Origin of the sequence: Phenylobacterium sp. LjRoot219, from assembly GCF_964252995.1 — a bacterium.
GTDB lineage: Bacteria > Pseudomonadota > Alphaproteobacteria > Caulobacterales > Caulobacteraceae > Phenylobacterium.
The window spans coordinates 114,081-169,087 of sequence record NZ_CAXUQI020000001.1 but is presented as its reverse complement, the minus strand read 5'-3'; the positions used below and the strand labels follow the sequence as shown (position 1 = coordinate 169,087).

55 protein-coding genes, 1 pseudogene and 1 riboswitch (2 of these 57 cut by a window edge) are annotated in these 55,007 nt (G+C 70.8%); of the genes and pseudogenes, 25 read left to right on the top strand and 31 right to left on the bottom strand.

Annotated elements, in window-relative coordinates; all coding sequences use genetic code 11:
- Positions 1–67, bottom strand: the 5' end (the start) of a protein-coding gene (locus ACSQ14_RS00795) for an MltA domain-containing protein (RefSeq protein WP_436008757.1). It extends 1,076 nt beyond the left edge of the window; 67 of the gene's 1,143 nt are visible here — the first part of the coding sequence; it begins with the start codon at positions 65–67; the stop codon falls past the left edge of the window.
- Between the two features lie 6 nt (positions 68–73).
- A complete protein-coding gene (gene timA / locus ACSQ14_RS00790) occupies positions 74–691 on the bottom strand; it encodes a TIM44-related membrane protein TimA (RefSeq protein WP_436015309.1) in 618 nt (205 codons plus the stop codon).
- Positions 692–859: 168 nt separating this feature from the next.
- On the opposite strand from timA, the gene secB reads away from it, so the two are divergent.
- Complete coding sequence (secB, locus tag ACSQ14_RS00785; protein ID WP_436008756.1) at positions 860–1,345, top strand: protein-export chaperone SecB; 486 nt, start codon at positions 860–862, stop codon at positions 1,343–1,345.
- Between the two features lie 81 nt (positions 1,346–1,426).
- Here the strand turns inward: secB and ACSQ14_RS00780 are convergent, their stop codons facing one another.
- Both ACSQ14_RS00780 and ACSQ14_RS00775 read right to left on the bottom strand, forming a co-directional pair.
- Positions 1,427–1,852: a YkvA family protein gene (locus ACSQ14_RS00780; protein WP_436008754.1), complete on the bottom strand. Its 426-nt coding sequence runs from the start codon at positions 1,850–1,852 to the stop codon at positions 1,427–1,429.
- 64 nt (positions 1,853–1,916) lie between these two features.
- Positions 1,917–3,443, bottom strand: coding sequence for a helicase HerA-like domain-containing protein (locus tag ACSQ14_RS00775; protein ID WP_436008752.1), 1,527 nt, complete (start codon positions 3,441–3,443; stop codon positions 1,917–1,919).
- Positions 3,444–3,534: 91 nt separating this feature from the next.
- Here ACSQ14_RS00775 and ACSQ14_RS00770 point away from each other — a divergent pair, with 91 nt between their 5' ends.
- Both ACSQ14_RS00770 and ACSQ14_RS00765 read left to right on the top strand, forming a co-directional pair.
- The gene (locus tag ACSQ14_RS00770; RefSeq protein ID WP_436008750.1) at positions 3,535–4,644 is read left to right on the top strand and encodes an AI-2E family transporter; all 1,110 of its coding nucleotides are present in this window, start codon (positions 3,535–3,537) and stop codon (positions 4,642–4,644) included.
- A gap of 216 nt (positions 4,645–4,860) precedes the next feature.
- The gene (locus tag ACSQ14_RS00765) at positions 4,861–9,756 is read left to right on the top strand and encodes an NAD-glutamate dehydrogenase (protein ID WP_436008748.1); all 4,896 of its coding nucleotides are present in this window, start codon (positions 4,861–4,863) and stop codon (positions 9,754–9,756) included.
- A 152-nt stretch (positions 9,757–9,908) separates the two neighbouring features.
- Here the strand turns inward: ACSQ14_RS00765 and purH are convergent, their stop codons facing one another.
- From purH to ACSQ14_RS00740, 5 genes are all read right to left on the bottom strand, one after another.
- The gene (gene purH, locus ACSQ14_RS00760; RefSeq protein ID WP_436008746.1) at positions 9,909–11,501 is read right to left on the bottom strand and encodes a bifunctional phosphoribosylaminoimidazolecarboxamide formyltransferase/IMP cyclohydrolase; all 1,593 of its coding nucleotides are present in this window, start codon (positions 11,499–11,501) and stop codon (positions 9,909–9,911) included.
- A 24-nt stretch (positions 11,502–11,525) separates the two neighbouring features.
- Positions 11,526–11,608: riboswitch (ZMP/ZTP riboswitch) on the bottom strand.
- A gap of 6 nt (positions 11,609–11,614) precedes the next feature.
- Positions 11,615–13,348 (bottom strand): heparinase II/III family protein, encoded by a 1,734-nt coding sequence (locus tag ACSQ14_RS00755; RefSeq protein WP_436008744.1) that lies wholly within the window; start codon positions 13,346–13,348, stop codon positions 11,615–11,617.
- 10 nt (positions 13,349–13,358) lie between these two features.
- Positions 13,359–14,021, bottom strand: coding sequence for a ribulose-phosphate 3-epimerase (rpe, locus tag ACSQ14_RS00750; RefSeq protein WP_436008742.1), 663 nt, complete (start codon positions 14,019–14,021; stop codon positions 13,359–13,361).
- Between the two features lie 75 nt (positions 14,022–14,096).
- Positions 14,097–15,398: an RsmB/NOP family class I SAM-dependent RNA methyltransferase gene (locus ACSQ14_RS00745; RefSeq protein ID WP_436008740.1), complete on the bottom strand. Its 1,302-nt coding sequence runs from the start codon at positions 15,396–15,398 to the stop codon at positions 14,097–14,099.
- A 48-nt stretch (positions 15,399–15,446) separates the two neighbouring features.
- Entirely contained in the window at positions 15,447–15,839 is a 393-nt protein-coding gene (locus tag ACSQ14_RS00740; protein WP_436008738.1) for a hypothetical protein, read from the bottom strand.
- An 86-nt stretch (positions 15,840–15,925) separates the two neighbouring features.
- Between ACSQ14_RS00740 and ACSQ14_RS00735 the strand changes: the two genes are divergently transcribed.
- Entirely contained in the window at positions 15,926–16,132 is a 207-nt protein-coding gene (locus ACSQ14_RS00735; RefSeq protein WP_436008736.1) for a DUF1674 domain-containing protein, read from the top strand.
- A gap of 202 nt (positions 16,133–16,334) precedes the next feature.
- Positions 16,335–16,871: a methylated-DNA--[protein]-cysteine S-methyltransferase gene (locus ACSQ14_RS00730; protein ID WP_436008734.1), complete on the top strand. Its 537-nt coding sequence runs from the start codon at positions 16,335–16,337 to the stop codon at positions 16,869–16,871.
- A 129-nt stretch (positions 16,872–17,000) separates the two neighbouring features.
- Here ACSQ14_RS00730 and ACSQ14_RS00725 read toward each other — a convergent pair whose 3' ends face one another.
- The 6 genes from ACSQ14_RS00725 to ACSQ14_RS00700 form a co-directional block, all read right to left on the bottom strand.
- Positions 17,001–17,897 carry a ParB/RepB/Spo0J family partition protein gene (locus tag ACSQ14_RS00725; protein WP_436008732.1) on the bottom strand — a complete coding sequence of 299 codons (897 nt, stop codon included), beginning with the start codon at positions 17,895–17,897 and terminating at the stop codon, positions 17,001–17,003.
- A 10-nt stretch (positions 17,898–17,907) separates the two neighbouring features.
- Positions 17,908–18,732 carry a ParA family protein gene (locus tag ACSQ14_RS00720; RefSeq protein WP_436008730.1) on the bottom strand — a complete coding sequence of 275 codons (825 nt, stop codon included), beginning with the start codon at positions 18,730–18,732 and terminating at the stop codon, positions 17,908–17,910.
- Positions 18,716–19,288: a 16S rRNA (guanine(527)-N(7))-methyltransferase RsmG gene (rsmG, locus tag ACSQ14_RS00715; protein WP_436015307.1), complete on the bottom strand. Its 573-nt coding sequence runs from the start codon at positions 19,286–19,288 to the stop codon at positions 18,716–18,718. Before rsmG ends, ACSQ14_RS00720 begins: the two co-directional genes overlap by 17 nt.
- An 85-nt stretch (positions 19,289–19,373) precedes the next feature.
- Positions 19,374–21,242, bottom strand: a complete 1,869-nt coding sequence (mnmG, locus tag ACSQ14_RS00710; protein WP_436008728.1) for a tRNA uridine-5-carboxymethylaminomethyl(34) synthesis enzyme MnmG — start codon at positions 21,240–21,242, stop codon at positions 19,374–19,376.
- A 381-nt stretch (positions 21,243–21,623) separates the two neighbouring features.
- Positions 21,624–22,928 carry a tRNA uridine-5-carboxymethylaminomethyl(34) synthesis GTPase MnmE gene (gene mnmE, locus ACSQ14_RS00705; protein WP_436008726.1) on the bottom strand — a complete coding sequence of 435 codons (1,305 nt, stop codon included), beginning with the start codon at positions 22,926–22,928 and terminating at the stop codon, positions 21,624–21,626.
- Positions 22,925–23,167 carry a DUF6489 family protein gene (locus tag ACSQ14_RS00700; protein ID WP_436008722.1) on the bottom strand — a complete coding sequence of 81 codons (243 nt, stop codon included), beginning with the start codon at positions 23,165–23,167 and terminating at the stop codon, positions 22,925–22,927. Before ACSQ14_RS00700 ends, mnmE begins: the two co-directional genes overlap by 4 nt.
- 88 nt (positions 23,168–23,255) lie before the next feature.
- Between ACSQ14_RS00700 and ACSQ14_RS00695 the strand changes: the two genes are divergently transcribed.
- The gene (locus ACSQ14_RS00695) at positions 23,256–23,951 is read left to right on the top strand and encodes a dienelactone hydrolase family protein (protein WP_436008720.1); all 696 of its coding nucleotides are present in this window, start codon (positions 23,256–23,258) and stop codon (positions 23,949–23,951) included.
- Entirely contained in the window at positions 23,951–24,925 is a 975-nt protein-coding gene (locus ACSQ14_RS00690; protein WP_436008718.1) for a quinone oxidoreductase family protein, read from the top strand. The genes ACSQ14_RS00695 and ACSQ14_RS00690 overlap by 1 nt, the downstream gene beginning before the upstream one ends.
- Positions 24,926–25,015: 90 nt before the next feature.
- Here ACSQ14_RS00690 and ACSQ14_RS00685 read toward each other — a convergent pair whose 3' ends face one another.
- From ACSQ14_RS00685 to hemE, 5 genes are all read right to left on the bottom strand, one after another.
- Complete coding sequence (locus tag ACSQ14_RS00685) at positions 25,016–25,750, bottom strand: methyl-accepting chemotaxis protein (RefSeq protein ID WP_436008716.1); 735 nt, start codon at positions 25,748–25,750, stop codon at positions 25,016–25,018.
- Between the two features lie 147 nt (positions 25,751–25,897).
- Complete coding sequence (gene rho / locus ACSQ14_RS00680) at positions 25,898–27,295, bottom strand: transcription termination factor Rho (protein ID WP_436008714.1); 1,398 nt, start codon at positions 27,293–27,295, stop codon at positions 25,898–25,900.
- Positions 27,296–27,645: 350 nt separating this feature from the next.
- A complete protein-coding gene (locus ACSQ14_RS00675; RefSeq protein ID WP_436008712.1) occupies positions 27,646–28,110 on the bottom strand; it encodes a CopD family protein in 465 nt (154 codons plus the stop codon).
- Positions 28,107–29,141, bottom strand: coding sequence for a ferrochelatase (gene hemH, locus ACSQ14_RS00670; protein ID WP_436008710.1), 1,035 nt, complete (start codon positions 29,139–29,141; stop codon positions 28,107–28,109). The genes ACSQ14_RS00675 and hemH overlap by 4 nt, the downstream gene beginning before the upstream one ends.
- The gene (gene hemE, locus ACSQ14_RS00665) at positions 29,138–30,196 is read right to left on the bottom strand and encodes a uroporphyrinogen decarboxylase (RefSeq protein WP_436008708.1); all 1,059 of its coding nucleotides are present in this window, start codon (positions 30,194–30,196) and stop codon (positions 29,138–29,140) included. The genes hemH and hemE overlap by 4 nt, the downstream gene beginning before the upstream one ends.
- A 496-nt stretch (positions 30,197–30,692) precedes the next feature.
- Between hemE and ACSQ14_RS00660 the strand changes: the two genes are divergently transcribed.
- The 9 genes from ACSQ14_RS00660 to ACSQ14_RS00620 all read left to right on the top strand — a co-directional run bounded on the left by ACSQ14_RS00660 (position 30,693) and on the right by ACSQ14_RS00620 (position 38,252).
- On the top strand, positions 30,693–31,565 hold the full coding sequence (locus tag ACSQ14_RS00660; RefSeq protein WP_436015305.1) for a pyruvate, water dikinase regulatory protein: 873 nt from the start codon (positions 30,693–30,695) through the stop codon (positions 31,563–31,565).
- Positions 31,562–32,158: a Maf family protein gene (locus ACSQ14_RS00655; protein WP_436008706.1), complete on the top strand. Its 597-nt coding sequence runs from the start codon at positions 31,562–31,564 to the stop codon at positions 32,156–32,158. The genes ACSQ14_RS00660 and ACSQ14_RS00655 overlap by 4 nt, the downstream gene beginning before the upstream one ends.
- Positions 32,155–33,012 carry a shikimate dehydrogenase gene (gene aroE, locus ACSQ14_RS00650; protein ID WP_436008704.1) on the top strand — a complete coding sequence of 286 codons (858 nt, stop codon included), beginning with the start codon at positions 32,155–32,157 and terminating at the stop codon, positions 33,010–33,012. Before ACSQ14_RS00655 ends, aroE begins: the two co-directional genes overlap by 4 nt.
- On the top strand, positions 33,009–33,632 hold the full coding sequence (coaE, locus tag ACSQ14_RS00645) for a dephospho-CoA kinase (protein ID WP_436008702.1): 624 nt from the start codon (positions 33,009–33,011) through the stop codon (positions 33,630–33,632). The genes aroE and coaE overlap by 4 nt, the downstream gene beginning before the upstream one ends.
- A gap of 32 nt (positions 33,633–33,664) precedes the next feature.
- Positions 33,665–34,369 carry a DNA polymerase III subunit epsilon gene (dnaQ, locus tag ACSQ14_RS00640; protein ID WP_436008700.1) on the top strand — a complete coding sequence of 235 codons (705 nt, stop codon included), beginning with the start codon at positions 33,665–33,667 and terminating at the stop codon, positions 34,367–34,369.
- A 345-nt stretch (positions 34,370–34,714) separates the two neighbouring features.
- Positions 34,715–35,620: a LysR substrate-binding domain-containing protein gene (locus ACSQ14_RS00635; protein WP_436008698.1), complete on the top strand. Its 906-nt coding sequence runs from the start codon at positions 34,715–34,717 to the stop codon at positions 35,618–35,620.
- Positions 35,621–35,750: 130 nt separating this feature from the next.
- On the top strand, positions 35,751–36,908 hold the full coding sequence (gene rlmN, locus ACSQ14_RS00630) for a 23S rRNA (adenine(2503)-C(2))-methyltransferase RlmN (RefSeq protein ID WP_436008696.1): 1,158 nt from the start codon (positions 35,751–35,753) through the stop codon (positions 36,906–36,908).
- Positions 36,909–36,994: 86 nt separating this feature from the next.
- On the top strand, positions 36,995–37,414 hold the full coding sequence (locus ACSQ14_RS00625) for a DUF350 domain-containing protein (protein WP_436008694.1): 420 nt from the start codon (positions 36,995–36,997) through the stop codon (positions 37,412–37,414).
- A 7-nt stretch (positions 37,415–37,421) separates the two neighbouring features.
- A complete protein-coding gene (locus ACSQ14_RS00620) occupies positions 37,422–38,252 on the top strand; it encodes a S1 family peptidase (RefSeq protein ID WP_436008692.1) in 831 nt (276 codons plus the stop codon).
- Here the strand turns inward: ACSQ14_RS00620 and ACSQ14_RS00615 are convergent.
- The 3 genes from ACSQ14_RS00615 to ACSQ14_RS00605 are packed head-to-tail and all read right to left on the bottom strand — an operon-like array spanning position 38,249 to position 41,985.
- On the bottom strand, positions 38,249–39,982 hold the full coding sequence (locus ACSQ14_RS00615; protein WP_436008690.1) for an AmpG family muropeptide MFS transporter: 1,734 nt from the start codon (positions 39,980–39,982) through the stop codon (positions 38,249–38,251). The two genes, ACSQ14_RS00620 and ACSQ14_RS00615, sit on opposite strands and share 4 nt — an antisense overlap.
- A gap of 36 nt (positions 39,983–40,018) precedes the next feature.
- On the bottom strand, positions 40,019–41,545 hold the full coding sequence (locus ACSQ14_RS00610) for a response regulator (RefSeq protein ID WP_436008688.1): 1,527 nt from the start codon (positions 41,543–41,545) through the stop codon (positions 40,019–40,021).
- Between the two features lie 50 nt (positions 41,546–41,595).
- Positions 41,596–41,985, bottom strand: a complete 390-nt coding sequence (locus ACSQ14_RS00605) for a helix-turn-helix domain-containing protein (protein ID WP_436008686.1) — start codon at positions 41,983–41,985, stop codon at positions 41,596–41,598.
- Between the two features lie 170 nt (positions 41,986–42,155).
- Here ACSQ14_RS00605 and ACSQ14_RS00600 point away from each other — a divergent pair.
- The 4 genes and pseudogenes from ACSQ14_RS00600 to ACSQ14_RS00585 form a co-directional block, all read left to right on the top strand.
- Positions 42,156–42,233, top strand: a pseudogene (locus ACSQ14_RS00600) (hypothetical protein); the annotation flags it as partial.
- 172 nt (positions 42,234–42,405) lie between these two features.
- On the top strand, positions 42,406–42,747 hold the full coding sequence (locus tag ACSQ14_RS00595; protein ID WP_436008684.1) for a hypothetical protein: 342 nt from the start codon (positions 42,406–42,408) through the stop codon (positions 42,745–42,747).
- A gap of 190 nt (positions 42,748–42,937) precedes the next feature.
- Positions 42,938–43,309, top strand: a complete 372-nt coding sequence (locus tag ACSQ14_RS00590) for a hypothetical protein (RefSeq protein ID WP_436008682.1) — start codon at positions 42,938–42,940, stop codon at positions 43,307–43,309.
- Between the two features lie 66 nt (positions 43,310–43,375).
- Positions 43,376–43,828, top strand: a complete 453-nt coding sequence (locus ACSQ14_RS00585) for a hypothetical protein (RefSeq protein WP_436008680.1) — start codon at positions 43,376–43,378, stop codon at positions 43,826–43,828.
- Here the strand turns inward: ACSQ14_RS00585 and ACSQ14_RS00580 are convergent.
- The 5 genes from ACSQ14_RS00580 to rsmI form a co-directional block, all read right to left on the bottom strand.
- Positions 43,783–45,318 carry a YifB family Mg chelatase-like AAA ATPase gene (locus ACSQ14_RS00580; RefSeq protein WP_436008678.1) on the bottom strand — a complete coding sequence of 512 codons (1,536 nt, stop codon included), beginning with the start codon at positions 45,316–45,318 and terminating at the stop codon, positions 43,783–43,785. The genes ACSQ14_RS00585 and ACSQ14_RS00580 overlap by 46 nt on opposite strands.
- A 129-nt stretch (positions 45,319–45,447) precedes the next feature.
- A complete protein-coding gene (gshB, locus tag ACSQ14_RS00575; RefSeq protein ID WP_436008676.1) occupies positions 45,448–46,395 on the bottom strand; it encodes a glutathione synthase in 948 nt (315 codons plus the stop codon).
- Between the two features lie 72 nt (positions 46,396–46,467).
- Positions 46,468–47,283, bottom strand: a complete 816-nt coding sequence (locus tag ACSQ14_RS00570) for a transglutaminase family protein (RefSeq protein WP_436008674.1) — start codon at positions 47,281–47,283, stop codon at positions 46,468–46,470.
- 5 nt (positions 47,284–47,288) lie between these two features.
- A complete protein-coding gene (locus ACSQ14_RS00565) occupies positions 47,289–47,663 on the bottom strand; it encodes a YraN family protein (protein ID WP_436008672.1) in 375 nt (124 codons plus the stop codon).
- Positions 47,660–48,529 carry a 16S rRNA (cytidine(1402)-2'-O)-methyltransferase gene (gene rsmI / locus ACSQ14_RS00560; RefSeq protein ID WP_436008670.1) on the bottom strand — a complete coding sequence of 290 codons (870 nt, stop codon included), beginning with the start codon at positions 48,527–48,529 and terminating at the stop codon, positions 47,660–47,662. Before rsmI ends, ACSQ14_RS00565 begins: the two co-directional genes overlap by 4 nt.
- Before the next feature lie 108 nt (positions 48,530–48,637).
- Here rsmI and glf point away from each other — a divergent pair, with 108 nt between their 5' ends.
- Positions 48,638–49,792 carry a UDP-galactopyranose mutase gene (gene glf, locus ACSQ14_RS00555; protein ID WP_436008668.1) on the top strand — a complete coding sequence of 385 codons (1,155 nt, stop codon included), beginning with the start codon at positions 48,638–48,640 and terminating at the stop codon, positions 49,790–49,792.
- On the opposite strand, the gene hemW is transcribed toward glf, so the two are convergent.
- Positions 49,770–50,918 (bottom strand): radical SAM family heme chaperone HemW, encoded by a 1,149-nt coding sequence (hemW, locus tag ACSQ14_RS00550; RefSeq protein ID WP_436008666.1) that lies wholly within the window; start codon positions 50,916–50,918, stop codon positions 49,770–49,772. The two genes, glf and hemW, sit on opposite strands and share 23 nt — an antisense overlap.
- 156 nt (positions 50,919–51,074) lie before the next feature.
- Positions 51,075–51,674: an RdgB/HAM1 family non-canonical purine NTP pyrophosphatase gene (rdgB, locus tag ACSQ14_RS00545; RefSeq protein WP_436008664.1), complete on the bottom strand. Its 600-nt coding sequence runs from the start codon at positions 51,672–51,674 to the stop codon at positions 51,075–51,077.
- Positions 51,675–51,787: 113 nt separating this feature from the next.
- Between rdgB and ACSQ14_RS00540 the strand changes: the two genes are divergently transcribed.
- Positions 51,788–52,312, top strand: a complete 525-nt coding sequence (locus tag ACSQ14_RS00540) for a DUF2975 domain-containing protein (protein ID WP_436008662.1) — start codon at positions 51,788–51,790, stop codon at positions 52,310–52,312.
- Between the two features lie 7 nt (positions 52,313–52,319).
- Complete coding sequence (locus ACSQ14_RS00535) at positions 52,320–52,553, top strand: helix-turn-helix domain-containing protein (RefSeq protein WP_436008660.1); 234 nt, start codon at positions 52,320–52,322, stop codon at positions 52,551–52,553.
- 51 nt (positions 52,554–52,604) lie between these two features.
- On the opposite strand, the gene rph is transcribed toward ACSQ14_RS00535, so the two are convergent.
- Positions 52,605–53,321, bottom strand: coding sequence for a ribonuclease PH (gene rph / locus ACSQ14_RS00530; RefSeq protein WP_436008658.1), 717 nt, complete (start codon positions 53,319–53,321; stop codon positions 52,605–52,607).
- A gap of 75 nt (positions 53,322–53,396) precedes the next feature.
- On the opposite strand from rph, the gene hrcA reads away from it, so the two are divergent.
- Both hrcA and grpE read left to right on the top strand, forming a co-directional pair.
- Positions 53,397–54,497 carry a heat-inducible transcriptional repressor HrcA gene (gene hrcA, locus ACSQ14_RS00525; protein ID WP_436008656.1) on the top strand — a complete coding sequence of 367 codons (1,101 nt, stop codon included), beginning with the start codon at positions 53,397–53,399 and terminating at the stop codon, positions 54,495–54,497.
- Positions 54,498–54,517: 20 nt separating this feature from the next.
- Positions 54,518–55,007, top strand: partial view of a nucleotide exchange factor GrpE gene (grpE, locus tag ACSQ14_RS00520; RefSeq protein ID WP_436008654.1) — the 5' portion only. It continues 128 nt past the right edge of the window; only the first 490 of its 618 coding nucleotides appear in the window; the start codon lies at positions 54,518–54,520; its stop codon lies beyond the right edge, outside the window.

Here is a 55,007-nt window from a genome sequence, read left to right as displayed (position 1 = left end):
TCGGCGTCGTGGCGCAGGCGGCGAGGCTCAGGGCGGCGAGCGCAGCCGCAACCAGACGCAGATTCACGGGATATCAGGCCTCTGCGGCGTCGACGTGGACCAGCGTCCAGTTGGGATCGCGGCTCTTGAGATTGCGCTCGAAGGTCCACAGCTCGGCGGTGCGACGGTCGTCGACCGCCTCGCCTTCCGGCCCCTTCGAACGGCTGCGGAACTCGGCCAGGAAGCGCACGGTCAGGCGCGCCAGATCGCCGGCGCCGACGACCTCGGCCTTCTCCAGGTCCGCCCGCGGCGCGTGCAGGAACTCCACGCTCTCGGTGCGGCCCTCGGTCTCGCGGGCGGCGATGGCGCTGTCGAAGCTGGCCATCACGGTCGGCGCGAGCAGGTTGCGCAGCGTCGGACGATCGCCGGCGGCGAACGCCTTGACGGTCATCTCGTAAGCGCTGCGCGCGCCGCCCAGGAAGCGGCCGACGTCGAACGACGGATCGCGAGCGCGCACGGCGGCCAGGCCGGTCAGGCTGACACCCTCCTCGGCCGCCTCGAGCGGACGGTCGGCCGGCCGCACCACGGGGCCTGCAGGCTCGGCGGCGGCGGGTTGGTCTTCGGGCTGTCGGCCCACGCGCCGTCCCAGCACCGAATAGAGCTGGTAGAGCACGATGGCCGCGAGGCCGGCGAAGATGATCAGCTCAAGCAGTTGCAACGATGTCTCTTCGGGTCAGTGAACGGGACCTCAATAGCCCTATATAGGACAGCGGAACGCCGCCGTCAGGGGCGGCGTTGCATCGACCTGGGCGCCATGTTAGCCCGCCGAGCAGACTGATGCGTAAACGCCGCATCTTCAGCACGGACTTAAAGCCAAACTATGACCGATATTGACGCCGGCGCGGGCATCCCGGAACAGGCCCCTGAAGGCCCCGGCATCCGCATCCTCGCCCAGTTCGTGCGCGACTTCTCATTCGAGAACCCGCGGGCTCCCGACGCCTTGCGCGCCGCCAACGCCGCCCAGCCGCAAATCGACCTGGGCGTCGAGATGAACGCCCGTGGCCGGGAGGACGGCCTGTTCGAGGTGGACTTGAAGCTCTCTGCGCGTGCCGCGCGCGACGACGGCCCGCTGTTTGTCGTCGAGCTGCTCTACGGCGGGGTCTTCCAGATCGCCGGCGTCGCGGCCGAGGACGTCGAGCCGGTGCTGCTGATCGAGTGCCCGCGCTACCTGTTCCCGTTCGCCCGCCGGATCATCGCCGACATCACGGCGGAAGGCGGCTTCCCGCCGTTCCTGCTCGACCCGATCGACTTCGCCGGCGTCTACGCCGCGCGCAAGGAGCAGGCCCAGCAGATCGGTCACGCCTAAAACGGCGAACAAGTTACCGTCATCGTCCGGCCAAATCGGGCGATGACGGCGCAAATGTCGCGGGCGCAGCTCGCCCGAGCTTCAATCCTCGGCGCGGATGCGGACGATCGCGTCGCGCGCCGCCTGGGTGTGGCGAGGCTTGAGATTGCGGCCGACCAGGCTGATCAGGGCCGCGAACACCGCCGCATCGTCGGTGTAGCCGATCGCCGGAATAATGTCGGGCAGGGCGTCGGACGGCAGCACGAAATAGGCCAGCGCCGCCAGCATCATCCCCTTGGCCGCCGACGGCGTCTCGTCGTCCTTGGCGCAGTACCAGACCGCCAGCGCGTCGGCCGCGAACGGCACCCGCGCGCAGGCCCGGCGGATCTTCGGCCAGAAGCCGCGCGCGACCCGTTGCTCGTTCAGCCGCACCACCGCGGGCGCCAGGGCGCGCGACGGATCGATCGGCTGGCGCGGATCGAACGCGGCGTCGGTGCGGTCGGAGGGGGCGTGGTCGGCGGCGCTCATGAGCTTAAGTGTAAGAATTTCCTGAGGATCATAGCGGCAAGCCGCCCTCCCCGTCCATGCGGCGTCAACGACGGCGGCCGCCGCTTGCGCCCGCCAGCCCGCCGAGCAGCCCGCGCATCAGCTGCCGGCCGACCTGGGTGCCGATGCTGCGCAGCATCGATTTGGCGAAAGCGTCGACCATCTCCTCGCCCTGCCCGCCGCGCGCGCGAGACTGGGCGCGGGGCGCGGGCGACGCAGACGCCGGGGGAGGCGCCGGCGCGGCCTTCTGGTCGGCGCGCTGCCTAAGCACTTCGAAGGCGGACTCGCGATCCTGCAGCTGGTCGTAGACGCCGCGCAGCGGGCTCTGCGCGATCAGCTGGCGGCGCTCGTCGGCGGTGAGCGGGCCGATCCGCGAGTTGGGCGGGCGGACGCTGGTCTTCTCGACCACGGTGGGCGCGCCCTTCTCATCGAGCACCGAGACCAGCGCTTCGCCGACGCCGAGGTGCTGGATCGCTTCGGCGGTGTCGAGCTTCGGATTGACCCGGAAGCTGGCGGCCGCGGCCTTCAGCCCCCGCTGGTCGGCCGGGGTGTAGGCGCGCAGGCCGTGCTGCACGCGGTTGCCGAGCTGGCCCAGCACCGTCTCCGGCACATCGGCCGGGTTCTGGGTGACGAAATAGACGCCGACCCCCTTGGAGCGGATCAGCCGGACCACCTGCTCGACCTTCTCCAGCAGCGCCTTGGGGGCGTCGTTGAACAGCAGGTGGGCCTCGTCGAAGAAGAACACCAGCCGCGGCTTCTCCGGGTCGCCGATCTCCGGCAGCTGCTCGAACAGCTCGCTCATCAGCCAGAGCAGGAAGGTGGCGTACAGCTGCGGCGAGCCGATCAGCCGGTCGGCGGCCAGCAGGTTGACGTAGCCGCGGCCCGCGCCGTCGGTGCGCATCAGGTCGCTGAGGTCGAGCGCCGGCTCGCCGAACAGGTTGGCCCCGCCCTGGTTCTCGAGCACCAGCAGCTTGCGCTGCACGGCCCCGACCGTCGCCGCCGCGACATTGCCGTAGCGGGCGCTGAGCGCGCGGGCGTTGTCGGCAGCGTAATTCAAGGCCGCCTGCAGGTCCTTGAGGTCGAGCAGCAGCAGGCCTTCCTCGTCGGCGGCGCGGAAGACGACGTTCAGCACGCCTTCCTGAACGTCGTTCAGCTCCAGCAGCCGGGAGAGCAGCAGCGGCCCCATCTCCGAGACCGTGGCGCGGATCGGATGGCCCTGCTGGCCGAACAGGTCCCAGAAGATCACCGGCGCCGCGGACGGGGCCAAGGTCACCCCCAGCTGCTGGGCCCGCGCCAGCAGCTTGTCGTTCGGCTGAGCGGCGGCGGCGACGCCCGACAGGTCGCCCTTCACGTCGGCGGCGAACACCGGCACCCCGGCGTCGGCGAAGCCCTGGGCCAGCACCTGCAAGGTCACCGTCTTGCCGGTGCCGGTCGCCCCGGCGACCAGGCCGTGGCGGTTGGCCCGGTCGAGCCGGAGGTACTGCGGTTGGTCGGCAACGCCGATCAGAACGCCGTCGTCAGCCACTAGCGGCTCCTTTTTCAGGAAATGGGTCGCACAAGCGGAACGCCTCATTGTGTCAAACGCTCGCGCTTTCCGCACAAGGGCGAGTTGACGCCCGCCGCCCCCGCGCGGACAGTTCCGCCCGTTCAACGAGAGGCTGTCCATGGCCGACGAGGCCCCTTCGACCGCCGGATCCTCCTCCACCGCCACCCGCAACGCCGTGGTCGTGCTGGCGGTGATCGCCGTCGGCGCCACCATGTACTGGCTGTCCGACATCCTCGCGCCGCTGGCGCTGGCGATGTTCCTGGCGATCACCGTCGACGGCTTCGTGCGGGTGCTGGCCCACCGCCTGCCGGGCCGATCGCGCCGCGCCGCCCTGCCGCTGGCGATGCTGCTCGTGCTGGCCATCTTCGGCAGCAGCGCCTTCTTCATCGCCGAGAACGCCACCAGCTTCGCCAACGAGGTGGCCGGCTACGCGCCCAAGCTCAACGAGCTGATCGCCCGGGCGGGAGCGGTGTTCGGGGTCGACGCGCCGGTCAGCATGGCGACGCTCGCCCAACAGCTCGATCCGGCGAAATACGCCGGCATGGCCGCCCGGGGGGTGCAGAACTTCACCTCCACCCTCGGCTTCGTCCTGATCTACGCGGCCTTCCTGATCGCCTCGCGCCGCAGCTTCGAGCGCAAGATGGTGGCGCTGTTCCGCAACCGCGGCAGCCGACAGGACGCGGTCGCCGCCTTCCTGCGCATCCGCGACTCGGTCGAGCGCTATCTCTGGGTCCAGACCGCGACCGGCCTGATGGTCGCCGGCGCCGCCTGGGTCGCCATGGTCGCGGTCGGGCTGAACGAAGCCGCCTTCTGGACCTTCCTGATTTTCGTCGCCTCCTACATCCCGATCATCGGCGGGGCGATCGCCATGCTCGTGCCGCCGTTCTTCGCGCTGCTGCAGTTCGACACCCTGTGGCAGCCGATCGTGCTGTTCATCGCGCTGAACGCCGTCACCCTGATCGTCGGCAACATCGTCTACCCGCGGATGCAGGGGCGCAGCATGAACATGGACCCGGTGGTGGTCCTGCTGTCGCTGGCCTTCTGGGGCTCGATCTGGGGCCTGACCGGGGCCTTCCTGTCGACGCCGCTGACGGTGATGATGATGGTCATCCTGGCGCAGTTCGACGGCTCCCGCTGGATCGCCGTGCTGCTCTCCGAGAAGGGCGATCCGCAGCAGCTGAAGGACGCCAAACCGGGCGTCGCGCCGGACGAGCCGGAGCCGCGCTGATCACAATAAGTTATGGAAGGCGGGGACCTTTTCCGTGTTCATCCGACCCCTATGTAAGGTGAGCCGCGGCCCCCACGGTCACGGCAGGTGCGTCCGCCCCTCGAGCCCGCGGACGCAGCGAGCCCAGAGCGAACCGCCGATCCCCCACGGCGGGACCGCACGCCGCCGGATGCTCTCCTCCGGCGGCGTCCTCGCTCGGGGCGCGGAGGCGCGTCGATGAGCAAGTCGCGGCGCGCCCCGTCTACGCCCGCAGAGGCCCCGCCCCGGACGTCGACACCCGTAAAATCCAGGTCCGCGAAGTCCGGTCTCGTCAGAGCCATCCTGCAGGAGATCGGCGACGACGCCGCCACCCGCGTCTTCGCCGAGCAGGCGGCCGACGACGTCATTCCGGCGGAGACTCCCGAACTCTCCGCCGCCGCCCTGGCGGCCAACCTCAGCGACTTCTGGCGCTTCGGCGAGCGCCGCCGCGGGCGTGGGCCGCTGGTCCGCATTGCTCCGGTGCTGGGAGCCGAGGCCGAGCTCGACCGGCTGGAGGTGGTGCAGGACGACTGCCCGTTCCTGGTCGACAGCGTCATGGGCGAGATCGCCGACCAGGGGCTCTCGGTGCGGGCCATGTTCCACCCGATGGTCGACCTGCACCGCGACCGCAGCGGCGTCCGGGCGGCCGCCGGCGCGCATCGGCGCGAGTCGATGATCCAGGTGATCCTCGAGCCGATCGGTCCCGACCGCGAAGCCGCGCTGACGGCCGGGATCCAGGCGACGCTCGCCGACGTCCACGCCGCGGTCGACGACTTCCCGGCGATGCGAGCGCTGATCGGCCGCACGATCGCCGAGCTGCGCGAGCGGCCCGGCAAGGCCACGCCGGAAGAGTTCGAGCTGCTGAGCTGGCTGGAGGCCGAGCGCTTCGTGTTCCTCGGCGCGCGGGTCTACGAGTTCCCACTGCTGCCGAACGGCGACTATGCGCCCGAGGAGCCGGTCTATCAGGCGAAGGACGGGCTCGGGATCCTACGCGATCCGGAACGCACCGTGCTGCGTCGCGCGCACGAGCCGGCCGTACTGATGCGCAAGGGCCAGGAACGGCTGTTCCGCGAGGCCGCCGTCACCGTCGCCAAGGCCAACGCCAAGAGCCGCGTGCACCGGCGCGGCTACATGGATTACGTCGGGATCAAGCGCTACGACGACGAGGGCCGGCCGCGCGGCGAGGTCCGCTTCATCGGCCTGTTCACCGCCGAGGCTTACGACCAGCCGGCGAGCGCCGTGCCGCTGTTGCGCGAGAAGGTCGCCCGGGTGCTGGAACGGGCGCACGCGACGCCCGGCGGCCACAACGAAAAGCGGCTGAAGAACATCCTGGAGAACCATCCCCGGGACGAACTCTTCCAGATCAGCGAGGACGAGCTGCTCAGCCAGGCGCTGGGCATCCTGCACCTCTACGACCGGCCGCGGGTCGGCCTGTTCGAGCGCCGCGATCCGCTGGACCGGTTCGCCTCGGTGCTGCTGCTCCTGCCGCGCGACCAGTACGATTCCGAGGTGCAGCGACGCGCCGGCGAGCTGCTGGCGCAGGCCTACAAGGGTCGCCTCTCCGCGGCCTATCCGGCGATGCTCAGCGCGCCGCTAGCGCAGATCCACTACATCGTCGGCTTCGTCCCGGGCGCGCATCCCTGGCCCGACCTGAAGGCGCTGGAGACGGTCGTCGCCGAGACCGCGCGCCGCTGGCGCGACCGCTTCGAGGCGGCGGTGCGCGCCGGCGCCAAGGCGCCCGACGCCGTCGCCATGACGCTCGCCCGGTACTGCGACGCCTTCCCGCCCGGCTACCAGGCGCGGTTCGAGCCGGCCGAGGCGCTAGCCGACATCGCGGTGGTCGAGGCGCTCGGCGAGGCGTCGGTGCGCGCCCGCGCCTACCGCGCGCCGAGCGACGGCCCGACGCAGTTCCGCTTCAAGCTGTATCACGCCGGCGCCCCGGCCCCGCTCGCCGACGTGCTGCCGATCCTCGAGAACATGGGCCTGAAGGCGATGGCCGAGGCGGGCTTCCCGATCAGCCGCGCCGATGCGCCGCCGGTCTGGGTGCACGACTTCGAAATCGACGACCCGCGCGGCGAGCACCTCGTCTTCTCCGAGGTGAAACAGGCGTTCGAGGAGGCGGTGGCGGCGGTCTGGACCGGCCAAACCGAGAACGACGGCTTCAACCGGCTGGTGCTCGAGCTCTCGATCCCGTGGCGTGACGCGGCCCTGGTGCGCGCCCTGGCCCGCTACCGCCAGCAGTCCGGGCTCGATCCGACCCAGCGGACCCAGGAAGAAGCGCTGGCCAACCATCCAGGGGTCGGGCGGCTGATCCTCGACCTGTTCCGCACCCGCTTCGACCCGGCGATCCGCGCCGAGCCCGGCGTCCGCCGCGAGCAGGCGGCCAACGTCATGGGCGCGATCCTCGAAGCGCTGCAGCACGTCGACAGCCTCGACGAGGACCGGGTGCTGCGCCGCCTGGCGCAGCTGGTCCAGGCGATCCAGCGGACCAACTACTATCAGCTGGGCGCCGACGGCCGGCCGAAGCCCTACATCGCCTTCAAGGTGGCCAGCGGCGAGCTCGCCGACCTGCCGGCGCCGAAGCCGTTCCGCGAGATCTTCGTCTGGGCGACGCACGTCGAGGGCGTGCACCTGCGCTTCGGGCCGGTCGCCCGCGGCGGGCTGCGCTGGAGCGACCGTCGCGACGACTTCCGCACCGAGGTGCTCGGCCTGGTGAAGGCCCAGCAGGTGAAGAACGCGGTGATCGTGCCGGTCGGCTCGAAAGGCGGCTTCTATCCCAAGCGCCTGCCGAAGGGCGGGACCCCGGAGGCGGTGCGCGCCGAGGCGATCGCCGCCTACACGACCTTCCTCAGCGGCCTGCTCGACCTCACCGACAACCTGACGCCCGACAATCGCGTCGTGCACCCGCCGGGCGTGATCGTCCACGACGCCGACGACCCCTATCTGGTGGTCGCCGCCGACAAGGGCACCGCCAGCTTCTCCGACATCGCCAACGAGATCGCCCAGTCCTACGGCTTCTGGCTCGGCGACGCCTTCGCCTCCGGCGGCTCGGCCGGCTACGACCACAAGGAGATGGGCATCACCGCCCGCGGCGCCTGGGAGGCGGTGAAGCGCCACTTCCGCGAGCTCGGCAAGGACATCCAGGCCGAACCGTTCAGCGTCATCGGCGTCGGCGACATGTCCGGCGACGTGTTCGGCAACGGCATGCTGCTGTCGGACAAGATCCGGCTGGTCGCCGCCTTCGACCACCGCCACGTCTTCCTCGATCCGGATCCGGACCCGGCGCGGTCGTTCGCCGAGCGCCAGCGGCTGTTCGCCCTGCCCCGCTCGTCCTGGGACGACTACGACCGCGCCGTGCTGTCGGCGGGCGGCGGGGTGTTCCCGCGAAGCCTGAAGTCGATCCCGCTGTCGCCGGAAATCCGCGCCGCGCTCGACATCCAGGCCGAGATGCTCAGTCCGGCGGACCTTGTCGCCGCCGTGCTCAAGGCCCCGGCCGAGCTGCTCTACCTCGGCGGTATCGGCACCTATGTGAAATCCAGCCGGGAATCCCAGGCCGACGTCGGCGACAAGGCCAACGACGCGGTGCGCATCGACGCCGGCGAGCTGCGCGTGCAGGTGGTGGGCGAAGGCGCCAACCTGGGCGTCACCCAGGCCGGACGCATCGAGTTCGCCCTGGCCGGCGGCCGCATCGACACCGACGCCATCGACAATTCGGCCGGCGTGGATTCCTCGGACCACGAGGTCAACATCAAGATCGTCACCGGCATGCTCGAGCGCTCGGGCAAGCTGACCCGCCGGCGACGCGACACCCTGCTGAAGTCGATGACCGAGGACGTGGCGTCCCACGTCCTGGCGCACAACTACAGCCAGACCCTGGCGCTTTCGCTGCTGGACCTGGACGCGCCTGGCGAGCTGGAGCCGCACGCCGACTTCATGGCCGAGCTGGAGGGCGAAGGCCGGCTCGACCGCAAGGTCGAGGGCCTGCCCGGCCGCGGTGAAATCGCCGCCCGCAAGGAGGCCGGCCTCGGCCTAACCCGGCCGGAGCTCGCCGTGCTGCTGGCCTACGGCAAGCTCGAGCTGAAGCACGACATGCGCGAGGCCGGCGCGGCCGAGGACGATTGGTTCGAGCGCTGCCTCGACGCCTATTTCCCGAAGCCGCTGCAGAAATATCAGGAGGCGATCCTGCGCCACCGGCTGCGGCCGGACATCATCGCAACCGTCGTCGCCAACGATGTGATCGACCGCTGCGGGCCGAGCTTTCCGAGCCGGCTGATGACCGCCGCCAACTGCGACGTGGGGGCCTTTGTCACCGGCTACGAGTCCGCCAAGACGGTGCTGGAACTGCCGGCGGCCTGGAACGCGGTCTCGGCGCTCGACGGCGTCATCCCGGCGGCGGGTCAGATGGCGCTCTATCGCCAGCTCGCCTCGGCGCTGCGCGGCGCGACCTTCTGGCTGGCGCGGCGGGCAGCGCGCGCCAACGCCGATGTCGAGACCCTGGTCAACCGCTACGCCGAAGGCTTCCGCAGCCTGCGCTCACTCGGCCCCGAGGTCGCCACCCCGGTCGAGCGAAACACCCTGGACGCCCTCGCCCGCCGGCTGGTCGAGGCCGGCGCGCCCGAGGACCTCGCCCGCACCGCCGCGGTGCTGCAGGCGATCAGCACCGCCCCCGACCTGATCGACCTGGCCGAGGCCGGCGGCTGGCCGCTGCGCAACGCCGCCTGGCTCTACGCGGCGGTCGGCGAGGCCTTCGCCTTCGACCGGCTGCGCGCCGCGGCCGCGGGCTATGCGGTCGGCGACAGTTTCGAGCGCACGGCGCTGCGTCGGTTGATCGAGGAGTTGCTGGTCGAACAGGCGACCCTGACCCGGGCGGTGATGGCGACCGCCGAGCCGCGCAGGACCACCGATCCGGCCGCCGCCCGCGCCGCGGTCGCCGCCTGGTCCGCGCCGCGGGGCGACCAGGTCGCCGCGGCCGCCCGCACCCTGCAGGCGATCGAGGCCGCCGCCGGCCCGTGGACCTTCGCCAAGCTCACCATCGCCAACGCCGCCCTGCGCGAACTGGCGCTGACCGGCGGGGGACGGCCTAAGAGGAAGTAGTCTCCCTCCCCTTTATGGGGAGGGGACGACCGCGAAGCGGTCAGGGGTGGGGCAGTTGGGACTGGGCTCTCAACGCGGAGCTTGAGCCACCCTTCCCCACCCTGCTCGCCTGCGGCGAGCTTTCCCTCCCCATTAAGGGGAGGGAGCTTGGGCTAGTGCCGGAACACCCGCACGCCGGTGAAGACCATGGCGAGGCCGCGTTCGTCGGCGGCTTCGATGACCTTCTCGTCGCCGATCGAGCCGCCGGGCTGGATCACCGCGGTGCAGCCGGCGTCGGCGGCCTGGATCAGGCCGTCGGGGAACGGGAAGAAGGCTTCCGACGCGCAGGCCGAGCCCTTCAGGTCGAGCCCGAAGTCGGCGGCGCGCAGGGCGGCGATGCGGGCGCTGTCCTTGCGGTTCATCTGGCCCGCGCCGATGCCCAGGGTCTGGCCCTGGCGGGCGTAGACGATGGCGTTCGACTTCACGTGCTTGGCGATGGTGAAGGCGAACAGCATGTCGCGCACTTCCGCGTCGGTCGGCGCGCGCTTGGTCACCACCTTCAGGTCGGCCGGGGTCAGGCGTGCGGTGTCGCGGCTCTGCACCAGGAAGCCGCCGGCGACCGAGCGGAAGGTGTCGCCCGGCGCGTTCGGATCCGGCAGACCGCCCGTCGTCAGTAGACGGACGTTCTTCTTCTTGCGGAACAGGGCGACCGCGTCCTCGTCGGCCTCGGGCGCGATCACCACCTCGGTGAAGACCTCGAGCACCTTGGCCGCGGTGGCCGCGTCAAGCCGGGTGTTCAGGGCGACGATGCCACCGAACGCGCTGGTCGGGTCGCAGGCCAGCGCCCGCTCATAGGCTTCCAGCAGCGAGCCGCCGGTGGCCACGCCGCAGGGGTTGGCGTGCTTGATGATCGCGCAGGCCGGAGCGTTGGCCGGATCGAACTCGGCGATCAGCTCATAGGCCGCGTCGGTGTCGTTGATGTTGTTGTAGCTGAGCTCTTTGCCCTGCAGCTGCTGGGCGGTGGCGACGCCGGTGCGCGGGTTGGCGAAGCGGTAGAAGGACGCCTTCTGGTGCGGGTTCTCGCCGTAGCGCATGGTCTGGACCAGCTCGCCGGCGAACGCGCGGCGGCGCGGCGCCTCATCGCCCAGCTCCTTGGCGAACCAGCTGGAGATGGCCGCGTCATAGGCCGCGGTGCGGGCGTAGGCGCGGGCGGCGAGCTTTTTGCGCAGGTCGAGGCTAGTGGTCCCCTCGGCCTTCAGCTCGGCCAGGACGTCCTCAACGTCGGCGATCTTGGTACAGACCGCGACATAGCCGTGGTTCTTGGCCGCCGAACGGATCATCGCCGGGCCGCCGATGTCGATGTTCTCGACCGCGTTGGCGTAGTCGGCGCCGGAGGCCACGGTGGACTCGAACGGGTAGAGGTTGACGTAGACCAGGTCGATCCCGCCGATCCCGTGCTCCTCCATCGCCTTCTTGTGCTCGGGCGCGTCACGCACGCCGAGCAGGCCGCCGTGCACCACCGGGTGCAGCGTCTTCACCCGTCCATCCATCATCTCGGGGAAGCCGGTCAGTTCGGAGATGTCCTTCACCGACAGGCCGGCGTCGGCGATCGCCTTGCGCGTGCCGCCGGTGGAGACCAGCTCCACGCCCATGGCGGCGAGCGCCTTGGCGGCGTCGATCAGGCCGGTCTTGTCGGAGACCGAGATCAGGGCGCGACGAACGGGCGCGCGATCGGAAGCGGCGGGAAAATCGGGGGCGGCGGGCAAGGCGTTCTCCTGGCAGAGCTTCAAGGACAAGGCCCAGGCGAGCGGCAAAGCTAGCCCTGCGCTCCCCGGTGGTCGCCCACCTTACATCGCCAGTCACGCAGGTCGCGGCGGACTTAAGCCCCGCCCGCTTCGCCGTCAACGCGGCCGGCGGCCGACAGCTTCCAGCGCACGCCTGCGCCGTCGGAGATCCGGGCCTGGCCGCGCAGCACGATCTGCTGCGAGCGGCGCGGCTGGCCCTGGGTGTAATGTACCGACGGCTCCAGCACGACCTCGATGGCGTCGTTGTGCAGCCACCAGCCGCGCTCGTCGCCCTCGGCCTTCAAGAGCACGCTCTTCTTGTCGCGGGCGATCTGCGCCTGGACATCCGGATGCAGGTGAAAACGGACCATGAAGGGCACGAAGCGCCGCGCGTTCGGCTTGGCCTCACCGGACACCGGCGTGAACCGGTCCTCGCCGCGCAGTTCGTCGGTCAGCATGTCGAGATACAGCCGACGCTCGTGGCGCAGGCCGAACCGCTCGGCCCAGCCGTCGTGGGTCAGCTCCAGCCACAGGGCGCCCTGCGCCTCATGACGCTTGGCCTCGACCTTGCGGACCGCCCCGGCCAGCCGGGGGCCGAGCACGTCGGCGGTGAAGCCGCGCAGCGGCGCGCCGCAGGCGGCGTCGCCGATCGAGGCGGTGGACGCGGCGTCCACCAGCCGCATCGCCTGGGGCGCGTGCGCGTCGGGCGACCAGCCGCCGCCGACGATCAGCCGCCGCTGGCCGACCAGCACCTCGATGGCCAGCGGCTGGGCGCAGGCCGCGACGCTCCATGCGCCCTCGGCCGGCGGAGCGGCGTCGGCGCAGACCTGCAGCGAACGCGACTCCAGCCGATGGTAGCCGTTGCGCGAGGCCGGTCCGGCGCGATCGCGGATCTCGTCCTGAGCCCGCGCCGCCGCGACATAGGCCCGGGCGCACTCCTCCCCGCCCTGGAAGGCGGCGAGCCGGCCGTCCGCCAGGGTGAAGAAGCGCACCGCACCCGACAGCCGGTCGATCGCCCGCAGCAGCTCTTCCGGGGCCGACATCCCGCGCTGGGCCAGGGCGTCGTCCAGGGTCGACAGGTCGTACAGCAGCTCCAGCGCCGCCTGCGGACTGCGCGAGGCGTGGCCGCCGTCCGGCGTCACCGTCTGGGGCAGCACCCGGCGCAGCCGCGCCAGCCCCTGCTCCAGCAGCCGCTCGCCGGCCCTGCCGGACAGGGCGGCGCCGGCGATCGCCGCGACCGCCGCCCGCTCGGCCTGCCGCGCCGGGCCCTCGTCGATCTGCAGCAGCCGACGCGCTTGCCGGCAGAGGTCGAGCGAGATCTGCGCCACCTCGGCGTCGGAGGCGCGCGCGCACAGCGTCTTGGCGGCGCAGGCCAGGTTGAACACCCGCCGCTCAAGGACCTCGGCGCTCCAGGCGAAACCGTTCCAGCGCCCGAAGACGCGCGACCATTCGAGCGTCAGCCGCAGCCCTTCGCCCGCGCCTTCCGGCCCAGCGGCCAAGAGGTCGCGCATCCAGCCGAAGCGGTGCAGCAGGACGGCGAAGCGGCGGGTGGGGCTGGCGCGGTTCCAGGGATCGCCGCGCACGCCCGGCGCCAGCGTCTCGCCGCCGAGCACAAAGGCCCCGGCGAGGATCTGCTTGCCGGCGCTGGCGTTGGCCGGCCGCAGGTCGCGGGGCATGGCGGCCAGCCCGTCGGGCCGGCCCCGCGCCAGGAGCCAGCGATGCAGCGGGGTCCCGGCCCATTCCTGGCCGACCCGGCGACGGGCGGCGAGCGCGAGCGCAAAAGCGACGTGGCGGCCGGGCAGTCGTTCGATGCCTGAGCCTCCCGCCATCGTCCTTCGCTCAGCCGCCCCGCAGCGCGCGAATGTTGTCGGCGTATTTGGCCGGGCCGCCGCGGAACACCGCGCTGCCGGCGACCAGGGCGGTCGCGCCGGCGGCGATGCATTGCGGCGCAGTGTCCGGCGTCACCCCGCCGTCAACCTCCAGGATGATGTCACAGCCGCTGGCGTCGATCATCTGGCGCAGCCGCTCGACCTTGCGCAGTTGCCCGGCGATGAAGCTTTGGCCGCCGAAGCCGGGGTTCACCGACATCACCAGCATCAGGTCGATGTCCTCGATGATCCATTCGATCGCCGAGACGTCGGTCGAGGGGTTGAACACCACCCCGGCCTTGGCCCCGAGTTCGCGGATCCGCTTCACCGTGCGGTGAAGGTGCGGGCCGCTTTCCGGATGGACGCTGAGCAGGTCGGCGCCGGCGGCGACGAAGGCCTCCAGGTAGGGATCGACCGGCGCGATCATCAGGTGCACGTCGAACGGGATCTTCACGTGCGGCTTCAGCGCCTTCACGACGTCCGGGCCGATGGTGATGTTCGGCACGAAGTGGCCGTCCATCACGTCGATGTGCAGCCAGTCGGCGCCGGCGGCCTCAACCGCGCGGCACTCCTCGCCCAGCCGCGAAAAGTCCGAGGCGAGGATGGAGGGAGCAATGATCGGCGTGGAGCTCATGATCTGCCAATAATCTGATGCGGCGGCCGCTGCCAGGGGTTGTCGTACGGTGAAGCTCCCTTGAAACGGGAGCCCCTACCCGCGGCGCAGCCTCGCCGCGTAGAATCCATCCATTCCGCCCGCAATGTGATGCGGCAAGATGCGCACGGTTCCGTCCGGCCGGCGGCTGGCCTCCGGCGCGCCGCCCTCGCCGCTGGCGATCGGCTCGACGGCGAAGTCCTTATGGCGCTGCAGGAAGGCCGCGACCTGCGCCTCGCCCTCCTCCGGCTCCAGCGAACAGACGCAGTAGACCAGCCGGCCGCCCGGCTTGACCCGCTTGGCCGCGGCGTCGAGCAGCCGCGACTGGATGGCGGCGAGGCCGGCGATGTCGCTGGGCTTGGCCGCCCACAGCACGTCGGGATGTCGGCGGAAGGTGCCGGTCGCCGAACAGGGCGCGTCGAGCAGCACGGCGTCGAAGGTGCGCCCGTCGCGCCAGGCGCCGGCGTCGGCCGTGACGACCTCGGCCGACAGGCCGGCGCGCGCGAGGTTCTCGCCCACCCGCTTGATCCGCGGCGCGGCGCGGTCGAGTGCGGTCACCGTCGCGCCGGCGGCCGCCAATTGCAGCGTCTTGCCGCCAGGCGCCGCGCACATGTCGAGCGCGGTCTGGCCGCGCTGAACGTCGAGCAGCCGGGCGGGGATCGCCGCGGCGGCGTCCTGCACCCACCAGCCGCCCTCGGCGAACCCGGGCCAGGCGGCGATGTCGCCACGCCGGCCGGTGCGCACGGAGCCGCCGGGCAGCATCTCGCCTTCCAGCTCCGCGGCGAGCGCCGCGGCCTGGGCGGGATCCTTCAGCGACAGGTCGGTCGCCGGCTCCTCGGCGATCTGGGCGGCGATCGCCCGGGCCGTCTCGCCGCCAAAGGCCGCGCTCCAGCGGGCGTAGAGCCACGGCGGGGCCAGCCGCTCGGGGTCGTCGAGTTGCGGCGGCTCGCGCGTCAGCGCGCGCAGCACGGCGTTGACCAGCCCCTTGAAGGCTTGGCTCTGATTGGACGCCTGGGCGAGGTCCACGGCGCTCGAGACCGCGGCGTGGGCCGGCGTCTCCAGCACGAAGAGCTGCGCCGCGCCGAGCCGGAGGATCTGCACGACCCGGTCCGGCGGCGGCTTGCGCACCCGCGCCTGCAGCGCCTGGTCGATCGGGCCGAGCCTGCGCAGCGTCGCCATCACCAGGGCGCGGGCGAAGGCGCGGTCGCGCGGCGACAGCGCCGCGAGCGCCGGATGGGCGAGGCCCTCCTCGAGGCCGGCGCGCCCTGACAGGGCCGCGGTCAGGAGGTCGAGGGCGGCGGCGCGGGCGGGCAGGCCTGCGGTCTCGGACGATGAAGTCGGCGGGTCAGATTGGCTCACCCGCGGGGGCGTGCCCCCTCAGAGCCGCCGACGCAAGGGAATTGCGCGTCAGGCCGCCGTCGCCGGCGTCCGGGCGGCGACCTTCAGGACGGCGACGCCGAAGATCAGCATGCCGAGCACGAGCAGGACCTCGCCGGCCGACATCACCGGGATCACCGACGGATCGCCTTTCAGCAGCATGGCGAGCAACGGCAGGGTGATCAGGTTACCGAGATTGGAGACCGCGAAGTTCAGCCAGGCCAGCCGCGGCGGCGCCAGCTCCCCGGCCAGGCCGTAGAAGGCCCCCATCAGCGCCAGGCTGGCCCATCCCAGCAGGTTGATGTGAGCATGGACCGGCGCGAGGCTGTGGTCGTTGGAGGCGCCCATGACGACGCCGAGCACCATGCCCACCAGCGCATAAAGGACGGCGGCGCCAAAGAAGGCGACGGTGATCCGAGACACGGTTTTTCTCCCCCCTGGAAAACCACGATATCTGAGCTGCGTCGCGGGGCATGGCAACGCTGGCTTTTGCCGGGCGCGCGGCCTAGATGAGCCGCATGGACGACACCCCCCCGAACGCCGCGCCTGGCAAGGCGCTGACGCCCGCCGCGCGCCGCGCGCTCGAGGAAGCCGAAGCCCGCCGCCAGGCCGACGCCGACGCCCAGGCCGCCGCCGAGGAGCAAGGCGGCCCCAAGGGCCTGGAGCCGACCCGCTTCGGCGACTGGGAGCGCAAGGGCATCGCCGTCGATTTCTGAGCGGCTGTCATCCCGGAAGGCGTGCAGCGTTTGTCCGGGATCCAGGAACACGGCGCGGCCGGAGGTGGCGCGGCCGTCTGTCGAAAAGTCCTGACGCGCCGTGTTCCTGGATCCCGGTCTTCGCTGCGCGAAACCGGGATGACAGGCCTTCCATGTCCGATAACCGCCAGCGATCCGGCGGGCGGGCGCCTATCTTCCCTGCATGACCCAGTTCACCCTGTTCGAGACGCCGCTCGGTTGGGCGGCAGTCGCCTGGACGCCGGCGGGGCTGTCGAGCGTCCGCCTGCCGCAGGCCCGCCGCGAAAGCGCGCTCGCCGCCGTGATGCGCCGCACGCCGGACGCCGAAGCCGCCGAACCGCCGCCGCCGATCGCCGCGGTGATCGACGACATCCGTAGCGTGCTGGCCGGCGGCGCGCCGGACTTCGCGACGGCGCCGCTCGACCTGTCGCGCACGCCGGAGTTCAACGCCCGGGTCTATGCGGTCGCCCGCAAAATTCGCCCGGGTGAAACCCTGACCTATGGCGAAGTCGCCGAACGGCTCGGCGACAAGCGGCTGGCGCGCGACGTCGGCCAGGCGCTCGGCCAGAATCCCTGGCCGATCGTCGTCCCCTGTCATCGGGTGACCGCGGCCGGCGGCAAGCTCGGCGGCTTCTCGGCGCCCGGCGGCGCGACGACGAAACTGAAGCTGCTGGCGCTCGAAGGCGCCCCGGCCGCTGCGCAGAGCGATCTGTTCGGATAGGCGTAGATACTCCCCCTGAGGGGGAGCTGTCCCGAAGGGTCTGAGGGGGTTGAAGTCCGCGGGCTCTGCGGCTGGAACCCCCTCCGTCGGCTGCGCCGACACCTCCCCCTGTAGGGGAGGATCTAGCACTTACGCCCGGGTCAGCCGGCGGCAGATCTCGTCGAGCTGTTCGAGGCTGGCGTAGCGGATCTTCACCTCGCCGGCGCCGCCGCGATCGGCGATGTCGACGCTCATGCCGAGCGCGTCCTCGAGATCGGTCTCCAGCGCAGCGGTGTCGGCGTCCTTGGATGCGCGGCGCGGACCGGAGGCCTTCTTCGGCCCGGCGGCCTTGGCGCGCACCAGCGCTTCGGTGTCGCGCACCGACAGGCCCTTGGCGACGACCAGTTCGGCGACCGTCTCCTGGTCGTCGCAGGCCAGGATCGCCCGCGCGTGACCGGCCGACAGCCGGCCGAACAGCACATGGTCCTGCACGCCTTGCGGCAGCTGCAGCAGGCGCAGGGTGTTGGCGACGTGGCTGCGGCTCTTGCCGACCGACTTCGACGCCTGCTCCTGGGTGTAGCTCATCCGGCCCATCAGGCTTTCGTAAGCCTTGGCCTCTTCCATCGCGTTGAGGTCTTCGCGCTGGACGTTCTCGACGATGGCGATCTCGTAGGCGCGGTCGTCGCCGAGCTCACGGACCAGCGCCGGAATCACGGTCAGGCCGGCGCGCTGGCTGGCCCGCCAGCGGCGTTCGCCGGCGACGATCTCGAACTCGCCGGCGCGCGACGGCGACGGCCGGACCAGGATCGGCTGCAGCACGCCGGTGGAGCGGATCGACTCCTCCAGCTCGGCGATCTCGGCCTCGGAGAAATGCTGCCGCGGCTGGGCCGGGTTGCGGTGGATCAGTTCGATCGGGATCTCGCGCGCGCCTTCCAGCCCCGGGCCGGCGCTCGCCGGCCGGCCCTCGGCGACGATCGTTTCGTCCTCGGACTCACCCAACAGGGCCGACAGACCCCGACCCAGCCCTCTGCGGCTTTCGACTGCCATCACCATCTCCTCAGGCCGCGCCGGCCGCGAGCTCCTGGCGGCGCGCGCGCTCGCGCAGCACCACCTCGCGGGCGAGCTTCAGGTAGGCCTGGCTCCCCGCACACTTCAGGTCATAGACGAGCGCCGGCTTGCCGAACGACGGCGCCTCCGACACCCGCACGTTCCGCGGGATCACCGTGTCGTAGACCGTCGAACCGAAATGGCCGCGCACGTCGCCGGCCACCTGTTCCGACAGGCTGTTGCGGCGGTCGTACATGGTCAGCACGACGCCCTGGATCTCCAGTCGCGGATTGAGGCTGCCGCGCACCAGGTCGATGGTCCGCATTAGCTGGGTCAGGCCCTCGAGCGCGAAGAACTCGCACTGCAGCGGCACCAGCACCGCGTCGGCCGCGGCCATGGCGTTGACCGTCAGCAGGTTGAGCGACGGCGGGCAGTCGATCAGCACATAGGTGTAGTGGCCCGTCTGGCGCACCGGCTCCAGCGCGTCGCGCAGCTTGAACGAGCGGCGGGCCTGCTGGCCGAGCTCCAGCTCGACGCCGGACAGGTCGGGGTCGGCCGGCACCAGGTCGAGGCCCGGCAGGTCGGTCGTCACGACCGCATCGCCGATCGGCTTTTCGCCCATCAGCACGTCGTAGAGGGTGAACTTGCGCCGCGCCCGGCCGACGCCAAGGCCAGTGGAGGCGTTGCCCTGCGGGTCGGAGTCGACCAGCAGCACCTTCTCGCCGACGGCGGCGAGCGCCGTGCCGAGGTTGATCGCGGTCGTGGTCTTGCCCACCCCGCCCTTCTGGTTTGCGATCACCAGGACGCGCAGCGGCCGGTCAGACTTTTCGGGCACGACCCAGTCTCCTCACGCGCACGATCTGGCCTCGGGGATCACTCAGAGACGGTACGGTATCCGCCTCGAATTCCCAAGATTTAGCCGCATCTTCCAGCTCGGCTGCTACATCTTGTCCCTTCAGGAACAATCCGAGCGCACCGGCCTTCAGGTAGGGCTGAGCGTACCCGAGCAGGCGGCCGAGCGGGGCGCAAGCGCGCGCGGTGACGATGTCCACAGCTAGCTGCAGGTTTTCCGCACGCGCATTGTGCACCGTCGCCGGCAGGCCAAGTTCGCCGACCACTTCCGACAGGAAGCGGCAGCGCTTGGTCATGCTCTCCACCAGGTGGACATGGAAGCCGTCGCGGCCCTTGCCCATGATCGCCAGCACCAGGCCCGGCAGGCCAGCCCCGGCCCCGAGGTCGGCCCACACCTGCGCCTCCGGTGCGAGCTTGAGCAGCTGGGCGGAATCCCAGGCGTGGCGGTTCCAGTAGACCTCGAGCGTCGCCGGCCCGATCAGGTTCATCCGCTCGTTCCACTCGGCGAGCAGTTCACGGAAACGGGCGAGATCGGCCATCTGCGCCGGCGTCGCGCCGGTCGCGCGCGCGAAGCTCTCCGCGTCGACGACGTCCTCCCAGTCAGCTCCCCCCAAGGCGCTCTCCTCAGGCCGCGCGACGGCGGACGTGGGCGAGCAGCGCGGTGAGCGCGCCGGGCGTCACGCCTTCGATCCGCGCCGCCTGGCCGAGCGTCAGCGGACGCACCGCGGCGAGCTTCTCGCGCACCTCGTTCGAGAGGCCGCCGACGCCGGCGTAGTCGAGGTCGGCCGGCAGCCGCAGGTTTTCGTCGCGCCGGAAGGCTTCGGCGTCCGCCGCCTGCCGGTCGAGGTAGCCGGCGTAGCCGGCGTCGATCGCCAGCTGCTCGCGCACCGCTGGCGACCAGTCGCCAAGCTGCGGCCAGATCGCCGCCAGATCGTCGAAGCTGATGGTCGGATAGGCCAGCAGCTGCAACAGGTCGCGGCGCTGGCCGTCGGCCTTCACCGGCAGGCCGGCGTTCGCCGCGGCCGCCGGCGTCAGCGTCAGCGCCTTCGCCTGGGCGCGGGCGTCGGCGAGCGCCGCGGCCTTGGCGCCGAAGGCCGTCGCACGGACCGAGCCGACGACGCCGAGCTCGACGCCGCGCGCCGTCAGCCGCTGGTCGGCGTTGTCGGCGCGCAGGGTCAGGCGGAACTCAGCCCGGCTGGTGAACATCCGATAGGGCTCGGTGACGCCGCGGGTGACGAGGTCGTCGATCAGCACGCCGATGTAGGCCTCGTCGCGGGCGAACTGCGCGGGCTCGGCGCCCGACACGGCGCGCGCGGCGTTGAGCCCGGCGACCAGGCCTTGCGCGCCGGCTTCTTCATAGCCGGTCGTGCCGTTGATCTGGCCGGCGAGATAGAGGCCGGGCAGCGCCTTCACTTCGAGCGTCGGGAACAGCTCGCGCGGATCGACATAGTCGTACTCGATCGCGTAGCCGTGACGCCGAACCTGCACCTGCTCCAGTCCCGGGATGGTCCGCAGGAACAGGTCCTGGGTCTCCGCCGAAACCGAGGTCGAGACGCCGTTCGGATAGACGGTGTCGTCGTTGAGGCCTTCCGGCTCGAGAAAGATCTGGTGGCTGGTCTTGTCGGCGAAACGGACGACCTTGTCCTCGATCGACGGGCAGTAGCGCGGCCCCTTCCCCGACACCCGGCCGCCGTAGACCGCCGACTCCGCCAGCCGCTCGGCGATGATCCGGTGGGTCTCGGCCGTGGTGTAGGTGATGCCGCACTGGATCTGCGGCACGGTGATCTTGTCGGTCAGGAAGGAGAACGGCGTCGGCTCGTCGTCGGCCGCCTGCATTTCCAGCTTGTCCCAGGCGATCGTGCTGCCGACCAGCCGCGCCGGGGTGCCGGTCTTCAGCCGGCCCATCCGCAAGCCAAGCGCGTAGAGCCGATCGGATAGGCCGATCGCCGGGGCGTCGCCGACCCGGCCGGCGGGGATCCGCTCTTCGCCGCGATGGATCACGCCCTTCAGGAAGGTGCCGGTTGTCAGCACCACACGGCCGGCGGCGTAGGTCTCGCCCGACGCGCCGACCACGCCGGCGACCCGGCCGTCCTGGATGATCAGGTCTTCGACCGCCTCGGCCTGGACGGTCAGATTGGGGGTCGCGGCGAGCTCGGCCTGCATCGCCTCGCGGTACAGCCGCCGGTCGATCTGCGAACGCGGGCCGCGGACCGCCGCGCCCTTCGAACGGTTCAGCAGCCGGAACTGGATGCCGGCCTGGTCGGCGAGCCGGCCCATCAGCCCGTCGAGCGCGTCGATCTCGCGGACCAGATGGCCCTTGCCGAGTCCGCCGATCGCTGGGTTGCAGCTCATCTCGCCGAGCGTTTCGATCTTGTGGGTGAGCAGCAGGGTGCGGGCGCCGAAGCGCGCGGCGGCCGCCGCGGCTTCACAGCCGGCGTGGCCGCCCCCGATGATGATCACGTCCCAGCGCACTGGCGTCGGCTCCTGAGCCATTCATCACCGATCGGGTCGGTGCGACCTGATCGGTGATGAATGGCTCATCTCAAGGTTGGAGCGCGTTCTCGTCGCAAAACCGGCGATCACGGAACGCGCTCTAGCACAGACGCCCCCGGCGAGCGGGGGCGAGCGCGGCCTATATAGCGGATCAGCGGGTGGAATTCACCTGCCGAGCGAGCTTGTTTCACGTGAAACATCGGTCGGAGCGCGGCCCGTCGCAGGAGCCAATCTGAGGCGCGAGGACTTTCAGCGAACGCGGTTTGTTTCACGTGAAACACATGGCCGCAGGTGAAGCCCGATGTTTCACGTGAAACGCCGTTATCTCAACACCTGACGACTACTGACACGCCACGGGCCAACCCAGTAGAACCAACGGCACTACTTTCCGATGCAGAAGGTCGAAAAGATCTTCCCGAGCACCTCCTCGGGATCGATCCGCCCGGTAATCCGGTCGAGCGCCCGGCTGGCGAGCCGCACGTCCTCCGCCGCCAACTCCAGCGCCTCGGCCTCCGCCGCCGCCTGGCGCAGCCGCGTGGCCGCCTCCTCGAGCAACGCCTTGTGCCGCAGCCGCGTCGCCGCCGGCGGCTCGGCCCCGGCCAGGGCGGTGATCACCCGCTCCGCGAGGGTCTGCTCCAGCCAGGCGACGTCGTTCGGGCTGCGCGCGGTGAACGGCGCGCCGGGCAGACCCGGACCGCCCTCGCCCAGGTCCCGCTTGGTCAGCAGCACCAAGTCGTCCGGCTGCAGGCTGGCCGGCGGGTTCGGGGCCGCGGCCGCCGCGCCGTCGACCAGCCAGATCCGCAGGTCGGCGGCGTCGGCCCAAGCGGCGGCCCGGCGCACGCCTTCGGCCTCGATCACGTCGGGCGTATCGCGCAAGCCGGCGGTGTCGGCGACGATCGCCTTGTAGCCGCCGAGTTGCAGCGGCACCTCGATGATGTCGCGAGTGGTGCCGGGGATCTCGGTGACGATCGCCGCGTCGCGCTTGGCCAGCGCATTCAGCAGCGTGCTCTTGCCGGCGTTCGGCGCGCCGATCAGGGCGATGCGGTAGCCTTCGCGCACCCGTTCGCCGCGGCCGGCGTCGGCGACCGCCGCCTCCAGCTCGGTGATCAGGCTCGCGAGGATCGGCCGCGCGCGGGCGGCGACGTCTTCCGGCACCTCCTCGTCGGGGAAGTCGACGGCGGCCTCGAACATCGCCAGCGCCTCGGTCAGCGCGTCGCGCCAGCGGGCCTGCACGGCCGACAGCCGGCCGTCGAGCTGCGCCAGCGCCTGGCGCCGCTGGGCGACGGTCTCGGCGTCGATCAGGTCGGCGACCGCTTCGGCCTGGGCGAGGTCGAGCTGGCCGTGCTCGAACGCCCGGCGGGTGAACTCGCCGGGCTCGGCCAGCCGCAGCCCAAGTTCGGCCAGCGCCTCGAGCAGAGCGGCGACCACGGCCCGGCCGCCGTGGACATGGAACTCGGCGGCGTCCTCGCCGGTGTAGCTGCGCGGGCCGGGAAACCACAGCACCAGCCCCTGGTCGATCTCCGCGCCGTCTGGCGCGAACAGCCGGCGCACGCTGGCGCGGCGCGGCTTCGGCAGGCCGCCGGCGAGCGTACGTACCGCCTGCTCGGTCCTCGGGCCGGTGAGGCGCACGACCGCGATCGCCGCCCGTCCCGCGGCGGTGGCCGGCGCAAAAATGGTGTCGGTCATTTCCGCGGCGTGGCGGCGCCGATGCCGACCTCCATCAGCTTGCGGAACTGCTCCTGCGCGCCGGCTCCGAAAGCCATCCAGTTCTTCACCAGCTCGTCCGGCGACAGCATCGCCATATTGGCGTCGATCCGCTTGGTCATCTCGCCGACGATATGGTCGTTCAGCGCGCTCACGTCCGGCAGGCCGAGAAAGCGACGGGCCTCCTCCGGGGTGCATTCGACCTCCACGCTCATCTTCATCTGTGCGTGCTCCTTTGCTTACCTTATGGCCGGCTCAGGCCGGGCCGCGCTAGTAGCTTACCCAGTCAAATGAGAACGGGAGATCCCTATGGGCGAACAAACGACCATCACCACGCCGGACGGCTCATTCTCGGCCTATGTCGCGCGCCCGGCGCAGGCGCCGACCGCGGCGGTCGTGGTGATCCAGGAGATCTTCGGCGTGAACCAGGTGATGCGCGAGATCACCGACGGCCTCGCCGGCCAGGGCTTCCTCGCCGTCTGCCCCGACCTGTTCTGGCGGATCGAGCCGGGCATCCAGCTGACCGACCAGAGCGAGGCCGAGTGGCAGAAGGCCTTCGGCCTGTTCAACGCCTTTGATCCCGAGACCGGGGTGAAGGACATCGCCGCGACCATCTCGACCATCCGCCAGGATCCCGGCTGCAGCGGCAAGGTCGGCGCGGTGGGCTTCTGCCTCGGCGGCCTGCTCGCCTACCTGACCGCCACCCGCACCGACGTCGACGCTGCGGTCGCCTACTACGGGGTCGGCATCGACAGCCGGCTGGCGGAAGCCGCGAGCCTCAAGCGTCCGCTGCTGATGCACATCGCCGAAGAGGACGGGTTCGTGCCGAAGGAGGCGCAGGTCAAGATCATCGCCGCGCTGCAGCCCAACCCGCTGGTCGAGATCCATACCTACGCCGGCCGCGATCACGGCTTCGCCCGCACCGGCGGCCAGCACTATGACGCCGCCGCCGCCCAACAGGCCGGCGAGCGCTCGCTGGCCTTTTTCCGAAAGCACCTGGTCTGATGCGCGCCATCCGCTTCGAGCAGACCGGCGGTCCGGAGGTCCTTCGGCTGGAGGATGTCCCGACGCCGGCCCCCGCTGCTGGCGAGATCCTGATCCGCCACGAGGCGATCGGGGTCAACTTCATCGACACCTATCACCGCAGCGGCCTCTATCCGGTCACCCTCCCCTCGGGCCTGGGTCAGGAAGGCGCCGGCGTGGTGACGGCGCTCGGCAGCGACGTCACCCGCTTCAAGGTCGGCGACCGCGCCGCCTACGCCATGGGGACGCCGAGCTCCTACGCCGACTACAAGGTGGTCAGCGCCGAGCGGGCCGTGCAGGTGCCCGCCGGCGTCGACTCCCGCACCGCCGCCGCCGTCCTGCTGAAAGGCATGACCGCCGAATACCTGCTGCGGCGGCTCTACCCGTTGCAAGCCGGTCAGACCGTGCTGATCCACGCCGCCGCCGGCGGCGTCGGCCAGCTGCTGGTGCAATGGGCCAAGGTCATCGGGGCGGAGATCATCGCCACCGTCGGCAGCCTGGCCAAGGCCGAGCGGGCCCACGCGCTGGGCGCCGACCATGTCATCCTCTACCGCGACCACGACGTCGCCGCCGAGGTGCGCCGGATCACCGGCGGGGTCGGCGTGCCGGTGGCCTATGACTCGGTCGGCAAGGACACCTTCGCCGGCACCCTCGGGAGCCTCGCCCGCCGCGGCCTGTTCGTCAGCTTCGGCAACGCGTCGGGCCCGCCGCCGCCGATCGACGGCCAGCAACTGACCCGCGCCGGCTCGGTGTTCTTCACCCGGCCGACGCTGGCCGACTACATCGCCACCACCGAGGAGCTCGACGCCAGCGCGGCGGCGGTGTTCGACATGGTCGGGTCCGACACCCTGAAGATCGAGATTGGTCAGACCTTCCCGTTGAGCCAGGCCGCCGAGGCCCATCGAGCGCTGGAGGGCCGCCACACGATCGGCGCGACGCTCCTCACCCCAGAGTAGTGCAGACCCCCGTTCGCCCGGAGTGACCTAGTAGTGTTTCACGTGAAACACGCCGTCTGACCGACCGACGTTCGCCACCGCAACGGGTGGTCAGGCGGCGAACAGCCGGGCGATCGCCGCCTGCATCTTGGCGGATTCCGCCCGGGTCTGGGTGCCGAGGTTCTTGATCTCCTCGGCGATCACCGAGAAGGCCCGCCCGGCGTCGCCGGCGCGGGCCGCCTCGATCAAGGCGTTGAAGGCGATCAACCGGATGCGGGTCGCGGTCAGCTCGATGTCGTCCAGCGCCCCGGCCATCACCAGCCGGATGTCCTCGACCCGCGCCGCCTCGCTCTGCAAGGCGTCCGCCAGGTCCTGCTCGAACGCCGCGACGATCGCGTTCAGCAACGGCAACAGCACCGTCCCGGCCAAATCGGCCAGGGCCCGCACCTCGCCGCCGCATGCAGGATCAGCCGCCCGCAGCCGGTCAAGACAGGCCTGACCGCGGCCGCCGAACGACTGCAGCGCCTGAACGCCCGATCCCTGGCCGGCGGCCTCAGCCGCCAGCAGCTCCCGCACCCGGGCCGAGAACAACGGCGGGATCCCCTCTCCCGCATCGCCGTCCAGCAACAGCCGCACGCCGCCGGCGAAGCCCGCCAGCGCGGCGGACGCCTGGTCCAGATGTTTGCCGGCGTCGCCGCCAGGCAGCTGGCTCAACGCCAGGAACATCACCGCCCGGTGCGACAGCATCCGCTGGCGCCCAGCAATGTTGATCAGTGCGCCCAAGGCGGCCCGGTCCGCGTTGCCGCGCACCGGATCCGCCCGGGCCTCTTCGTTGGCGACGACCATCCCCGACCTCCGGCGTCATCGCTGACTCCGCCGGACCGCCAAGGCGAGCGCTTACCGCCGGCCCAAAAACAAAACGCCCCGCAGCGGAGGCCGCTGCGGGGTCGCTAGGCGCCGTCGCTCGCCTGCTGGGCAGGCGCGCGGGTCGCGTCAGGTGTTCATCGACTGGAAGAAGTCGTCGTTGGTCTTCGACTGCCGCAGCTTGTCGAGCAGGAACTCGATCGCGTCCTGGGCGCCCATCGGGTTGAGAATGCGGCGCAGGATGTAGGTCTTCTGCAGCTGGTCCTTCGGGGTGATCAGCTCTTCCTTCCGGGTGCCGGACTTCAGCACGTCGATCGCCGGGAAGATCCGCTTGTCGGCGACCTTCCGGTCGAGGACGATTTCCGAGTTACCGGTGCCCTTGAACTCTTCGAAGATCACTTCGTCCATCCGGCTGCCGGTGTCGATCAGGGCGGTGGCGATGATCGTCAGCGAGCCGCCCTCCTCGACGTTCCGCGCCGCGCCGAAGAAGCGCTTCGGCCGCTGCAGGGCGTTGGCGTCGACGCCGCCGGTCAGCACCTTGCCGGACGACGGCACCACGGTGTTGTAAGCGCGGCCGAGGCGGGTCACCGAGTCCAGCAGGATCACGACGTCGCGCTTGTGCTCGACCAGGCGCTTGGCCTTCTCGATGACCATCTCGGCCACCTGCACGTGGCGGGTCGCCGGCTCGTCGAAGGTCGAGGAGATCACCTCGCCGCGCACGGTGCGCTGCATGTCGGTGACTTCTTCCGGCCGCTCGTCGATCAGCAGGACGATCAGATAGGCCTCGGGGTGGTTGGCGGCGATCGACTTGGCGATGTTCTGCAGCATCACCGTCTTGCCGACCCGCGGCGGGGCGACGATCAGGCAGCGCTGGCCCTTGCCGAGCGGGGCGACGATGTCGATCACCCGGCCGGAGCGGTCCTTCAGCGTCGGATCTTCGATCTCCATCCGCAGCCGCTCGTCGGGATAGAGCGGCGTCAGGTTGTCGAACAGCACCTTGTGCCGCACGTTTTCCGGCGCTTCGAAATTGATCTGGTCGACCTTCACCAGGGCGAAGTAGCGCTCGCCCTCGCGCGGCGCGCGCACCGCGCCGTCGACGCTGTCCCCGGTCCGCAGCCCGAACTTCCGGATCTGCGAGGGGCTGACGTAGATGTCGTCCGGGCCCGGCAGGTAGTTGGCTTCCGGCGAGCGCAGGAAGCCAAAGCCGTCCTGCACCACTTCCAGCGTCCCCGAGCCGGAGATCTCCACGCCTTCCTCGGCGAGGGTCTTCAGGATCGCGAACATCATGTCCTGCTTGCGCATGGAGTTCGCGTTTTCGATCTCCAGCGTCTCGGCGAAGGCCAGCAGGTCGGCGGGCGACTTGTCCTTCAGCTCCTGCAGGCTCATGCGGGTCAGCCCCATGGCCGCGATGGCCGCGGAAACCTCGGACGGCTCCTCGGCGTCGGCCGCGGCGTCGACCTCTTCGGCGGGCTGGGCGGCGCCGACCTGCGGGTCGAGCTCGAGGGTGATCGGGGTCTCGTTTTCCATGGCGATACTCGTTCGGGCGACGCGCACGGACGGACTCCGGCCGCAGCCTCAAAAATTCCAAGGCGCCTTGAGCGCCGATGTGTTCGTCTCTTGGGGGTCCGGCCTGCCTTACGCGTCGGGCGCGTGGGCGGTCGGAATAAAGGCGGGGCGCGCCGGGCGAAACGCCGACGCGTAAAACGATCGGAACCACACCGGGCGGACGCCGTCAAGCGGGGCCGGCGCGGTATCAAAAGATGCTCCCCTTCAGGGGGAGCTGTCCCGGAGGGACTGAGGGGAGTTGCAGGCCGCCAGCTCCGGGGCTTCAACCCCCTCCGGCCTTCGGCCACCTCCCCCTGAGGGGAGGAGCCTTCTTAGCGTCCGAACTCGGTGGTGACCGCGATGACCATGACGATCGCCGCCAGGAACGGCAGCTCGTTGGTCGCCCGCCAGAACTTGTTGGAGCGCTGGTTGCGGCCCTGGGCGAACCGCTTGCGGGCCACCGCCAGATAATGATGCCAGCCGAGCAGGAAAAGCACCCCGGCGAGCTTCACCGACATCCAGGGCTCGCCGAGAAAGCCCCAGCCGCGGATGTGGGCGTCCACCCAGATCAGCGCCAGGCCGAACACCAGCGCCAGGATCATCGCCGGATTCATGATGATTCTCAACAACTTACCTTCCATCGTCTGGAAGGTCTGGTCGAGTTCCGAGCCGGCGGTCGCGGTCGAGTGATAGGCGAACAGACGCGGCAGGTAGAGCAACCCCGCCATCCAGGCGATCACCGCCAGGATGTGCAGGCCGCGCAGCAGGTCGTAGTGGGCGATCAGCCAGTCGCTCATTGCGGCTCCCCGTGGTGGCAAGCGCACTTCGTCAGGCCCGCCGGGCACATCCAGGGACCGTGCGGCCGGGTCCCGAACGGCCGCCCAAGCGCGATCAGCGTCGCCTGGGCGAGGTCTTCGATGAACCGCGGGTCCACCGACGGCGTCGGCGCGCGCAGATAGGGCGAGCAGCCCGCCGCCTGCGCCACCTGGGCATATTCATGGTCGAGCTCGACCAGGGTCTCGACGTGCTCGGAGACGAAGGCGATCGGCGAGACCAGCACGCCCTTGCCCTCGGCCCCGGCGCGGCGGATCTCCTCTTCGGTCGAGGGCGCGAGCCACTTCAGCGGCCCGACCCGGCTCTGGTAGCAGACCCGCCAGTCGTCCAGTTCCGGCAGCCGGGCGGCGATCCGCGCCGCGGTGGCTTCAATTTGCGCCTGATAGGGATCGCCGGCGTCGACCACCTTCTGCGGCAGGCCGTGGGCCGAGAACAGCAGGCGCAGGTTCTGCGGCGCCCCGGCGGTCCGCCAGAGCTTCCGGATGGCCTCGGCATGGGCTTCGACCAGCCCGTCCATGGTCGGGTAGCAGCAGATCTCCCGCGTCCGCCCTGGCCCCTTATAGACCGCGCGCCACTGCTTCAGGGACGAGGCCGTGGTCGTCGTCGAAAACTGCGGATAGAGCGGCAGCAGCACGATTTCGTCCGGGGCGAAGGCCGCCACCGCCTTGGCCGTCTCGCCGGCGAACGGCTTCCAGTAGCGCATGGCGATGAACGCCCGGGCCTCGACATCCGGGGCCTGCGCCATCAGTTGCGCCTCCAGCGCACGCGCCTGGGCCTCGGTCTCCGGCAACAGCGGCGAGGCGCCGCCCATCAGCTCATAGTTGGCCTGGGCGGCCTTCTCCCGGCGCTTGGCGATCATGGCCGCGAGCGGGTGACGCAGGATCGCCGGTAGGCCGATGATCGCCGGATCGCGGAACAGGTTGGTCAGGAACGGCCCCACCGCGTCCGGACCATCCGGTCCGCCAAGGTTGAAGAGGACGACGGCGAGTTTCACGCCGGCTCACGCGCCGGCTTGCCCGTCACCCGCTCGACGACCCGCGCGATGTGGGCGATCGGCGTGTCCGGCAGCACCCCGTGGCCCAGGTTGAAGATGTAGGGGCCCTGCCCCCATTGCTCGAGCAACTGCTCCACCCGGGCGTCCAGCGCCGCCCCGCCCTGCCGCAGCAGCAGGTTGTCGAGCGCACCCTGGATGGTCTTGCCCTGGGCCTGCAGCCGCCGGCCGAGCGCTGCCGGAGCCTGGGTGTCGAGCGCCACGCCCTCGACCGGCACGGCCTCGGCATAGGCGTCGACCAGCGCGCCGGCGCCGCGCGGGAAGCCGATGAACGGCGCGGTCACGCCGGCCGCCCGCACCCGATCGATGATCGCCGCGTGGGGCTGAACCACCAGGCGCTCGAACATGTCCTCGGCCAGCCCTTCCGCCCAGCTTTCGAAAAGCTTCAGCACCTGGGCGCCGGACCGCGCCTGCATCACCAGGTAACGGGCGGTGGATTCGACCAGCACCTCGATCAGGGCGTCGAGCTTTTCCGGTTCGGCGTAGGCGAAGGCCCGCGCCGCCTCGCGCTCGGAGCCGCGCCCCTCGATCATATAGGTCGCCACCGTCCACGGTCCGCCGGCGAAGCCGATCAGCGCCCGGTCCGGCTCCAGCTCCGCCCGGACCCGCTGCAGGGTCTCGCCGATGTCCGCCAGCCGCCCGGTGGAGGCGTCGATCTGTTCGGCCAGCGCCTCGATTGGCGGCAGCGCTGCGAGCCGCGGCCCCTCGCCCGCCTCGAACCAGACATCCTGGCCGAGCGCTCGGGGGATCAGCAGGATGTCGGCGAACACAATCGCCGCATCGAACGGAAAGCGCCGCATCGGCTGCAGGGTCGCTTCGGCCGCCATCTCCGGATCGTGGCAGAAGGCGATGAAGTCTTTCGCCCGAGCCCGCAGCGCGCGGTACTCCGGCAGCGAACGGCCGGCCTGGCGCATGAACCACACCGGCGGCCGCTCAAAAGCCTCTCCGGCCAGGGCGCGCAACAGGCGGGGTGTCTTTTGATCGGGAAGCGAGCTCATCGAGAGCGGTTAAATCGCTTTGCGGGCGATCGCTCAAGCCCGTCGGTCAAACTCGTCGTTCGTCCGTCTACCTTCAAACCTTAAGAAAATTAATCTGGATTGCAGAAGGAAGACGTAGGGCCTGTCGAGGACGTGGAGAATGTCCGCCATCCCTGCGGCGATCCGGTAGTTCTCCCCAGCTTATGCACCGCCGGTCCCGATCCGGCGGACGCTTCTCCGCGCTCGCACGCTCGGCCCCAAGCCTCCATTTTCGCTTAAGAATCTATTAAGGGATGGAGGAAGGACCCGTGGCCCTACCGGTGGTTCTACCCGGGCTGTCGACGTTTACGCTTTTTTAACCGCCCGCCTGTGCGAGCCCGTGGATTAACCTCTCGTAAACGAACCTTTCCATCCCGTTAATTCACCGGGCTCCGGGATCGCTGCGGCCAACACGCCACCTATCCCCAATCCGGCCCACGTTCGCTAAGAGGGATTCACAGAAACCGTCCCCAGGCTTATTTCGAGGGCCCCGAGCTTGCCCATCACCGCGCCGGCCCGGCTGGCCACCTATTTCCACGTCCACCTCGTCAGCGACTCCACCGGCGAGACGCTGAACGCCATGGCGCGCGCGGTCTGCGCCCGCTTCGACAACGTACTGCCGATCGAGCACATCTACGCTCTGGTGCGCTCCCAGAGGCAGCTCGACCGGGCGTTGGGCGACATCGAGGAGGCGCCCGGCGTGGTGATCCACACCATCGTCGACGACAAGCTGCGCCACGCGCTGGAGGAAGGCTGCCGCAAGCTCGACATGCCCTGCATCCCGGCGCTCGACCCGCTGGTCTCGGCGCTGTCACGCTACCTCGGGGCCTCGACCACCACCCGGGTCGGCGCCCACCTGCGGCTCGACAACGACTATTTCAACCGCATGGACGCGCTGAACTACGCGATCGGCCATGACGACGGCCAGGGCGGCCAGGATCTCGACGAAGCCGACGTCGTGCTGGTCGGCGTGTCGCGGACCTCGAAGACTCCGACCTGCATCTATCTGGCCCACCGCGGCGTGCGGGCCGCCAACGTGCCGCTGGTGCCCGGCCGGCCGATCCCCGACAAGCTGCTGCAGTTGAAGAAGGCGCTGGTCGTCGGCCTGACCATCTCGCCGGACCGGCTGATCTCGATCCGCCGCAATCGGTTGCTGTCGCTGAACGAAAACCGCCAGTCGACCTACATCGACACCGACACCGTGCGCGACGAGATCATCCAGGCGCGGCGTCTCTATGAACGGCATCGCTGGCCGACGATCGACGTGACCCGCCGCTCGGTCGAGGAGACGGCGGCCGCCATCCTCAACTTGATGCATGGCGGTCACGGTCAGGTGGAGGTGCTCGGTTGAGCCTGCAGGTCGTTCTCGCCTCGAAGAGCGCCGCCCGGCGTGCGGTGCTGGACGGCGCCGGGGTTCCATTTGAATGCGCGGTCGCCGGCGTCGACGAGGAGGCGGTCAAGGTCGCGCTGCTCGCCCGCGGCGCCGACGCGCGCCAGGTCGCCGAGGCGCTGGCCGAGCAGAAGGCGGTGCGGATCTCCGCGCAGCGCCCGGGCCTGGTGATCGGCGCCGACCAGACCTTGGAGTTCGAAGGCGGGCTCTACGACAAGGCCGACACCGTCGAGGCGGCCCGCGAGCGGCTGCGGATGCTGCGCGGCAAGCCGCATCAGCTGCATTCGGCCGTGGTGGTGGCGAAGGACGGCGCGCCGGTCTGGCGCGAGACGGTCAGCGCGACCCTGGTCATGCGCGACTTCTCCGACGACTTCCTGGAGAGCTACCTCGCGGCCGAGGGCGAGGCGGCGCTGGGCTCGGTCGGCTGCTATCGGCTCGAGGGCCCGGGGGCGCAGCTGTTCGCCAGCATCGAGGGTGACTACTTCACCATCCTCGGCCTGCCGCTGCTCGGCCTGCTCGACCTCCTTCGCCAACACCAGGTTCTGCCCGCATGAGCCGCAAGATCACTGGCGCGACCCTCGTCGCGGGCGTCGCCGGCGCGCCGGTGCGCCACTCGCTGTCGCCGATCATCCACAACGCCTGGATCGAGGCCGCCGGTCTCGATGCGGTCTATGTGCCGTTCGCGCCGAGCAGCGACGGCTTCCGGCGCTTCGCCGACGGCCTGCGTGGCGGGGTCGTGCGCGGCCTCAACGTCACCGTGCCGTTCAAGGAAGACGCGCTGGCGATCGCCGACGAGCTGAGCGAGCGGGCCGCCCTGGCCGGGGCCGTCAACTTGCTGGTGTTCGCGGCCGACGGCCGGATCCACGGGGACAATACCGACGGCCTGGGCCTGTTGGGCGCGTTCGCCGCCCAGGCGCCGGGTTTCGATCCCGCCGCAGGGCCGGTCGCGATCATCGGCGCCGGCGGCGCGGCGCGCGGGGCGGCCGCGGCCTTCGTCACCGCCGGCGCGCCAGAGGTGCGGATCGTCAACCGCACCTTGGCCAAGGCGGAAGGGATCGGTGAGGCGCTCGGCGCGAAGGTCCGCGCCTTCTCGCTCGACGCCGCGGCCCGCGCCTTCGACGGCGTCACTGCGGTGATCAACGCCACCTCGGCCGGCCTGCTGGACGCCAGCCTCGACCTGCCGCTGGAGGCGACGCCCTCGCCGGCGGTGGTCATGGACATGACCTACAAGCCGCTGGAGACCCCGCTGCTCGCCCGCGCGCGCGAGCTCGAGCGGCGCACGGTCGACGGACTGGAGATGCTGGTCCGCCAGGCGGTCCCGTCGTTCGAGGCCTTCTTCGGCCGCACGCCGCCGGCCGCGGTGGACGTCCGCGCGCTTTGCCTGGCGGCGATCGGGGGCCAGGCGTGATCATCCTCGGCCTGACCGGCTCGATCGGCATGGGCAAGTCGACGACCGCGGCGATGTTCCGCGAAGCCGGCGTGCCGGTCTATGACGCCGACGCCCAGGTGCACGCCTCCTACGCCAAGGGCGGCGCCTGCGTCGGCCCGGTCGGCGAGGCCTTCCCCGGCGTGGTGAAGGACGGCGCGGTCGACCGTGAGGCGCTGCGCCAGGCGGTGCTCGGCAAGCCGGAAGAGCTGAAGCGGCTGAATAGCGTCGTGCACCCGATCATCGGCGCGATGCGCACCCACTTCTTCGCCGACGCCCAGGCCGGCGGCGCGGATCTGGTCGTGCTCGACATTCCGCTGCTGTTCGAGGGCGGCGGCGAGCGCGGCATGGACGCCGTCGCTGTGGTCACCGCTTCGGCCGAGGTGCAGCGCGCGCGCGTGCTGCAGCGCGAGGGCATGACGCCGGAGCGCTTCGAGGCGATCCTCGCCCACCAGATGCCGGACGCCGAGAAGCGCGCCCGCGCCGACTTCGTCATCGACACAGGGGAGGGCCTGGAGCCAGTGCGCCGTCAGGTCGCCGAGATCATCGCCGTGATGCGTGATCCACAGCGCAGGCCCAAACGGGACAAGACGCCGGCTTGATCGCGTCGAGCGAACCGGGCCAAGACTGAGCCATGGCGCGCGAGATCGTTCTCGATACGGAAACCACCGGCTTCGAGCCGCACCTTGGCCACCGGCTGGTCGAACTGGCCTGTCTGGAGATCGAGGACTTCATCCCGACCGGGCGCAGCTTCCACATCTATATCGACCCCTGCCGCGACATGCCGGTCGAGGCCGAGCGGGTGCACGGCCTGTCGGAGGCCTTCCTGCGCGGCAAGCCGAAGTTCGAGGCGCCCGAGGTGGTCGACGCCTTCCTCGAGTTCGTCGGCGACGCGCCGATCGTCGCGCACAACGCCGGCTTCGACCGCGCCTTCGTCAACTGGGAGCTCAGCTGCATCCATCGGCCCGGGATCCCGGAGGACCGCTGGATCGACACCCTGGCGCTGGCCAAGCACCGCTTCCCGGGGATGCACAACTCCCTGGACGCGCTCTGCAAGCGTTTCAAGATCTCGCTCTCCGAGCGCGAGAAGCACGGGGCCTTGATCGACGCCAAGCTGCTGGCGGCGGTCTACCTCGAGCTGAAGGGCGGCCGCGAGCGGCGGCTCGAACTCACCTCGGCCGAGATGGTCACCGCCGTCGCCGCCGCCAAGCAGAACGTCTACGCCGCCCGCCCCCGCCCGCTCGCCCCGCGCTCGACTGAGGCCGAACGCGAACTGCACGCCGCCTTCATTCGCGGCGTGGTGAAGAACGACGAGCTCTGGAGCAAGCACGGGCTCTAACGGGCCGAGCTTCCCGTCCTACTCGGCTGTCATCCCGGAAGCCGTGACGGGCTGTGCGGGATCCAAGAACACGGCTTAGGCGGCAGGCGCACGCCTTCGCCGCGCCCACTTTGTGAACTCTCCAAGCCGTCGTGTGCTGGGATCTCGATCTTCGCTGCGCGAAACCGGGATGACAGGCTTGGCGGCGTACAGAACAGGCTCCACCCCACCGCCGCCCAGATCATCAGCCCACAGATGATGTAGCCGATGCGGTTCCGCCGTTTGCCCTGGGACATGGCGGAAGCTCAACCGTTGGCGGGTCGGGCGCAATCGACTATCCAGGCGCGGGATGTGAGGTGAAGTCACATGCACCGTCGGCCGCTACCACCGCTCACCGGCCTCGCCAGCTTCGAGGCGTTCGCCCGCCAGGGCTCAATGACCGCCGCCGCGGCCGAGCTTCACGTGACTCATGGCGCAGTCAGTCGGCAGGTCCGCGCCCTGGAGGCGCGGCTCGGGGTTGATCTGGTCGTCGGGCCGCGCCACGACCTGCGGCTGACCGAGGCCGGCCAACGGCTCGCCGGCGCGCTGACCTCGGCCTTCGACCTGATCGGCGCCGCCCTGCCCGGGGCCGGCCCGGACCAGGAGCTGGTGCTCTCCTGTCCCGGCACGCTGGCGATGAAATGGCTGATCCCGCGCCTGCCGAACTTCCTCGATCCGCGGCCCGGCGTGCGGGTGCGCATCCTCGAAAGCTATGACGCCGTCGACTTCAGCACCGGCGGCGCCCATGCGGCGATCCGCATCCAGCGCGGCCGGGCGCCGGACGGGATCACGATGCAGCCCTTCATGGCCCATCACCACGGCCCGGTGTTGTCGCCGGAGACCTGGGCGTCCTGTGGCCAGGATCCTGTACGCCTGCTGGCCCTGCCACGGCTGCACAGCGAAAGCTTCCGCCCGGCCTGGCGCGAATGGGCCGAGCGCGCCGGCGTCGCACTGCCGCCGGCCGCGGAGGACCGCGAGTACGAGCACAATTCCTACCTGCTGGAGGCCGCTGCGGCAGGGCTCGGCGTCGCGGTCGCGCCCTGGGCGTTCGCCGCCCCGGACATCGAGCGCGGACGGCTGGTCGCGCCGCTGGGGTTCGCGCCGGTCGAGGCTCGCTACGCCCTGCTGCATCCGACCCACGCCCGGAACCCGCTGGTGAGCGAGTTCGCCGGCTGGCTCAAGGCCGAGGCCGCGGCGACGGATCCGGCGCCGCCGATGCGCCGGCAGGCCTAGTTCGCCGGGCCCGGGGCCAACGCTTTGGCGGACGATTGCGCGTCGTAGCGTCACTTCCTGCAGCCGCGATTTGGCGCAAGCGGTCCGGTCGCCTATATTCCCGCCACCTCAGATCAGGAATTTCAGTCCCTTGGGCGTGACCCTCGACCTTTCGCGCGCCCCGGCCGCCGGCGCGCCCACCTCCGCCATGCCCAACCTTGCGGGTCTCAGCCGCGCCGAACTGGCGCAGGCGTTGATCGATGCTGAGGTCGCGCGGCCGGACAAGGCGCGGATGCGCGCCAGCCAGCTGTGGCGCTGGATCCACCACTATGGGCTGACCGATTTCGCGGCCATGACCGACGTGGCCAAGGAGACCCGCGCGGCCCTGGCCGAGAAGTTCACCCTCGCCCGCCCCGAGGTGGTCGAGCGTCAGATCAGCCGCGACGGCACCCGCAAGTGGCTGATCCGCATGGCGCCCGGGATCGAGGTCGAGACGGTCTACATCCCCGACGTCGGCCGCGCCGGCGCGCTCTGCGTCTCCAGCCAGGTCGGCTGCACGCTGAACTGCACCTTCTGCCACACCGGCACCCAGGCGCTGGTGCGCAACCTGACGACCGCCGAGATCGTCGCCCAGGTGCAGATCGCCCGCGACGACCTCGGCGAATGGCCCTCGCCGAAGGAGGACCGCCGGCTCTCCAACATCGTCTTCATGGGCATGGGCGAGCCGCTCTACAATCTCGACAACGTCGCCCAGGCGATCGACATCATCGCCGACAACGAGGGCATCGCCATCTCGCGGCGGCGGATCACCGTCTCGACCTCGGGCGTCGTGCCTGAACTCGGCCCGCTCGGCGAAAAGACCCAAGCGATGCTGGCGATCTCGCTGCACGCGACCAACGATCCGCTGCGCGACAAGCTGGTGCCGCTGAACAAGAAGTACCCGATCGAAGAGCTGATGGCCGGCATCCGCGCCTATCCGGGCCTGTCGAACGCCAAGCGGGTGACCTTCGAGTACGTCATGCTGAAGGACGTCAACGACAGCGCCGCCGAGGCCAAGGCCCTGGTCAAGCTGCTCAAGGGCATCCCGGCGAAGATCAACCTGATCCCGTTCAACAAGTGGCCGGGTTCGGAATACGAGTGCTCCGATTGGAAGACGATCGAGGCCTTCGCCGCGATCCTCAACCGCGCCGGCTACGCCTCGCCGATCCGCACGCCGCGCGGCCGCGACATCCTCGCCGCCTGCGGCCAGCTGAAGAGCGAGAGCGAAAAGATGCGCGCCAGCGAACGGCGCAAGCTCGCGGCCGAGTAGCTCAACTCCCCTCCCCGACGATGACCGGCGGCCGAAGCGTGTTAAGCACGGCCGCGCGCCGCTGCCGGTCTCTTGGGGGATGATGGATGTCGATCACGCCTGAACTGCAGGCCTTCGCCAGCGGGTTTCCGGTCACCCTGCTGCACATCTTCGTCAGCGTGGCGATGCTGCTCGCCGCCGCGGCGATCTACATCGTCCTGACGCCGCACAAGGAGATCAGCCTGGTGCGGCAGGGCAACAGCGCCGCCGCCGTCGACCTCGGCGGCGTGCTGGTCGGCCTGGCCATCCCGCTGGCGTTCTCGCTGAAGGGCTCGACCAGCCTGGCCGACGTCGCCCTGTGGGGCGTGGCGACCGTCGCCGTACAGCTGCTGGTGTTCCGGCTGGTCGACCTGGTGCTGCCCGGCCTGCCGCAGCGGATCCGCGATGGCGAGATGGCCGCCGCCGCCCTGCTGGTCGGGGCCAAGCTGGCCACCGCCATGATCGTGGCCGCCGCCGTGGCGCCTTGAGCGCTCGATGCGGCTGCCTCGTCCTCCCGACTGGCTGATCTACGCCGCGGTGGTCGGCGGACTGCTGGCCGCTGCGATCAGCCGGCGTGAGGACGTCGACGCCCCGCCGGCGCCGCCGCCGGTCAGCCGCGCCGAAGGCCAGCTGCTGGCCCCGGCTTCGCCATTCGATCCTTCGGTCACCGTCGATGTGCCCGAACGCTCCGGGCCGTCCGCCGGCACCGCCTTCTCGGTCGGCTCCTCGGGCGTCTGGATCACCGCCCGGCACGTGATCGACGGTTGCCGCCAGGCGGCGCTGGTGGTCGGCGAAGGGCGTGGCGTGGCCGCCACGGCCCACATCGATCCGAGCGGGGAAGCAGCGTTGCTGTCGACTGACGGCGGCGCGCCGGCCTTACCGTTGGAACTCGCCGCCCCGCTGCACGAAGGCGAGCTGGCCTTCCATCCGGGATTTCCGCAGGGCGAACCCGGCGAGGCCGCCTCGCGGCTGCTGGGCCGCGAGAACCTGGTGGTCCGCGGCCGCGGCGCGCGGACCGAGCCGGTGCTGGTCTGGGCCGAGGTCGGCCGCACCCGGGGACTGGAGGGCAGCCTCGGCGGCCTGTCCGGCGCGCCGGTGCTGGACGCCCGGGGCCGGGTGCTGGGCGTGACGATCGCCGAGTCGCCGCGGCGCGGGCGGATTTACACCACCTCGCCGGAGACGGTGCAGCACCTGATCACCCAGAGCGGTACGGCGCTGCCGGTGGCGCCGACCGCGGCGGCGGTCATCACCCCGGACAACTACGGCCAGGTGGCCGACGGCCTGCGCCGTGACCTGCGCGTCGCCCAGGTGATCTGCCTGTCTTAAGCGGCGGCGGTCTTGGTCTCGGCCTCGGCTTCGCTTTCGACGCTGCTCTTCGTCGAGGGCTGCGCGGCGACCAGGAACACCAGCACGATCGCGGCGATGCCGAGCAGCGCCGAATAGGTGAAGAAGACGATGTAGCCGGTGCCCAGCGCGGCCGGGGAGACGTTGGACTTGGCCACCGCCGCGGCGAAGGCCTCGGCTGGGGTGTTGGCGAACAGCGCCTTCAGCCCGGCGAAGGCGCCGCCGGTATCCGCCGACTTCGCCGCGGATTCGACGACCCGGCCGGACTGCGAGGCCAGAAGCTTGCCGGGCAGCGAATAGAGCGACGAGAACAGCGCGTACTGCGTCGCGGTGAAGCCCACCCGGGTCAGGCTCGACATGTAGGCGATCAGGCAGGTGCCGGCGAACCCCGCGCAGATGTTGTCGACGCCGATGGCCGCGACCAGCACGCCGACGTCAGGCCCGGCGATCGCCAGCCAGACAAACATGAACTGGCTGAGCGGGCCGGCGAAGGCGCCGATGATCAGCGCCCGCATCAGGCCGAGGCGCACCACAGCGAAGCCGCCGAGGAAGACGCCGGCCATGGTCGCGATGACCCCGAACACCTTCCGCACCTCGGCGATCTGGGTCTTGCTGAACCCGAGGTCGAGGTAGAACGGGTTCATGATGTTCAGCACGAAGTCGGTCAGCCGGTAGAGGCAGATCAGCGCCAGGATCATCCCGGCGGTGCGCCCGTAGCGGGCGAAGAAGTCCTTCAGCGGATCGCCGAGCGCCGCGCCCAGGTAGACCCCCGGCCGGGTCTTGGCCCCGGGCAGCGGCATGGCGGCCAGCACGATGACCAGGCCGCCGGCGAGCACGCCGAGCAGCTGGACGAAGACGCCGGCCGGTTTCGCCGTCCACGCGGCGGCCAGGTTCGCGGCGGCCTCCGGCTGGCCGAGCGCCGACAGTCCGGCGGAGAGGATCGAGGCGTTGGCCGCCAGGCCGGAGCCCACCAGCACGGCGCCGATGACGAACAGCAGCAGCCGGCCGATCCACTCGGGGATCTCGCGGGCCGGCCGCGCGGCCAGGCCCTCGGCGTGGATCGGGCGGATCTGGTGGGCGGCCTCGCGCGGCGCGCCGAGCACGCCGGCGACGCCGATCAGCATCAGCGCGCCCATCACCGCATAGGACAGATGCCAGGAGAACTGCTCGGCGAGCACCAGCGGGATCGCGCCGGCGGCGATGGTCGCGAAGCGGTAGCCCCACTGGTAGGAGGCGGCCAGCGCCCCCTGCTCGGTCTGGGGCGCGGCCTCGATGCGCCAGGCGTCGATAACGATGTCCTGGGTCGCGCCCATGAAGCCGACGAAGACGGCGAACAGCGCCATCATGCCCAGGCCGCTCGTCGGGTCAGACCCCGCGACCAGCCAGAGGCCGAGCACGATCAGCGCCTGGGTCACCAGCATCCACGAACGCCGATGGCCTAGCCACTTGGTCAGGATCGGCACCTCGGTGCGGTCGACCAGCGGCGCCCAGATGAACTTGGCGGAATAGGCCAGGGTCGCCAGGCCGAAGACCGCGATCACTTCGAGCGACAGGCCGGCGTCGCGCAGCCACGCCGACAGGGTGTCGAAGATCAGCAGGTTCGGCAGCCCGGAGGCGAAGCCGAGCGCCAGCATGACCAGCGAGCGCCGCTCCAGATAGACGGCGAGCGCGCTCAGGACTCCAGGCTTTGGGCTCGTGGCGCCGCCGCTCATCGCTGTCTCCGGTGTGCAGCGCCCCCGCGCCCGTCGTCAGCCGACCTTGGCGCGCGCCGGCTCCCGCGTCCAGCCGGCGGCGACCCACCGCGACAGCACGGCGCGGAGGGCGTCGGGCAACAGCGGCTTGACCAGGAAGTCGTCCATGCCGGCCGCGAGGCAGGCTTGGCGGTCGTCTTCGAACACGCTGGCGGTCAGGGCGACGATCGGCGTCTGCACGCCGCGCGCGCGGAGCAGCCGCGCAGTCTGCTCGCCGGACAGCCCGGGCATGCGCATGTCCATCAGGATGATGTCGTAGGCGCCCACCTTCACCGCCGCCAGCGCTTCCTCGCCGGCGCGGGCGTGATCGACTTCGCAGCCCTCGCGGTTGAGCAGCGCGCGGGCGAGCAGGGCGTTTACTGGATTGTCCTCGACCAGCAGCACGCGTGCGCCGGGCGCGGCGGCCGCGACGATGCGTTCGTCCTCCGGCTCGATGGCAGCCGTCGTTTGCGTGCCGCCGGCGAGCAGCACGCGCTCGATCAGCGAGGCGCGGCGCAGCGGCTTGATGAGGTATCCGGCGAAGCCGGCGGCGCGGTAGGGGCCGACCTGCTCCCGCTGCTGGCTGGACAGCAGCACGATCGCCCGACGGTCCGCCGGCGCCGGGACCGCGTTCAGCGCATGGTCGACCAGCAGCACGTCGCCGGGCTTGGTGCGCTTGGTCAGCGGCTCCACGGCTTCGGCGGTGATCGCGCGGGCCCCGGCGGCCTGGATCTGGCGGCGGGCGGCTTCGCGGATGATCGGATTGGGCGAGGCGACGCCGATGGTGCGGCCCGCCAGCGGCAGGATCGGTTCGCCCGCGTCGAGGCGCTCGAACGGAGCTTCGAACCAGAACAGCGCCCCGCCGAGCGGGCCGCTTTCGACGCCGACCTCGCCGCCCATGGCGTGGGCCAGCCGTCGGGCGATCGCCAGGCCGAGCCCGGCCCCGCCGAGCGCGGCGTGCGCGGCTTCGGCCTGGGCGAAAGCTTCGAAGATCCGTTCGCGGTCGGCGGTCGAGACGCCGGGCCCGGAGTCCTCGACGACAAAACGCAGCCGGCCGTCAGGCCGCTCGACGACGCTGGCGAGCACGCCGCCGGCCTCGGTGAACTTCACGGCGTTGCCGGCGAAGTTCAGCAGGATCTGCCGCAGCCGGCCCTCGTCGGCGCGGATCCGGCCGAGCGCGGCCGGCGCGGACCAGCCGACTTCCAGGCCCTTCTCGCTGGCGCGCGGCGACATCAGCTCGCAGACCGAGCGCAGCATGTCCTCGACATCGACGGCGTCGGGGTTCAGCTCGACCCTGTCGGCGCCCAGCTTGGCGAAGTCGAGCAGGTCGTTGACTAGGCCGAGCAGATGCTGGCCGCTTTCGCGCAGCGCGATCGCATAGGACCGCTGCTCGGCGCTCAACGGCGTCCCCTCCAACAGCCGCGCCATCCCGAGCACGCCATTCAGCGGCGTGCGCAGTTCGTGGCTGAAGGTGGCCAGTTGGTCGGCGGTGATATGGGCGCGCCGCGGACGGCGGTCCGACAGCGGGCGAGGAGGTCTTCGCATGACTCAGACCTAGCGCGGGCGCGCTTAACAGCAGGTCAAGCGAGCGGGCCTCAGTGCGACGAACGGCCGGCCATTTGCTCGGCGATGGCGATCAGCGCGCTGCGGCCGCGGGCGTTCTCGATGGCGTTGAAGGCCTGCAGGATCTCCAGCGCGCCGGGTCGGCCGAGCGCCGAAAGCAGCTCCTGCTCGCCGTGCGGCGGCGCATCCTCGCCGGCCAGCCAGCCGACGCTGACGCCCAAGGCTTCGGCGGCGGTGATCAGGGTGGAGGCGGCGACCCGGTTGGCGCCGCGCTCATACTTCTGCACCTGCTGGAAGGAGACCCCGAGCTTTTCGGCGAGTTCGCCCTGGCTGAGGTGGAGCTGCCGCCGGCGTGCGCGCATCCGGGCGCCGATCGCGCGCTCGAGCGCCATGCCGCGAATGGTCTCGTTTTGCAGCATCATCGCCGACCTTCCGGGGCAAGGGGCGCCCAGATGATAGCCGAAACGGGCCCGCGACACTCGGCAAAGTAGACGAAAACACCGTCTCGCGTTTAACTTAGGTTGCCATGCCAATCCGTCCGGCCATCACCGAGGATCCGGTCGAGCTGCTCACGCCGCGCGAGCGCGAGTGTTTGCGCCTGGTCGACCAGCATCTCTCCTCCAAGGAGATCGCCCGCAAGCTCGGCATGTCGAAGACGTCGGTCGACACCTACTGCGACCGCGCGCGCCGCAAGCTGGGCGTCGGCGACCGCTACGAGGCGGCCCGTCTGCTGCGCAATCAGGACGCGCCGTTTGTCCCGATCGGATCAGGACAAGACGCGATCAGGACAGACAGCGCCGACGGAAACTGGCCCGATGTCTCCACCAGCAGGGAGACACCAGATGGGCGAGTGGCGCCACAACTTCGAGGACCGCGCGGTGATCGGGCGGGCCCTCCGGCTGAAGCGGGAGATCGACGCGTTCGAAGCCCGCTGGCCGAATTCGGAACGCCGCGAGGAACTGATCCCGAGCTTCTCCTGGGAGCAGCTCGAGCGGCAGCTCGTCGATCTGGCGGCGACGCCGGCGCAGGCTTCGATGGCGAAGCACTTGGTTTCCGCGACGCGGAAATTGGCGCCCTTCAAGCCCTCCGAGATGGTCTTGCGGGAAATCCTCTGCATGACCTGGGTGCTGCTGGACGAGAACTTCCGGCCGGATACCGAAGCCGGTTCGCCCGAAACGATCTAGGGCCGGTCGCCCGGCTCGGGACCATCGTGGGCATCGCCATCGTTACGGCTCTCGCCTTCGGGGCGATGCTCGCGGGTCTCCATGCGCTGCAAGAGTTAGCGCGCAGTTTAGTGTAGCTCTGAACTAACCCGAAATCTGAACCCTGTTTTCCAAGCGCGTGCGGAGCCGCCTCCGCGCGATGGAGAGACTCATGCTCAAAGAACGCCGCTCGGCCGCCGAACAGATCGCCGCCGCTCTGTGGGACGCGGAATCTGCGATCGACGTCGCCCTGACCAAGACCGCCAACTTCACGGGTCTCATCCCGGCGCTGCGCCGCCAGGCCGGCGCCTCGGCGCTGATCGGCCAGGAAGCCATGGAGCGCGCCAGCCAGGCGGTCATGACGCTGGCCGAAGCCCGCCGGGCGCTGGTCGAGGCGCACAAGGAGTTGACCATCGCCCAACAGCAGGTCGGTCTGGGCGCGATCGTCATGACCGATACCGGCACCGGCAAGCCGCCGATCACCATCGAAGGCGAGCCCCGCATGCGTGGCGGCCGGTCGCTGCGCGCCGTGGCCGCGGCCTGACCGCTTTCCGAGCGTCCGTTCTGGTCTAAGTTGGATCCCTCGTGGCTTACCCGGGGGGTCTTCTTTTTGACTATCGCGCTTCCACCCTGGCTTGGCTTCGCCGTCCTGCTGATCATCTGCGGCGGCGCCTTCTGGAAGGGCGGCTCCGAAGAGCGGTACGTCGCCGCCGGCGTCCTGCTGAGCCTGGCGGTCACGGTGCTGACCCGCGACCACCAGTGGGCGCATGTCGAGAGCACCGTCTTCGTCGCCGACACCTCGCTGTTCATCGCCCTGGTGGTGATCTCGCTGAAGACCCCGAAGTTCTGGCCGATGGCCGCCGCCGGGTTCCAGCTGCTGGCGATCATGACCCACGTGGCGAAGGTGATGGACGCCGGCCTGCAGCAATGGGCCTACATCACCGCCGGGGTGATCTGGACCTATCTGCTGTTGCTCGCCCTGGGCGTCGGCACCTGGAACACCTGGCGGGCCGGGCGTCAGCCGACGGAAGCCGCGGCGCGGCCGGCGGCCACCCGGCGGTAGATCAGCGCTTCGGCGACGTGGGCCCGACGCACCGTCGGCGCGCCCTCGAGATCGGCGATGGTGCGCGCCAGCCGCAAGGTCCGGGTCCAGCCCCGGGCGGTCAGGCCGCCGGCCTCGGCGGCGCGGGTTAGAAGGTCTCGGGCCGAGCCGTCGAGCGCGCAGATCCGGTCGAGCCAGTCGCCCTCGGCCTTGGCGTTGAGCGCCGAGGCGCTCTCCCCGCCCGCCGCGGCGCGCTCGGTCGCCAAAGTCCGGGCCTGGGCCACCCGGCCCGCCGCCTCGGCGGTGCCTTCCGCCGGCGGCGGCAAGGCGAGATCGGCCGGCGTCACCGGCGGCACCTCCACCTGCAGGTCGATGCGGTCCATCAGCGGCCCGCTGATCCGTCCCTGGTAGTCGCTCTGGCAGCGCGGCGCGCGACCGCAGGCCCCGCGGCCGGCGCCGCCAAGCCCGCAGCGGCAGGGGTTCATCGCCGCGACCAGCTGCACCCGGGCGGGATAGCGGACGTGGGCGTTGGCCCGCGCCACCACCACCTCGCCGGTCTCCAGCGGCTGGCGCAGCGAATCCAGCGCCTGCACGCCGAACTCCGGCAACTCGTCGAGGAACAACACGCCGTTGTGCGCCAGGCTGACTTCGCCCGGCTTGGCCTTCAGCCCGCCGCCGGTCAGCGCCGCCATGCTGGCGGAATGGTGTGGGCTGCGGAACGGCCGGGCGCGGCGGAGCTCGCCCTTGGCGATCAGCCCGGCCATGGAGTGCACCATCGAGGTCTCGAGCAGCTCCTCCGGCGTCAGCGGCGGCAACAGGCCGGGCAGCCGCTGGGCCATCATCGACTTGCCGGAGCCGGGCGGGCCGATGAACAGCAGGTTGTGGCCGCCGGCCGCGGCGATCTCCAGCGCCCGCTTGGCGTTCTCCTGGCCCTTGACGTCGCGCAGGTCCGGGCCGCGCTCGCCGTCCAGCATCGCGCCGGGCTTCGGCGGCGACAGCGCCTGCACGCCGCGGAAATGGTTCACCAGGGCGATCAGCGATGGCGCGGCGAGCAGCCGGGTGTCGCCGGCCCAGGCGGCCTCGGCCCCGCAGGCCTGCGGACAGATCAGCCCCAGCCCCATGCCGCCGACCGCCACCGCAGCTGGCAGGGCCCCGGCGACCGGGGCGATGCGGCCGTCGAGCGACAGCTCGCCGAGCGCCGCCCAGCCGTCCAGCGCATCGGGCGGGATCACGCCCATAGCGGCCATCACCGCCAGCGCGATCGGCAAATCATAGTGGCTGCCGACCTTCGGCAGGTCGGCCGGGGCCAGGTTGGCGATGATCCGCTTGCCGGGCCAGGCGAGGCCGAGCCCGGTGAACGCCGCGCGCACCCGCTCGCGGCTCTCGGCGACCGCCTTGTCGCCCAGGCCGACCAGGATGAAGGCGGCTTCGCCGAGGGTGAACTGCACTTCGACGTCGACGCGCACCGCGTCCACGCCCTGGAACGCCACTGTGACTACGCGCGCCGCCATGCCGTTCCTCGCCCGCCGTTTCCTGCTTCGCCCGCCACAAGTTATCCACAGCTGCGCCACGAACGCAGCCCCGGAATGAGAACGAAGTTAGAACGGAACGGGAAAGTTGCAAGCCTAAGCTTGTTCGCCTCAGCGGGCGGCGCGGATCGCCTCGATCTTCTCCCAGAGGATCTCGGCGGCGTCGATGCCGGTGAACCGCTTCAGCGCCACCGCTCCGGTCGGCGAGGTGACGTTGATCTCGGTGAGGGAGTCGCCGATCACGTCGATGCCGACGAACAGCAGGCCGCGGCGCTTCAGCTCAGGGCCGATGGCGCGGCAGATCTCCAGGTCGCGGGCCGACATCTCGACCGGCTCCGGCTTGCCGCCGACCGCCATGTTGGAGCGGATCTGGCCCTTCTCCGGCACCCGGTTGATCGCGCCGACCGCCTCGCCGTCGACCAGCAGGATGCGCTTGTCGCCCTTGGTCACCGCCGGCAGGAACTTCTGCAGGATCACCGGCTCGCGGCCGATCTCGGCGTGCAGCTCGAGCAGCGCATCAAGGTTGGGGTCGTCGGCCAGGTGGCGGGTCACGCCCGAGCCGCCGCGGCCGTTCAGCGGCTTCAGCACGACGTCGCCATGACGCTTGCGGAAGTCAGCGATCGCCAGGCGGTCGTTGGTGATCAGGGTCGGCGGCTGCAGGCCGGGGAACTTGGTGACGAACAGCTTCTCCGGCGCGTTGCGCACCTCGACCGGGTTGTTCACCACCAGGGTGTGCGGATGCACGGCCTCCAGGAAGAAGGTCGTGTCGATGTAATGCATGTCGAACGGCGGGTCCTGGCGCAGCAGGATCACGTCGAAGTCGGCGAGCTCGACCCGGCGATAGGCGCCCAGCGTCGCGTGGTCTCCGTTCACCCGCTGCACCTGCACGTCGCGGCCGCGGGCGAAGGCGCGGCCGTCCTCCAGCGCCAGGGTGTCGGTGGTGTAGACGAACAGGCTGTGGCCGCGGGCCTGAGCCTGCTCCATCATCAGGAAGGTCGTGTCGCCCTCGATGTTGATCCCCTCGATGGGATCCATCTGCACCGCGACCTTCAAAGACATGGCGAACTCCCGACAGCCTGGCCTTCAGGGCCTGACCTTCGCCACATAGGGCCGAGGGGCCCGCCGCGCCAGCTAGTTCAGCCGCAGCCGAACCCGTTCGCGCTGCGCGCGGGCGGTCAGGGCCGCGCCGCCGTCGAGGGTGGTGGCCCGGGCCAGCGCCTCCAGCGCGCCGGCCAGCGCGCCCTGGCCCTCGCGGGCGGCGGCGACGTCGAGCCACGGGCGATGGTCGTTCGGATCGAGCAGGGCGCGCCGCAGCGCCGCCCGTTCGGCGCGGTCGAAGTCGCGCATCGCCGAGGCCCGCGCGTAGATGGTGTTCTGCAGCCGCATCAGCACCGCCCGGTCGCTCACCGGCGCCATCAGCCGGTCCAGCCGGTCGGCGACGTTCGGCGTCAGCCCGGCGTGCAGCGCGCGGCGCGTCAGCTCGGACGGCAGCACCACCCGGCCTTCACTGAACGGGTCGAGCGCCAGCGGACCTTCCTCGGTCTCGATGCGCAGCAGGAAATGGCCGGGGAAGTCGACGCCCTGCACTGTCAGGCTGCAGCGCCGCGCGGCGTGAAGGTAATAGACGCCGAGGCTGGCGGCCAGGCCCTTGCGCCGCAGGCTGACCGAGATGACGTCGGCGTTCTCCGGGTCATCGTGGCTGAACAGGTCGCCGTGCAGCCGCAGGTCGCCGGCCATCGCTTCGGCCAGCGCCTCCTCGGCGGACTCCCGCTTCAGCCGTTCGGTCAGCCGTTCGACGCCCATGGCGGCGAGATCGCGCGCCGCCTGCGGGTCGCGCGTCGGATCCTCGTGGATGGCGCAGGCGATCGCGGCCTCGAGGAGGGGGAATTCCCCATCCTGGGCGGCGCCGGCCTCCAAGAGGCAGTCCTCTGCGTCTTCTCGCGTCATTCCCGTCAGGCGCCCTTCCAAGCGTCGGGAATATGCATAGGAAGACGGCCCGGCGCGAGGGCCATGAGATCGAGGCGAACCGCCGCACCCGCCAGGGCCGGCCGCCGGGCCGCTACAGCCAAGCCCGCCCGGCGTAGCCGCTGGCGCTGATCGGCGCCGACCGCCTCGAGCGCGGTGATCAGGTTGGCGCGGCGCTTGACCTCGACCACCGCCAGGGTGCGGCCGCGCAGCGCCAGCAGGTCGATCTCGCCTTGCGGCGTCTTCAGCCGGAAGCCGAGGATCCGGTAGCCCTTGGCCATCAGCCACAGCGCCGCCAGCACCTCGCCGCGGCGGCCCGCCAGCCGCGCCGCCGCGCCACGCCGGGCGCGCGCCGTGCTCACCCGCGCTCCTTCAGGGCGAGCGCGCGCTTGTAGAGCTCGCGCCGGGGCAACCCCAGCGCCTTGGCCACCTCGGCGGCGGCGTCGGCCGGCTTCAGCCGGCTCAGCGCGTCGGTCAGCGCCACGTCGGCGTCGGCCGCGGTCGCCTCGGTCTCGCGGCCGGGGCCGACCAGCACGACGAGCTCGCCCCGCGGCGCCTCGAACTGCGGATCGGCGGCGAGCTGGCTCAGCGGCCCGCGGACGATGGTCTCGTAGAGCTTGGTCAGTTCGCGGCAGACCACCGCCTCGCGGTCGCCGAGCACCGCGGCCATGTCGGCCAGGCTGTCGGCCAGCCGCGAGCCGCCTTCGAAGAAGATCAGGGTCGCGCGCACGCCGGCCAGCTCCTCCAGGAAGGTGCGGCGCGCGGCGCTCTTCGGCGGCGGGAAGCCGGCGAACAGGAACCGGTCGCTGGGCAGGCCGGCGGCCGACAGTCCGGCCAGCAGCGCCGAGGCGCCGGGGATCGGATAGACCCGGTGGCCGGCCGCGGCGACTTCGCGCACCAGCCGGTAGCCGGGGTCGGAGACCAGCGGCGTGCCGGCGTCGGACACCAGCGCCACCCGGCCGCCCTCGGCCAGGGTCGCCATGATCTTCGGCCGGGCGCGCTCGGCCGCGTGCTCGTCGTAGCGTTCGAACTTTTTCGACAGGCCGAAGGCGGAGAGCAGCTTGCCGCTGACCCGCGTGTCCTCGGCCAGCACCAGGTCGCAGCCGGCCAGCACGTCGAGCGCGCGCAGGGTGATGTCGCGCAAATTGCCGATCGGCGTGGCCACGACATAGAGGCCCGGCGCCAGGGGCGCGTCGTCGAGCGTCGGAGGGGGGAGGGGGCGCGCCATGGCCCTGGCTTCGCCTGTCGCGCGGCGTCTGGCAAGCGTCAGCGGAGCGCGCCCCGGATTTGCCTTTTGATCAGGCGACCGACGGATGGCGGCGTCACAACTCGGGCCATGAGCACTTACGACTGGGTGATCGTCGGCGCAGGCTTCGCCGGCAGCGTGTTGGCCGAGCGGCTCGCCGCCGAGCGCGGCGAGCGGGTGCTGGTCGTCGATCGGCGGCCGCACGTCGCCGGCAACGCCTATGACGAGCACGATGCGGCGGGCGTGCTGATGCACCGCTACGGGCCGCACATCTTCCACACCAATTCGCAGGCGATCTTCGATTACCTGTCGCGGTTCACCGCCTGGCGCTTCTACGAGCACCGGGTGCTGGCCGACATCCGCGGCCAGCTGCTGCCGATCCCGATCAATCTCGACACCATCAACTGGCTCCACGGCCTGTCGCTGACCGCCGAGGAGCTGGAAGGCTGGTTCGCGGCCCGCGCCGAGCCGGTGGCGGAGATCCGCACCTCCGAGGATGTCGTCGTCTCCCGCGTCGGCCGCGAGCTCTACGAGACCTTCTTCCGCGGCTACACCCGCAAGCAGTGGGGGCTCGACCCGTCGGAACTCGACAAGTCGGTGACCGCGCGGGTGCCGACCCGCACCAACCGCGACGACCGCTACTTCACCGACGAGTTCCAGTTCATGCCGAAGGCCGGCTACACGGCCATGTTCCAGCGGATGCTCGACCATCCGCTGATCGAGGTGCGGACGTCGACCGACTACGCCGAGGTGAAGACCCTCAAGCCGCGGCGCGGGCTGATCTGGACCGGCGCCGTCGACGAGTTCTTCGATTTCCGCTTCGGCAAGCTGCCCTACCGCTCTTTGCGGTTCGAGCACGTCACCCTCGACCAGCCGAAGTTCCAGCCGGTCGGCACGGTGAACTACCCGGTCAGCGAGGCCTACACTCGCATCAGCGAGTACAAGCACCTGACCGGTCAGGCGCACCCGAAGACCACCGTCACCTACGAGTACCCGACGGCCGACGGCGACCCCTACTACCCGGTGCCGCGGCCGGAGAACGAGGCGCTCTACAAGCGCTACGAGGCGCTGGCGCTCGCCAGCTCGGATGTCTGGTTCGTCGGCCGGCTCGCCACCTACCGCTACTACAACATGGACCAGGTGGTGGGGCAGGCGCTGGCGACGTTCCGGCGGATTCAGGGGGCCATGCCGGTCACCCAGACCGAAACCGCGAAGATGGATCTCAGGTCAGCAGCTCGGCAGTAAGCCGGTCGAGCAGCAGCCGCCCGGCGGCGGTGGCCCGCAGCCGCGCGGGATCGTCGGCCAGCAGCCCCAGCTCGACCATCTGGGCGATCCGCTCGGGCGCGAGCTCCAGCACCGCCAGCTCGGCCCGCGGCACGCCGTCCTCGATGCGCAGGCCGCTCAGCACCCGCTCCTCGGCGGCCTCCAGCGGGCTCAGCGCCTCGAGCGTCGCAAAGCCGACGCCGCTGGCGGCGACCCGGGCGAGATAATCGGCCGGCCGGGCCTCGCCGACGGTGGCGTGGCGCACGCCGTCGCGGGTGAGCCGCCCGTGCGCGCCAGGACCGACGCCGACGTAGTCCCAGCCCCGCCAGTAGACCAGATTGTGCCGCGAGCGGGCGGCCTCGCCGCGGGCGTGGTTGGAGACCTCGTAGGCGGTGAAGCCCTGGGCCTCCAGGCAGGCCTGGGTGGTCTCGTAAAGCTCGGCGCCGAGCTCCGGGTCGGCTGGCGCGAAGCGGCCGTGACGCACCGCCCGGTCGAACGCCGTGCCGCTTTCGATGGTCAGCTGGTAGGGCGACAGGTGCTCGGCGCCGAGCTCGACGGCCTGGCGCAGCTCCGCCGCCCAAGCCTGGGCGGTCTGGCCCGGGCGGGCGTAGATCAGGTCGAGCGACAGCCGTGGGAAGGCGCGCGCCGCGGCCTTCGCCGCCCGCACTCCGGTCGCGGCGTCATGATTGCGGCCGAGGAAGCTCAGCGAGGCGTCGTCCAGCGCCTGCAGGCCCAGCGACAATCGGGTCACCCCGGCCGCGGCGAAGGCCGCGAACCGCTCGGCCTCGGCGTCGGTCGGATTGGCCTCCAGGCTAACCTCCAGGTCGGCCGCCGGGCTCCACAGCTGGGTCGCCGCCGCGACGATCTCCGCCGCCCAGCCGGGCTCCATCAGCGACGGCGTGCCGCCGCCGAAGAAGATCGAGGTCAGGGTCCGCGGCCCGGTGAGCTCCGCCTGCGCCGCGAGGTCGGCGACGATCGCCCGGGCCAGCGCCGCCGGCTCCTCGGCCCGTCGCACCCGATAGACGTTGAAGTCGCAGTACGGGCAGATCTTCGCGCAGTAGGGCCAGTGGACGTAGACGCCGAGCGGGGGAGGGGAAATCTCAGGCACGCCGGCATCCTACAACCGCCGCCCAAAACGCCCCCTCAGTCAGCTTCGCTGACAGCTCCCCCGCTGTGCGGTGGAGCATCTCTCCGCGCAGATCGTCCACCGCGAAGCGGGGGAGGTGGATCGGCGCGTGAGCGCCGAGACGGAGGGGGCGTTCTGTCACCACAGCGCCGCCTTCAGCTTGGCGAAGGCCCGGGCGCGGTGGCTTATGGCGTCCTTCGCGGCCGGCTCCATTTCGCCGAAGGTGAGGTCGCGGCCTTCGGGCGTGAATATCGGGTCGTAGCCGAAGCCGCGAGTCCCGCGCGGCGGAAAGGCCAGCGTCCCGTCGACCCGGCCTTCGACCACCACCGCCGGGCCGTTCGGCCAGGCCAGCGCCAGGGCGCAGGTGAACCACGCCGATCGGTCCTCGCCGTCGAGCTCCGCGAGCCGTTCCTCGACCTTGGCCATGGCGACGGAGAAGTCCTTGTCCGGTCCGGCCCAGCGGGCCGAGTAGATGCCGGGCGCGCCGTCGAGCGCGGTCACCGACAGGCCGGAATCGTCGGCCAGCGCCGGCAGGCCGCTGGCGTCGGCCGCCGCCCGGGCCTTCAAGAGCGCGTTGCCGATGAAGGTGTGTTCGGTCTCCTCGGGCTCGCCGAGGCCGAGCTCGCCGGCGGTGACCAGCTGGAAGCGGTTCTCCAGGATCTCGGCGAGCTCGCGCGCCTTGCCCGAGTTGTGGGTCGCCACCACCAGCTTCGCGCCGGGCTCCAGGGTGAGGGCCATGCCGCCGTGCTCCTTACGCTTCGTTCTGCGCCGGACCTATAACGCCCGGGCGGCGGTTTGCCTTCCCCCGGCGGCTGGCGCGCTCTAGGTTCGCGAGGGGCGGGGAGGGAACGATGCGCGCCTTGGGTCCGGGCTCGGTGTCGAGCTTCCTGAAGTTTGTGCTGGACGTCGTCTATATGGCGCTGGTCATCGGCCTCGTGGGCGTCACCCTGCTGGCCTTTGCGGCGCTGCTGTTCAGCGTCAACCCGTCGCTGCTCGACAATGTGAAGATCGACGCGCGGGGCCAGATCACCGACCGCGCGCCGGTCGTCGTCGTCGGGCTGCTGGCCGGCGCCGGCTACATGGCCGGCGTGCTGGTGATCATTGGCGCCCTGCGGCGGATCTTCGTCACCCTGACCGCCGGCGACCCGTTCCATCCGGACAATGTCGGGCGGCTGCGGCTGATCGGGCTGATGCTCGCCGCCCTCGAGCTTGGCCGCTACGTGCTGTGGGCGATCAGCGGCTGGCTGCCGTGGGTGCGCGACGTGCGGCCGAGCTTCACCCTGACCGCCTGGTTCTCAGTGCTGGTGGTGTTCGTCCTGGCGGAGGTGTTCCGCGAGGGCGCGCGCCTGCGCCGCGAATCCGAACTGACGATCTGAGCCGCCGATGCCGATCCGGATCCGTCTCGACGAAATGCTGATGCAGCGGCGGATGTCGCTGGTCGAACTGGCCGACCGCACCGGCGTCAGCGCCGCCAACCTGGCGGTGCTGAAGTCGGGCGAGGCGCAGGCGCTGCGCTTCTCGACCCTGTCGGCCCTGTGCCGCGAGCTCGGCTGCGCGCCGGGCGACCTGCTGGTCTTCGAGCCGGGGCTGGAGACGGTGATCGAGGACGAGCTGTAGTCACTCCGTCATCACCCGGACAAGCCGGGTGATGACGACAGTGGAAGGGCCTCAGCCGCCGGTCGCGACCCGCTGGGCGATGCAGAGCTCGCCGATGCCCTTGCGGGCCAGGCTGAACAGCGCCTCGAACTCGCCCTCGCTGAAGCCGCGCTTCTCGCCGGTGGCCTGAATCTCGACGATGTCGCCCTTGCCGGTCAGGACAAAGTTGGCGTCGGCCTCGGCGTTTGAGTCTTCCTCGTAGTCGAGGTCGAGCACCGGCGTGCCGGAGAACACCCCGCAGCTGATCGCCGCGACCTGGTCGAGGATCGGATCCTTGGTGATGATCCCTTCCTCCAGTAGGTAGCGGGTGGCCTGGCGCAGCGCGACCCAGGCGCCGGTGATCGCCGCGGTGCGGGTGCCGCCGTCGGCCTGGATGACGTCGCAGTCGATGGTGATCTGCCGCTCGCCGAGCGCCTTCGGGTCGACGATCGCCCGCATCGAGCGGCCGATCAGGCGCTGGATCTCCTGGGTGCGGCCGGACTGCTTGCCCTGCGCCGCCTCACGCCGGCCGCGGGTGTGGGTCGCGCGCGGCAGCATGCCGTACTCGGCGGTGACCCAGCCCTGGCCGCGGCCGCGCAGGAACGGCGGCACGCCTTCTTCCAGGCTGGCGGTGATCAGCACCTTGGTGTGGCCGAAGCTCGCCAGGCACGAACCTTCGGCGTAGCGGTTGACCCCGACCTCGAGGGTGACGGCGCGCAGCGCGTCGGCCGTGCGTTCGGAAGGGCGCATGCGGGAACTCCTTAGGTGCGACGCGTCTTGCAAGCTGGAAGGCCGCGCTTATCCTAGATCGAACAGGTCCAGTCCATGGGCGCTCACCGGTCGACGCCGCAAGCTGACGTGAACACGCCGATATTCGCCCGCGGGCCCTCGTTGGCCGAGCTCGATGAACGGGCCAGGGATATCTTTCGACGTATCGTCGAGAGCTACCTCGACACCGGCGAACCCGTCGGTTCGCGCACCCTGTCGAAAACCGGACTGTCGCTGTCGCCGGCCTCGATCCGCAACACCATGCAGGACCTGACGCAGCTCGGCCTGCTGGGCGCCCCGCACGTCAGCGCCGGCCGCCTGCCGACCCATGCGGGGCTGCGGCTGTTCGTCGACGGCCTGCTGGAGGTCGGCGACGTCGCCGCCGAGGAGCGGCGCTCGATCGAGGCGCGGCTGCGCGCCCACGGCCGCAATTTCGAAGACGCCCTGAACGAGGCCAGCGCCATCCTCTCCGGCCTGGCCGGGGGCGCGGCGATCGTCGTCACGCCGACCCGCGACGCGGGCGTCAAACACGTCGAGTTCGTCGCCCTCGGGGTCGAGCGCACCCTGGCGATCATGGTGTTCGAGGACGGCACGGTGGAGAACCGGCTGATCCGCCTGCCGGCCGGGGTGACGCCGTCGGCTCTGCAGGAGGCGTCGAACTTCCTCAACGCGCGGCTGCGCGGCCGCACCCTGGTCGAAGCCCGCGTCGACCTCCGCGGCGAATTGGACCGCGCCCGGCAGGATCTCGACACCACCGCCGCGCGGCTGGTCGAGGACGGGCTGGCCGCCTGGAGCGGCGGCGACGGCGAGGATCGCGCGCTGATCGTCCGCGGCCGGGCCAATCTGCTGGAGGCGCCCGACGCCCTGGAGGACCTCGAGCGGGTCCGCTCGCTGTTCGACGATCTCGAGCAGAAAGAGCAGCTGATTCAGCTGCTGGACGGGGTCCGCGACGGCGAGGGCGTGCGCATCTTCATCGGCGCCGAGACCAGACTCTTCTCGCTTTCGGGTTCCGCCGTGATCGCGGCGCCCTATATGACGGGTTCGCAGCGGGTGCTGGGGGCGATCGGCGTGATCGGCCCCGCCCGCCTGAACTACGCCCGGATCATCCCGTTGGTGGACTACACCGCCCGCGTGCTTGGCCAGGTGATGAACGCTTAAACTCGCGAGCCACGTACCCCATGTCCGAAGACCAGACGCCCGCGCCGGAAGACCAGGCGCCGGCCTCCGAGGCCGCCCAAGGCGACGCTTCCGAAGCGCTCCGCGCCGAGAACGCGGCGCTGAAGGAGCAGCTGCTCCGCTACGCCGCCGAGGCCGAGAACACCAAACGCCGCGCCGAGCGCGAGGCGAACGACGCCCGCGCCTACGCGATCCAGAAGTTCGCCCGCGACCTGCTGGGGGTGGCCGACAACCTCGGCCGCGCGCTGGCGCACGTGCCGGCGGATCACGACGATCCGGCGGTGAAGAACTTCATCGTCGGCGTGGAGATGACCGAGAAGGAGCTGCAGGGCGGCTTCGAGCGCAACGGCCTGAAGAAGATCGACCCGGCGAAGGGCGAAAAGTTCGACCCGCACAAGCACCAGGCGATGATGGAGCAACCCGGCAGCGACGTGGCGCCGGGCGGCGTGATCCAGGTGCTGCAGGCCGGCTATGAGCTGCTCGGCCGGCTGC

Coding starts and splice junctions, on each gene's coding strand:
- ACSQ14_RS00635 (WP_436008698.1), top strand. CDS start 34,715: ATGCACCGTCGGCCGCTACCACCGCTCACCGGCCTCGCCAGCTTCGAG.
- ACSQ14_RS00595 (WP_436008684.1), top strand. CDS start 42,406: ATGGGCGAGTGGCGCCACAACTTCGAGGACCGCGCGGTGATCGGGCGG.
- ACSQ14_RS00685 (WP_436008716.1), bottom strand. CDS start 25,750: ATGGTCGTCGCCAACGAAGAGGCCCGGGCGGATCCGGTGCGCGGCAAC.
- ACSQ14_RS00775 (WP_436008752.1), bottom strand. CDS start 3,443: ATGAGGCGTTCCGCTTGTGCGACCCATTTCCTGAAAAAGGAGCCGCTA.
- ACSQ14_RS00725 (WP_436008732.1), bottom strand. CDS start 17,897: ATGGCAGTCGAAAGCCGCAGAGGGCTGGGTCGGGGTCTGTCGGCCCTG.
- mnmG (WP_436008728.1), bottom strand. CDS start 21,242: ATGGCTCAGGAGCCGACGCCAGTGCGCTGGGACGTGATCATCATCGGG.
- ACSQ14_RS00620 (WP_436008692.1), top strand. CDS start 37,422: ATGCGGCTGCCTCGTCCTCCCGACTGGCTGATCTACGCCGCGGTGGTC.
- aroE (WP_436008704.1), top strand. CDS start 32,155: ATGAGCCGCAAGATCACTGGCGCGACCCTCGTCGCGGGCGTCGCCGGC.
- hrcA (WP_436008656.1), top strand. CDS start 53,397: ATGGGCGCTCACCGGTCGACGCCGCAAGCTGACGTGAACACGCCGATA.
- ACSQ14_RS00735 (WP_436008736.1), top strand. CDS start 15,926: ATGAGCCGCATGGACGACACCCCCCCGAACGCCGCGCCTGGCAAGGCG.
- ACSQ14_RS00535 (WP_436008660.1), top strand. CDS start 52,320: ATGCCGATCCGGATCCGTCTCGACGAAATGCTGATGCAGCGGCGGATG.
- ACSQ14_RS00695 (WP_436008720.1), top strand. CDS start 23,256: ATGGGCGAACAAACGACCATCACCACGCCGGACGGCTCATTCTCGGCC.
- ACSQ14_RS00770 (WP_436008750.1), top strand. CDS start 3,535: ATGGCCGACGAGGCCCCTTCGACCGCCGGATCCTCCTCCACCGCCACC.
- rsmI (WP_436008670.1), bottom strand. CDS start 48,529: ATGGCGCGCCCCCTCCCCCCTCCGACGCTCGACGACGCGCCCCTGGCG.
- ACSQ14_RS00570 (WP_436008674.1), bottom strand. CDS start 47,283: ATGACGCGAGAAGACGCAGAGGACTGCCTCTTGGAGGCCGGCGCCGCC.
- ACSQ14_RS00700 (WP_436008722.1), bottom strand. CDS start 23,167: ATGAAGATGAGCGTGGAGGTCGAATGCACCCCGGAGGAGGCCCGTCGC.
- secB (WP_436008756.1), top strand. CDS start 860: ATGACCGATATTGACGCCGGCGCGGGCATCCCGGAACAGGCCCCTGAA.
- dnaQ (WP_436008700.1), top strand. CDS start 33,665: ATGGCGCGCGAGATCGTTCTCGATACGGAAACCACCGGCTTCGAGCCG.
- ACSQ14_RS00615 (WP_436008690.1), bottom strand. CDS start 39,982: ATGAGCGGCGGCGCCACGAGCCCAAAGCCTGGAGTCCTGAGCGCGCTC.
- ACSQ14_RS00690 (WP_436008718.1), top strand. CDS start 23,951: ATGCGCGCCATCCGCTTCGAGCAGACCGGCGGTCCGGAGGTCCTTCGG.
- gshB (WP_436008676.1), bottom strand. CDS start 46,395: ATGTCTTTGAAGGTCGCGGTGCAGATGGATCCCATCGAGGGGATCAAC.
- rsmG (WP_436015307.1), bottom strand. CDS start 19,288: ATGGCCGATCTCGCCCGTTTCCGTGAACTGCTCGCCGAGTGGAACGAG.
- glf (WP_436008668.1), top strand. CDS start 48,638: ATGAGCACTTACGACTGGGTGATCGTCGGCGCAGGCTTCGCCGGCAGC.
- ACSQ14_RS00540 (WP_436008662.1), top strand. CDS start 51,788: ATGCGCGCCTTGGGTCCGGGCTCGGTGTCGAGCTTCCTGAAGTTTGTG.
- ACSQ14_RS00780 (WP_436008754.1), bottom strand. CDS start 1,852: ATGAGCGCCGCCGACCACGCCCCCTCCGACCGCACCGACGCCGCGTTC.
- ACSQ14_RS00755 (WP_436008744.1), bottom strand. CDS start 13,348: ATGGCGGGAGGCTCAGGCATCGAACGACTGCCCGGCCGCCACGTCGCT.
- ACSQ14_RS00580 (WP_436008678.1), bottom strand. CDS start 45,318: ATGGCGGCGCGCGTAGTCACAGTGGCGTTCCAGGGCGTGGACGCGGTG.
- hemE (WP_436008708.1), bottom strand. CDS start 30,196: ATGAGCTCGCTTCCCGATCAAAAGACACCCCGCCTGTTGCGCGCCCTG.
- ACSQ14_RS00605 (WP_436008686.1), bottom strand. CDS start 41,985: ATGATGCTGCAAAACGAGACCATTCGCGGCATGGCGCTCGAGCGCGCG.
- rph (WP_436008658.1), bottom strand. CDS start 53,321: ATGCGCCCTTCCGAACGCACGGCCGACGCGCTGCGCGCCGTCACCCTC.
- ACSQ14_RS00765 (WP_436008748.1), top strand. CDS start 4,861: ATGAGCAAGTCGCGGCGCGCCCCGTCTACGCCCGCAGAGGCCCCGCCC.
- ACSQ14_RS00610 (WP_436008688.1), bottom strand. CDS start 41,545: ATGCGAAGACCTCCTCGCCCGCTGTCGGACCGCCGTCCGCGGCGCGCC.
- rpe (WP_436008742.1), bottom strand. CDS start 14,021: ATGAGCTCCACGCCGATCATTGCTCCCTCCATCCTCGCCTCGGACTTT.
- mnmE (WP_436008726.1), bottom strand. CDS start 22,928: ATGACCGACACCATTTTTGCGCCGGCCACCGCCGCGGGACGGGCGGCG.
- ACSQ14_RS00590 (WP_436008682.1), top strand. CDS start 42,938: ATGCTCAAAGAACGCCGCTCGGCCGCCGAACAGATCGCCGCCGCTCTG.
- ACSQ14_RS00625 (WP_436008694.1), top strand. CDS start 36,995: ATGTCGATCACGCCTGAACTGCAGGCCTTCGCCAGCGGGTTTCCGGTC.
- ACSQ14_RS00675 (WP_436008712.1), bottom strand. CDS start 28,110: ATGAGCGACTGGCTGATCGCCCACTACGACCTGCTGCGCGGCCTGCAC.
- rdgB (WP_436008664.1), bottom strand. CDS start 51,674: ATGGCCCTCACCCTGGAGCCCGGCGCGAAGCTGGTGGTGGCGACCCAC.
- ACSQ14_RS00730 (WP_436008734.1), top strand. CDS start 16,335: ATGACCCAGTTCACCCTGTTCGAGACGCCGCTCGGTTGGGCGGCAGTC.
- rho (WP_436008714.1), bottom strand. CDS start 27,295: ATGGAAAACGAGACCCCGATCACCCTCGAGCTCGACCCGCAGGTCGGC.